Source organism: Caballeronia sp. LjRoot31 (assembly GCF_964253885.1).
GTDB lineage: Bacteria > Pseudomonadota > Gammaproteobacteria > Burkholderiales > Burkholderiaceae > Caballeronia.
Genome location: NZ_CAXURX020000001.1, coordinates 3,266,990 through 3,324,660, shown reverse-complemented (window position 1 = coordinate 3,324,660; position 57,671 = coordinate 3,266,990). Strand labels below are relative to the sequence as shown.

Genomic DNA, 57,671 nt, shown 5'->3' with positions numbered 1-57,671 from the left:
TTTATTCGAGCGGCATGCAGATGCGGCTCGCCTTTAGCGTCGCCACGGCGGTTCGTCCCGACATCCTGATTGTCGACGAAGCGTTGTCCGTCGGCGACGCCTATTTTCAGCATAAAAGTTTTGACCGGATTCGTCAGTACCGGGAGCAGGGCACCACGCTTTTGATCGTGTCTCACGACAAGTCGTCTATTCAGGCTGTCTGCGACCGTGCCATCTTGCTCAACGCGGGGCGCGTAGAACGTGAAGGACCGCCGGAAACAGTGATGGACTACTACAACGCGTTGATCGCAGAAAAAAGCAACAGTACCGTGCGTCAGATTGAACTGGCTGACGGGCGTGCTCAGACGGTGTCGGGAACGGGCGAAGCGGTCATCGAAGCAATTGGGTTGTTCAATTCGGCGGGGCAGCGGGTTGAAGTCGTCGATGTGGGGACACCTGTCAATCTCAAGATATCCGTGCGCGTGAATGTGCCCGTGCCGGAACTGGTGGTCGGCTACGTCATCAAGGATCGGCTAGGCCAAGCGGTCTTCGGGACCAATTCGCATTACCTGAAGCAACCGCTAATGCGCGTTCAGCGAGGTGACCAGCCAGTATTCAGTTTCGCCTTTCCGGCGAACCTGGGGTTTGGCAGCTATTCGGTCGCAGTCGCCCTTCACAGCGGACCGGCTCATGTCGGTGCGAATTATGAATGGCGGGACCTGGCTCTGGTGTTCGAAGTCGTGAACACCAGCAAGAACGAATTCGTCGGTTGCGCGTGGATCGAGCCGGATCTTAGTATCGAATACTCAAACGGGAAATAACAGGCTCATGGTTCCCGACAGCTTTTATCGCGCCCTGGAAGATCGTTTTCGCGGCGAGCGTGAGGACATTAAACAGCGTCAATCGGTCTATCTTCCGTTGATTGATGCTTTGCGCGAAAGAACTGAGAAACCTGGCCTGGACATTGGCTGTGGCCGCGCGGAATGGCTCGAACTCCTGAAAGACCACGGCATGCAGGTCTCGGGAATCGATCTCAATGCGGATTTCGTGGAGTCTGCACGGGTGCTCGGCCTGGACGTCTCGCAGGGCGATGCCATCGCTTTTGTCCGTGATCTGCCACCGGGCGAACTGGGTTTCATCAGCGCGTTTCATGTAGTCGAGCATATTGATTTCAGCATGATGCTCGATCTGCTTTCCTATGCAAGGTCGGCGCTCGACGACCATGGTTTTCTGCTTCTTGAGACCCCCAATCCGGCAAACCTCACTGTCGGTGCGAACACGTTTTATCTCGACCCGACGCACGAACGTCCGTTGCCGCCCACATTGCTCGCATTTGCTGCGGAGTATGCGGGCTTCGAACGTGCATTCGTAGTGCCGGTCAATCGCCACCTTATTCAGAACCCGCTGGAGTTGTGGCCCGCGGACATGCCGGGCGCGACCGCGTTGAACAATGCGGTCGGCGCATTGAACGATACCTTGATGCAGGCGCCTGACTATGCAGTCGTCGCATTCAAGCGATGTGATGCGGCGTTCGAGCATATTGCATTGACCTTGGTCGAGCAGGTTCCGTTACCGACCACTGAACATCCGGTTGATGTCGTCGCACTCGACCGCGGCGCGAAGCAGACGGAAGCCACGATTGCCGAGATGATTGTGCGGCTGGATCGTGCAGAGCTCGCGTTGCGGCAGGCGCATGAAGCGGCGAGCGCGTCTCAGCAGGCGGCAGTAGATGCGCGGCATATCGCTGATAACGCCGCGGATATATCCGCCAAAGCGCATGAAGCCGCCAATCTGGCACGCGAAACTGCCGATAGAAGCTATGAATGCGCCGAAGAAGCGCAGCGTAAATCCGACGAGGCACTGTTCGTCGAAACCACGCGGATAGAACGGCTCCGGTCACTAGCGGACGCTCGCGAGGCAGAACTGCAAAAAATGCGTGCCAGCAGCAGTTGGCGCGTAACCGCACCGCTGCGCGCGGCCGGAGCCCTGCGGTTCACCCGTCTTCCTGGCCGTGCGTTTGCCCGGGCACGTCTGCGCAGCCTGATTGTGCGAGCGGCTGCTGTGCTTTCAACACGTCCGCGACTCAAGTATCGCGTGCTTACCGTGCTCTCACGGTTTCCCCGGCTGCACGCGAGACTTGCAGGGATCGCGGGGAGCGCGGGGTTGGTCTTTGGAGAAGCCTACTCGTTAGTGGTCGAAGAGCCAGACCAGCTTGGCAAACGCGGTCGAACGGTCTACGACGACCTGCTGCAAACACGCGCTGACACGGATATTGACGTTTAGCCGTGTCCACCATTAACGCGAAATCTGCTCGCTGAACCATTCATCAAAATAACCATGCGCGTGATTTTGGACTTGCAGGGCTGCCAGTCATCAAGCCGGCTCCGTGGAATCGGGCGCTATAGCCTTTCCCTTGCGAAAGCGATCGTTCGCAATGCTGGCGACCATGACATCTGGATCGTGTTGTCGGATCTTTTTCCCGGCCTCGTCGAAGAGCTTCGTCTTGAGTTTTCGGGCATGTTGCCGCCGGAAAAATTGGTGGTGATGTCGTTGCCTGGGCCGGTGAAGGCTCAGAGTGGCCGTCCTTGGCGCACGGCGGCAGCTGAATTGATCCGCGAGTATGCAATCTCCGAATTGCGCCCGGACGTCGTACATATCAGCAGCCTGTTCGAAGGCTTTACGAGCAACTCCACGACAACGGTGAAGCTTCTTGACCCGTCTCCTGTCGTTGCCGTCACTCACTACGACCTGATCCAGTATCTCGATCCTGAAACGCATTTGGTCGACCCGCGTTTGCGCGAGTTTTTCTATCGAAAGCTGGAGATGCTGAAACGCGTGGACTTGATGCTGGCGATTTCTGGCTATTCCGGAGAAGAGGCCGCACGCGAGTTGGGTATTGCCGAAGACCGGATCGTCAATATTTCATCGGGCGTCGGGGAACATTTTCAACCCGGCGTACTGGACGAAGCGAAGTCCGAAGCATTGATGAGGCGGCACGGTCTTACACGGCCGTTCGTGATGACGACGGGAATTGCGGAGCCGCGCAAAAATCTGGAAGGTCTTATTAAGGCGTTCGGGCGGATGCCAGCAGAGGTACGCAGCCGCTACCAGTTGCTGTTGGTATGTCAGGCAACTGATGCGGACAAGCTGCGATTCGCGAGCACCGCTCGCAACGCTGGTCTGGCCGACGACGATCTGTTGATCACGGGCTTTGTTACGGACGACGACCTTGTTGCCTTATACCAGTCGACGAGACTGTTCGTCTTCCCTTCGTTGCATGAGGGATTCGGTCTGCCAGCGCTGGAGGCAATGGCGTGCGGCGCTCCCGTAATTGGGTCAAATGTCACGAGCTTGCCTGAAGCGATCGGCAAGGCCGATGCGCTGTTTGATCCGCTTGCGCTGGACGAAATGGCCGTCATGATGTGCAAAGCGCTCGAGGACGCTGCGTTTCGTGAGTCTCTGCTCGCTCACGCCGCGGAGTATCCGGCGCGATTCTCGTGGGATGAAACCGGTCGGCGTGCATTGCTTGCGTTCGAGACCGCTGTCAATAAACGGGAATCGTCAAGGCGCCGCCAATCGGAAGCAGCGCCTTTGCCGACGGACATCCCTGCGCAAAATTTCAGGAATCCGTTGTATCCGAGACTGCTCAAGTCCCTCGTTTCGATCGACCTGCCATCAGACGATGCCGATTGGGTCGCGGCAGCGTCCGCGATTGCGCTCAACCAACCAGCGGGCCGCCATAAACAGTTGCTTGTGGACGTGTCTATCCTCAGTGGCTTCGACGCGAAATCGGGTATTCAGCGCGTCACCCGCGCGGTAGTCATGCAGTTGCTCGCGTCTGCGCCGACGGGCTGGAAGGTACGCCCTGTGCGTGTTGATCGCCAGGCGATGAGGTATCGCTATGCTGACGAATTTGCCAGGTCTATGGGGGGCGGTGCTGAAGAGGGGAGTGAGGCGAACGACGATTGGGTCGATCCGTCCGCCGGTGACATTTTCCTGGGCCTCGATCTCGCTGCAGATATCGTGCCGCACGCGCAGCCGTGGTTCGAAGCATTGCGCCGGCGCGGGGTAAAGATTTACTTCGTTGTCTACGATCTCTTGCCAATAACGCGACCTGAATGGTTTTCCGAGGGCATCGCCACCGTATTTCCCCCGTGGCTTACGACGCTTGGCGTGGTGTCCGACGGACTGATCGGGATTTCGCGAGCGGTAGCAGACGATATTGCCGCTTATTACGAGCAACACGTCCCTACGCGGCTCACCGAGCTGAATATTGGTTATTTTCATTTGGGCGCGGATATTCACAGCACCAATCCGAGTAGTGGGCTGGCGGATGACTCCGAGCAGGTTTTGGCAAGCTTGCGCGCGCAGCCGACTATGTTGATGGTCGGCACGGTGGAGCCGCGAAAGGGGTACACCCAGGCCATCGCTGCGTTCGATCTGCTCTGGAAATCCGGTGTGCGCGTGAATTTGGTGATTGTGGGTAAGCCAGGGTGGCATCAGGAGAAGTTGATCGAGTCCCTGCAGCGCAATCCTCAGCTTGGGCAGCAGCTATTTTGGCTGCAAAGCGTAAGCGATGAATATCTTGACCATATCTACGAAGCGTCCAGTTGCCTGCTCGCGGCTTCGGAGGGAGAGGGTTTTGGCTTGCCATTGATCGAAGCGGCTCAGAAGAGTTTGCCGATCCTCGCGCGCGACCTCCCGGTGTTCCGGGAGGTGGCGGGTGAACATGCGTTTTACTTCGATGGTGTCACCCCCCAGGATCTGGCGACGGCGGTTCAACGTTGGCTGGAATTGTGGAAGGAACAAGGGGTCCCGCTATCCACCACAATGCCTTGGCTAACGTGGAAGCAGAGTGCGCAGGAGTTGCAGAAGGTGCTTGGGACGGATGATACGAGCGATGCGGACGGGGCGTGGTATCGACGGGTGAAGGGCGAACCGCCGCCGTTTCGCCGCGGGGACCATTAATACGCGACTATATTCACCCAGTTTTTGGCCTCACACGCGTTGTTTTGAAAGGGGGAGGTGCACTACGAAACTTCCCTTATCGTGATGGCTTGAGCATCAAGGTTTTTGCGAACTCGGACTCGACTTCGATTGGGACCATAAAGTAGTCCCAGTAAATGGAGTCGCACGCTATTTGCCACGTTCTACGGTCTGCTAATCGGTTTCCAAACAGATCGTAGAGTATGTATCTGTGCTGACTTGCCATGTCGAATAACGTGTCCTTGGTATGGCCATAAGCGCTATATCCTGGAAATCCATATTCAACAGACATAACAGGGCGCAACTCGTTAAATATTTTCGTTGCAGCCCTTAAACATCCTATTTCGCCACCTTCTATATCTATCTTGAGAAATCTGAGCGAATCAATATCGTGAAGATAGTCGTCCAGGCGTCCGACGGTAACTTCTATTGTTTCAGGATTGGCAAGATCAGGGAAATTATAGGTTTTTTGCATTAGACCGCTTTCCTCGGGAGTTCCGCGAGCGTAGGTAAACGCGGCCTTACCGGTCTCTTCGGACAGCGCAACGTTATGTACCGTGACATTCGATGCGCCGTAAGTCGTATTGATATGATAATGAGCAAAGGGAATTGGTTCGAAAGCAACCACAGTACCGCTGGGTCCGACTAATTCAATGAAGCTTTGAAGATGTTTTCCGGTGTGCGCGCCTACGTCGAATACTGTATCTCCCGGTCGAATCCATTTCTGGTATTGGGTACGAAGTATGGATTCAAAGTCCAATGGCAGCACGCCGGCATGAATTAATCTCGCGAGATAGGCAATTCGCTGCGCGAATTCGTTGCTTTCAAGGGATTCGTCGGAATGCACAGGTGAAACGTAACCCGTTAATCGGGAAATTAAACTTGCTCGCCGAGGTTTGTGCTGATTCATACCGTCTCCTATTTTCTAAATTGGAAATAGAACTCATATGTACGAAAAACATGCAGCAACCACTTAATGACTTTGTCTTGGCAGGAATTTCCGCTTTGAACGGTGCGACTGCGACCAGCCACTGCTGCGGCCGCACATGATAGCGGCCGACTCATGTCTAGTAATACCGGTGGTACGCAGGCTTTGTTTCGATCGCCTGGAATTCGGCGCTGCCAAGCAAGGCCCCTCGGATCTGATCGGCTGATGCTCCGCCTTTTAGCTGGTCCACCCATCCGAGCAAGCCGCCACCATCGACTGGCCGGCCGAGCACTTCGAAGTAAGCGTTGTGCACGATGTCTTCAAACGTCACGATGTTGCTGGCCTTGACGACTTCAAGGTCGAACAGCCATTCATCCTTCACTTCTGCCCAACGCACCGCCAACCCCGCGCGTTTTAGGTACTCGACCAGGAGCTCAGCGGTAAACCCGGCCAAATGGTAATCCCCGTTGTAGGCCTGCGTGCCATACATCAGATGAATGATCTGCTCGGCTTTTTCGGGAGCCCGATTTTCAGGCTTCGATAGCAGTTCGAACATTCCGAAAAGGCTCGGTACGCGGATGTCGATATGCCCACCGGGCGACAACAAGCGGCTCCATTCTTTCAGAGCGACGACCGTCTTTGCCCGCTCCATATGTTCAAGGATGTCTTGCGCGAGGATATAGTCGAATGAGCCGTCTTCGAACATAGAAAGATCGCATGCATCGGCCACCACGTCCGGCGAGTGAAACGCGTTTAGATCCGCGTTGATGAACCCTTCTTTTTTGTCCCACCCGCAGCCGATGTTCAGTTTGCGGAACTGCGCCTTCGTTGCAGGTGTACTCATCCCATATCTCCCTGAACATTTTCATTGGATAATTTTGAGATGATACAACGAGCGGCGCGAGCATTTTTTGCAATTACTCGCGCCGGATTTTTTTCGATTCTGGCGTGACGTTCCGCGGGGTTCTTTATTTGGCAAGTAGGGAATGTGTCAAGCGTTGCGAGCCACTCCTCATCCCGCGGACGCTCGGCGATCACACAACAGACCGTCTTGATTTCTTTTCATGCAAAGAACTTGCCGAGCAAATAATCAGGCTGATTATTGCACTGGCGGCGCATCTTGAAATCGTGACAGATGCGGAGCGTCAAGCAACTTTTGCATCTCTGCTCCCAACGTCGCAACCATTTGCTTCAGGCTCAGCTTTGAGCGGACGGCACCGGAACAGCCCTGCAGCCCTTCACGCAACGCCTGACGAACCAGAGCGCGATACTCGTCGGGCGTATCTGCGACGTATACGCCGCAGCCCAGCGCGTCTTGCACGATCGGTCCGTACCCTTCCAACGAGTGGGGCGTGGCAATGACTGGACTACCGCTCGCAACGGCATCGGCTGTCTTGAGTTTAGCGCCGGCTCCCAGACGCACTGGCACGAGGACACAGGCAGCTGGTGTGAGGAATGCCGCACGGTCGGCGTCGTCGATATAACCGATCGCGCGGAATCGCGAATCGTTGATGCTTTGGAAGTCCCCGTAACGGATGTCTTCGGTCAATCCTCTACCAATTGTCCCGGCAACCCAGATGCGTTCGTCCTGGGTCAGGAAACCGAGACCCTGCGGAAATAGATCGAAAAATCCTTCCACATTTGGCCAATAGGCGCTGCCCATCAGCGCGGCATAACGGATTTTCTCGGCGCTCGCCTGCTGAGCGAATTTTCCGTTTATTTCGATCTCGGGGTCGGCCAGATCCGATACAGCTGGGACATACACGACAGGACGGCCTGCTTCCGCCTCGATCTCTGCTGCTTCCAGATCGGAGATGGCAAGCACCAAATCGGCGTCGCGTGCCACCTGCATTTCGAGCGTTCGAGTCGTGTCGATCCACTTCGCGGAATCGGCGCGTTGAATCCCGAAGCCGAGAAAATTTTCTCGTGACCGCCATTCAATGTTCTGACTGGAATAGATGATCTTCGCTTTCGAATCGGGCGGGAGCGCTTCCATCAGGACCGGCCAGTCCCACGGATGCTCCATGTGGATGACGTCGGGTGCGACGCGACGTAACACGCGGCGAAGCTGGCTGATGACGTTCTTGTCGCGCGCGGCCGCTTGGGCCACGTGCAGATCGGCGAACAAAATATCGCTCAATGCCCGGTCGCGCACTGTCTGATCGTTCATGACAATGTCCAAGGCACCCCACTCTTCAGATGGGAAAAAACTCTCGTGGTAGATACCGACGGAGTCGGTATGCCAGCCAGCCCGACGCATTGCCTTGATCATGCTCGCCGCGCGGACCTGACCACCATGCTTCGGTATGAATAGGGGGAACGGAGTGATTATTAGACAGCGTGGCACGTTGCAATCCTTCGCATACCTTGGCGATTAGACATTCTCTTGGTGTGGGCGTTTTGCCGCGGATAAGGCGGCGTCGCGCATGGCAGCGCCAAACTGATCGTAGTCCGGTCCGCGATACTGCGCAGCAGCTTCCCGCAGGACCTCAAGGCGGCGATCATCCACAATGAGTGACCGCAGCTCGTTCACCCATGAAGGGAGATCGAATGGATCAATGGACGGCATCAGATTTTCCGCAGCCTCCTGGAGGGCAGGACAATCCGACACAACGACCGGCGTCCCGAACGAAAGGCTCTCCGCTACCGCGAGTCCGAACCCCTCCGACAATGCAGGAAATACTGTAAAGCGCGCATTCTTGTACATCCAGATGAGCTCGGCATCCGAGATGCTGTCGAGTACACGCACGCGCTTGCGAAGCCGCCAATTTCGTTCCACCAGCATGCGTACGGTCTCGGTGCCCCAGCCCCACTTGCCGACGAATACGAGCGTAGGGAGCGCGTCCGCACCTAGTTCGTCGCGCAACCGGTCCCAGGCGTGCAACAGGACCTGATGATTTTTGCGTGTTTCAATGGTTGAGCAAAAGAAAACGAACGGATGGTTGCTCAGGCTATCGACAGGCTTTTCGCCGATCTCACTTGAACGAGTTTTCAGGAAGTTCGGCAAGTACGCGTAGCTTAGCGGTGGCGTCAGATCATTGGGCTGACACACGTAGCGCGTGTATGTATTGAGGCTGTGCTGAGAGATCGCCACGATGTGAGACGCGTCGTGCCCGATTTCGACCCAATGACGCTGATAGATATGCGGTGGCCCAGGCGTTGTGAACGGATGCATCATCGCTATCACGTCATACAGTACCGCCACAAATCGGACGCCTTCCTTTGCGCAGATGTGATGGAGGTACCCGTAGTCCATGTAGTCCCATGTATTGGCCATGGAGATCAGGACGTCACCGTCACGGAAAGCCATGCCATTCACCGCGCGATGCTCTGCCAATGCGAACGATGGCGCCGCAACCGGGCCCCCCGGCTGATGTCGAGTTGCTACGGGTACTGGCGTAATTGTTCCTGCGGATGTAGGACTTCCGGCCATGGCGTCCGGCCGAAACGTTCCTGATGCGGCTTTCGCAGCCGTGTACAAAATAGCGTGGCTACGCCTTGCCATGAGCAGCATCAGCCGGCGAGTTATGCGGGTGGTCAACCGGTGCCATGGCGAATACTCAGGCCTGACTGGCATCAAGCGCGCGGCATCACGAACGAGGATCGAATTGAATTCGGCCGGTGGCAGGGTGAGTGCTGAGCGGAAGCGCCTGCGTGCAAGCCCTATGCGAGCGCGCACGGCGGCCCGCGGAGTTCCGGGTGGCGTGTTCGGAGTGCCGGTCAACGGTGCGGTGCCTGCTTTTCCCGCTTCGACTTCGGGGGCGATCAGGCCGTGCGCGTCCTCGTCGACGTCGTCATATTTTTCTGGCCCCGTGTATTTGCTTTCATCAACTGACCGTGGCGTTTGCTCCATCCCGAGATCGACTGCGGTGGTAGCGGGCTTGGCCAACTCGTCGTCGTGGGCCTGATCGGGGTTCGCCTTGTAGCGGTGAAAGAGGATGGTCCGTATCAGTTTTCGCTCGACGGCGGTCAACGCGCGATACGACTTCTGCTCACGGTCAAATGTTACGAAATCCAGTGACACATTCGGATCGCGCATCAGAAATTCAGCGACGTAATGCTCCGCCCGTACGATGCCTACTGGATTGTTCAAGCCGTAGTACAAGGTCAGCGATGCATCGAAAAAAATACGAGGCGGGGCTTCGGAGCGCGCCGCGCTGTTGCCCGCGGTGCCGAAGGCGGTCTCGTTGGTTTCTTGTGTGTTGTGATCGGTCGAAATCACTGTTATCTGCGGATTAATATCTGATTGAGAAAACGTGTGTGCAAGGCCATCTTTGGGAGGTTGCGCTTGCATACGACTACCTTTCGGCACATGGCTGAATTTTCTGACAGTTTCCATTACACCGTTACTTTTAATTCAAAGTCTGCCTACTGGTCAGTTTGACTTAGTCAGATCGGCGAAAAAAGGACGACGTTAACTATTGAAAATGGTGAGAGCTTTTCTAAACGATGGGCCGGCCGTTTTTACAACCAACACCCTTAAAATCACTTCAATTACGAATCGCAGTAATGCCAACTCGTTGGTGACACTCGTCAAAAGATGCAAATTGCATTCGGTCAACGTGACAAGTATCCAGGTGACATCAGGATGACAGGCACTCGCAGCGCGCGTGCTTCCTCCATCTTTCCACCCATTACAGCGGCATTATCGCATGGGGACAGCTTCGAGAGAACAGGCGCCTGGCTCCCTGACAGGCTGCGGAAATACCGCTGTGCCAAGGCACCTGAACTCTCAGGCGAACATTTCTGTATGGATGGCACGCTGATTCAAGCGTGGGGCGGCCATAAAAGCTTTGTACGTAAAGACAATAACGATGATCAGGACCCGGGAGAGGGCGGGAACTTCAAGGGCGAGACGCGCGGCAATGAGACGCACGAATCGAAGAGCGACCCGGATTCGCGACTCTATCGCAAAGGCAAAACGGCAAGCGAGTTGCGCTACATGGGCCACACGTTGAGCGACAATCGACACGGGCTGATCGATAGCGCCGTGGTGACGCTGGCCGATGGTTATGCGGAGCGCGAAGCGGCCAAATGCTGATCAACGATGCCGGCCAGGTGCTGGGCGATCCGACGCGCGAGATCACGCTCGGGGTGGACAAAGGCTATGACGCGGCAGAGTTCATCAAGGCTTGCCAGGAAATGAACATTACGCTTCATGTGGCACAAAATAAGTCAGGGAGACAATCGACGGTACCCGAGGCCATCGCCGGGGAGTGTGGCTATGCGGTGTCGCAGCAAAAGCGTAAGCTCATCGAACAAGGTTTTGGCTGGGCCAAGAGCATCGGCGGTATGCGCCAGGTGATGGTCCGCGGCTTGAAGAAAGTCGATCAGATGTTTGTGCTGAGGATGGCTGCTTACAACCTCGTGCGTATGCGTAGCTTGGGACAACTCCGTGCGCTGCAGATGCAGTGAACCAAAAATGCGCCAGAGAAGGTCACAGATGGGCCCAAAACGAGGTTACGGGCTCGATATTCAAAAATATGAAAAACCCGCCACTGAAAATTCAGGTCAAGCTTCACGACCCAGTAAAGTCGGCCTGTATTTCCGCAGCCTGCTAAACAAGCCAGCCGTACTAATACGATACCGACATTTTCTCCACGAAAACTGCCAAATTACGCGTGTCATCTGCCATCCCGATTGCCTTCGGCGAAATGGCGTCAGGCAATGAAAAAGTGATAGTCAAAAATCCCTTGTTAGAGGCGATAATCCCGGGATCCAGATCAATCTCTCTAGTCGTTTCGAGTGAGTCTGAGAATGTCCAATGTGCGATTGACGTTCCATTTGCCGTCGCGTCGAGTCGTTGCATCGGGTGATTCGCATTTACCAGCGCCCACAGCTTAACCCGGATCTTGACCTGCGATGCAGGGTGCCCCAACCACATGGTCATCGATGCCTGATTTTGATTCGTCCAACGCCCTTGTCCTTCGGCACCGGCCCAACCATTGCCGAGATACTGATCCGACGTTCCACCTACGCTGAAATTAATCTCAGCGCCTGAAGGGAATGGTGTCGCTGTTGCGCGGGATAAGCCGCAGGCCGTTGTACAACCTTTCCAATCTGGCGCAAGTACGCGATATCCGTTGACCCATCCCGCAAAATCAGCGGGGCGCGCGTTCAGCAGGGCTTGCTGCCAGAGATAATCTTTGGTGAACACGTACAGCGCGTCTTGACGGTAGTTGCCGGCTGTGATGTTGCCAGATATGACGTTTTGTGCGATCACGAGCTTGGTCGCGTTCATGCGCGCGATTTCTCCGCCATTTATCGACATTTCGTTGCGAGCGGCGAGTAGTGCTATTGGCCCGTATCCGCCCATATCGGAGGTTGGGATTGCAAACGCAATTTTTCGATACTGCCGCGGTACCTGGTCCCAAAATGCGGACTTTAAAGGGGAAGTCCAGGTTTCGCTCCATCGCGCCTTGAACATTGCCGACGCTTGCGACAGGTCGACGACTTGTATCAACAGCAGCGTAGCTAGCAAAAATTTGGCCGGACGAACCGAGAGTTTTCGGAACAGCACTGCGAAGGCCGAGAACTCGATCAAATAGATCACTGGCCACACGAATCGGCCCGATGCACGGAAAGTAGAAGTAAGTGGCGCTAAGATTGAGGGTGGATCATAGGTGAACAGGTCCCTGGAGCCCGCTGTGACATGGCTGCTTAACGCATATACGTAAAGGCCCGCCGTCAGGAGCGCCAGCGGAACCACTATGTTCATTTTTACTTCTATTCGTTCGCGTTTGACGATGCAAATGCCGGCTATTGCTACAAGTAGTCCCAGGACGCCAGCGCCTAAATAGGCGAAACCTTCATAATCCCCGTCTCGGGTGGGACCCGATAATAGGCGCGACCATTCAGCAAGTGGATTAACGAAAGAGAAGAGAGTCGTTCTGAACCAGCCGTAGCCCGCCGTCGTCACGGTGCCGGGGAAAAAATATCCGGCCCCCCACATGACGAACAATAAACAAAGCAAGTTACAGGAAAGTTGAAAAGCAAGTGTTTTCAAAGGTGCTTTCCTGAAGACCAAACTGCGAAGCGCATCCGTCACCCAAAATGATGCAACCATCGCCAGCAAGTATGCGTGAACGAGTGACGCGACGCATAACACGATCGTCCAGCCCAGCGTTTTGCGCTGGTTTGATAAAAACACGTTTATTGCCGCAAGAATTAGCCAGTGAGCAAAGAGCGCTTCATGTCCATACAAACGCCATAGCATCGCCGGCGATAGCGTGAAAAAGGACGTGGCGAGTGCAAGTAAAACTCGATCAGACGTAAATCTCGATAATATTTTCCAGGCAAATATCCCCTGGAGAATGAAGCAGCAAAAAATCCAAAATCCGAAGTACTGAAAGTCAGTTGGAAGGATTGCGCTCAGCGGTCTAAACAAAAAGGCAAATAAAGGGATCGAGTCGGTGAATACAATTGAACTTCCAATTTGTTCACCGTATGCAAGGTTACTTCCGAAGGGCCATTGAAAGAAGTGTTCGTGTCGGAAGAATTGCCATCCGACATAGTGTTGTACGGGGTCTCCACCGGTGGACAGTATCCAGTTCAAATTTGTCGGATTCAGAATGCTGGCACCCGTGAACCACCAGAAGAAAATCGCTCCAATGCATCCTGCAATGAGAACTTCTTCGATGGCTCGGCGACGAATTGGCTGCCTAGGTTCGAATAGCATAGTGAAGGTTTTAAGTTATAAAGGACGAGTAATTCGGGGTGCCGCCGCTTGGACGTGGCAAAAGCATCGTCCCAGCTGCCGAGGTTCGCCACTTTACATGGGCGACGACAAGCGAGCAAACATAGTCTTTGCCCTGCTGCCGTAAGATCGGTCGCGCGATGACGCCGCGCTGATTACCCGAAAAGCAGGCATCAGTCGTGGTTTCCCCTTAGGTGAGCCGCAGCGTTGGTCCTTAATTTCGTTGCTCCGTGGCCTGCCATGGCGGAGCGACTGGAGGTGGTACGTAACAGCATCGATCAGCCTCGCACACATCGAACCGCTATAGAGATGGCAAGATCTCCAGCCAAAATCGGCTCTACGAACTTGACTGCTTGTGAGCACTGGCGGCAGTCGGTGTAATCGGGCGGCACTACACAAACCACTTTGGTGCGTCGCCTTTACCACAGTTCATGGCGCCTTTTAGTCGGCGGTTCGTCTACTCGTTCAACGATAAAAACGACTTTGCTTTGCATCTTGCTCTGTTGAATCGAGCGCGGGTTCTTGTTCGTGCACCGGCTTGGTCCATTTCCACGGAGTTCATGAGCAATGTCGTTCTCCTTGGCATCATCGCGGAGACGCGCGCGCGTCCCACGACTATCTTTGTTAGGTCCATGGCAATCATCTTAAAGAATGGACCAGTCAGCGACGCACGCGTAGGGGATGTATTGACAACGACATATCCAGGACGTTCGTCGGTTTTCTCGCAGGCGTCACGGGATACCAAATCTATTAGTATATCGAAGGAACAGGTGTGGTGTTCCCGTTGGTGTACGACGCGTTAGCGATATGTCCAATCGCCGCCTTTATTTACTACTGTGCCGCCACCGAATCGTCGGGCTGGAGAGACGTGCTAATGCCCAACTGCCCAAAGGCCATTGGAAAAACGGCGTTCCGCGAAAAAAATTTCAGACCACGTAATGCTGAACCGGGTCGCCATTCGACACCGGTATCCGGCCGAGATTCGTGGGGATTGCGATCTTGGCTCCCATGAAAGCCCAGACGACAAAAGCCCGATAAGTGCGGGTGTGTCAAAGTCGACAGCGGGGCGGCTGGGTCTAGTGACCATGTTTTGTCTTTCCACAGCGTACGGTAAGTTTTGTTTAGGTCGCAAGGAATTTGAGGCATTACCCGAGCAAATTGGCTGTTCGTGAAAAGAAAAGCACGCCACGGTACCCGTGGCGTCTCTCACACGCCAACGGCGTTCTACGCGCCGAAGAGGTGCTATCGCTATGCTTTATAATTGCTGCGACAGTAAATTGCTGGCCAACGCCGGTTGCCAAGGGATCGAATGCAGCTCGTCAGAAATATTCTAAGTAACCATGTTGTTCAGATGTTTCTGCGATACGTCGCTGTCGGCGGTGGGACCTTCTTAGTTGACCTTTGCTGCTTTCTGCTATTGGTCAAGCAGGCCGGTATTTCACCCGAGGTCGCCCAAGCCTGCAGCCGCACGGTCGGAGCCGCCGTGGGATTCTTCGGCCACAAATACTTTTCGTTCGCGCAGCCAGAAGCTGCGGGTTCCAAAGGGCGCTCCTCCTCGGTTCAGGTGGTGGGCTACATATGCATCATGGTTGCGGGGATTGTCCTATCGCCATTCGTCATCTGGTTCATGTTGCGGATTGTTCAGCCTCATCTGGTTCTCGCGAAGATCCTCACGGAGGGCGTGATGGTATGCATCAATTTTGTACTGATGAAGGCGCTGTTTAGCCGTTTGTCGAAGAGCCCAACCCATATCTCATGAAAATCCACGCCCGTCCCTTTCTTTCTATCGTCGTTCCTGCGTACAACGAAGCCGAGAATCTTCCGACCGCAGTCGCCACGCTGCTTGCCCAGGCGAGTCCGCACTGTGACGCGGTGGAAATTATCGTTGTCAATGACGGGTCGAAAGACGCGACTGCGGTGGTCCTGAGTTCGCTTCAAGGCGAATACGCTCAACTAAGGTGTATCAACTTCGCTCGCAATTTCGGCAAGGAAGCAGCGCTTGAAGCTGGCCTCGAGCACGCGAAAGGTGATGCCGTTCTATTCATCGATGCGGACTTACAGCATCCTCCGTCGCTAATGCCGGAAATGATCGAAGCCTGGTGCAAGGGCGCAGATGTAGTCAACGCCAAAAAGCGCGATCGGGGCGAGGAGAGCGCTGTATACGGCTTCGCGTCGAAGCTGTTTTACCGGCTGTTTTCGCGCGCGACTGGCGTCGATTTTCGCGGCGCGAGTGACTACAAGCTAATCGACCGTCAAGTCGTCGAGGCGGTCAAGCAATGCCGTGAGCGTGATCGTTTCTTTCGAGGCCTTGTAGCGTGGGTTGGCTTTCGTCAAGTCGATGTATTGTTCGACGTTCAACCCCGTGTTGCCGGAGAATCGACCTGGTCAACGTATGGACTGATTCGTTATTCGATTAGCAATCTGCTCGCATTTTCTTCGCTGCCGCTGACGTTCATTGCAGTCGCCGGGTTGGTGATGTCGCTGGTGAGCGTGGTCCTTTGCGCCGAAACGCTTATACGTTATCTGCTCGGAGGGTCGCTCAGCGGGTTCACGACGGTCATCATCTCCCAGACGGCGTTTAGCGGAGTCATCCTGATGGCGGTAGGGGTGCTCGCGATCTATGTTGGTCGCATGTACGACGAGCAGAAAGGCAGGCCTCTCTATATAGTGCGCCAGGATTCAGTGCGAGACACAGAAGGTTCTCGTCATCGGATTCCCGAACAAGCGCAAAGCCCGGTGCAAGTGGTCGAACCGGACTAATTCCCGCAGCGTGGTGAGCCGTCGCCACGCCTAGGTAACCAAACGGAATTGCGGGCGTTTTAGCGAGCGAGTCTTCGCCGCCCGCGCCCTCGGTGCTGCCGCCGCATCTCCGGTTCGCCCTCGCAATTGGGGATCTCGAAAAACTTGCCGCTGTCAGTGCCGTTGGACGGCGTTCCGAAGGGACGGCTGCTACCGTGAGCGCCAATAGCCATAACATAGCGACCGCATTGCCAAGAGCGGTGAGGACCCAGGGCGCAGCTATTCATCTCAACAGCCGCCGGAAAACTTTTCGAGCAGCCGTCTCGTCCAGGAATCAGAGCGATACAGTTTGAGGGAGTAGTCAACTTCCTTGGAGAAGTCCACGCCCGCAGTCGTATCCGCCACGATGTTCTGAACGGGTAAATGGCAAGAGACTGGAATGACCTGATTTCCGAACATCGAGTGCTCTGCAGAGACTCCGGTTCCCGAGGTTCGAACAGTGAACATGGGCACGCTCGGAGGCGCCACCCAGGATACCCAAGGATGACCGAACTGCACGTACACCGCTTTCATGGGAGCGTGCAAAGCAATGGAAAGCCGGCTTGGCTCAACCGTTGCCGTGTACTCACCACTCTTAAGCGCGGTCATTCTTGTGAGGTCGGCGGCGATCAAAAGAAGCACGACTGCCGGAACAGCGTAAAGCCACTGCCTGCGCATTGCGGCAGCAATCATTAACAACATGACGGCGCCGGCACCCAGGGCAAGATTCCGGGCAGCGTCCGTATTTTGCTCGTCGGGCAATTCCACTGGTAAGGCAACGCCAACATTGACTTTGCCGACCCGGTCGAACATCCACTGATACGAGACCGTGGATTGCCGATTTTCCAGGAAGATGTTCGGTCTGGTAATGAACAACACGGTGTTGGCCAGCGTCACCGCGATCAGCGCAAGCGCGATCAACCTGAGCAGAAAATGCTTCCCGACGGGCCACCAGATACAGAGTCCAACCGTCAGCATGGGTACCGACATCACCCAGAACCGTGCGGGCCAGCACTCACCAGGATTCACGCCAACTCCTGTTAGTGCAGCAATGGTCGCAAGAACCAGCGCCTGGGCGGCAATTTTTGACTTTCGCATAACGCCGATCCAAATGCCGGCGTAGCCGAGCAGCCAGATAGGTGCATAGGCGAACAAGCCATGGCGAACATTAAACAACTGCATCGCGATGACGGAGAACCACTCCGATGGACGGGGGGGGCGCGCTGTATTTACCGGCCCGGTGATCGAACCGTAAATCTCAACGTTAAGAACCACGAGCAATACTGCCGCGCCTACAGCCAAGGCAGCTAAATACAAGGCCCGTGCATGAAGTCCACGCCGGTAGATTTGCCAAAGAAAGAAAGCGTAAAGCGCTACCGTTACAACTGAACCACGCATATGCACGAACGGGATCAGCAAAATTAGAACGGCCGTCAGGGCATCTGCGCTGACCGTTCGATCGATTCTTTGCAGGCGCTCCCACGTCACGCAGACCAGTGCGAAGACGAACGTCTCCATGTAGAAGAGATGGAGATAAGGGAGGAGTGGTATCGACAAAGCGGCGGTCGCGACTGCCAGCTTTGGTGCTGCTGAATCACTGAGTCTCTGGCACAGCTTGTACAGGTAATAAAGTCCAATCAGGCCTGCTATAAGCGTTGCGAAACGCAGCCCCGCCGACGAGAACAGGAGTCCAATCGGCGACAGTAACGCTGGTAGGTAAACGCCATTTAACAGGACGACACCGCCTGCCCCTGTCGGCAGGGCGTCGGCCTTATTGCCGCTAGCGTCAAAATATAGCTTCTGAAAATCGGTCAGGGACATAACAAAATGCCCACTGTGAAGAAACGAGGCTGAGTACATCAGATACCGGGGCTCGTCACCGGTAAGCTCTTGTCTTTTTGTCAGTAGCAGCACAGCGAACACCAATATGACCAAGCATATGAAAAAGATATGACCCTTCTGCAATGCTGGCTTGGTGTTGCTGAAGCTCTCGTTTTTGTTCTTCATTGAGATAGTTACCTACCGAGAGAAAGGGGGGAGCCTAAGTTTTGGACGCATGCATTCTAACAGCAGAAAAACTGGGTCCTGGAGCGACAAGAGGGCTGTTCAGACGACGAAAAGAGGGCTCACTGGGCCGCTTGCTGACCTCGCGGGAGGGGCTTCGATAGGCTGTTTAAATTGGTGACGAGGATGCGTCGTCGAAGATCGCGCGGGCTCCCGCCGTCAACGGCGCTTGAAAACCCAGAAATGGGCCCCGGTGTAGTTAAAGAACATGCCGACGATCGACCCCGCCGCCAGTGGCACGACGGGATACGCCCGCAACGCGGCATGAGAAGCCACCAGCGCCGCAAACACGCCGAGGTTCAGCAGCGCTCCTACCGACTGAACAGCAAAATAGCTGATGTATTCGAGCCTCTTGTCCCCCGTTTTTCCCTCCGCGGCTTTAAATACCCATGTTCGGTTCAATAGCCAAGTTACGAAGACGGCGATCAAAAAAGAGATGACACGGGCGAGATAGACGTTTACGCCCAGTTTTTGCGCTAGCAGTGACAGTACGCCCGCGTCGACCGCGAATCCGACCGCGCCAACACAACCAAACGCCAGCAGCTTTTTAACGAGGGCCCTGTTCATCGAATTCGGCGCGCTCTGTCTGTTTCGGTCTGTCGGAGGAGAAACCTTTCCGCTTCCATTCGCTGTTGATGGACCACGGTATCAAGGATAAGACCCACTCCAATGATCATCATGGAGGCAACGCTGATTGCCGACGCCAGGATGGCCAGCGGCACGTGGTGGATATATCTGTATCGGAGCCAGTCATCGAAAACGGGCAAGGCGATGATCAGGCTTGCAATGGCGAACAGAATTCCTAATGTGCCGAAAAACAGCAGGGGACGGTAATATCGCAGGATTTGCGCGATGGCAAAAATTACCCGCGCCCCATCTGGCAGTGTCTGCAATTTGGAAACGCTCCCGGCCGGGCGGTCCTTGTATTCAACAGGAACTTCGACAATGCGAAAGCGCTGATGCAGCGCATGCAGAGTCATATCAGTTTCGATCTGGAATCCTTCGACAAGAATGGGGTAAGACTTGACGAAGGCGCGATTGAATACGCGATATCCGCTCATGATGTCGGTCAGGCTAGCCCCAAAAAAACGGTTGACCATGCCCTGGACAAGCGAGTTACCCAAGCCGTGCAACGGGCGATCGTTCTCTTTGGCGTAGTGACCGCCGGAATGCCGGTCGCCGACGACCATGTCCGCTCGTCCGTCCATGACCGGTGCCATCAGATCGTGCACACGCTGGGCCGGATAAGTCAGGTCGGCGTCGGCAAGGACATAGATGTCCGCGTCGATCTCAAGGAACGCTCGGCGCAACGCGTTGCCCTTGCCTTGGCGTTTTTCAAATATAACCGCGCCGTCGCAAGGCAATTGCGCAAGCGTTTGTTCGGCGAGTGCCTGGGTGTCGTCTTTTGAATTGTTGTTGACTACATATAGCGATGCGCCGGGTAGTTCACGATGGAACGCCTTCATGGTCTCCACGATTGTCGCCGCCTCGTTATAAGCTGGCAGCACGATGGCGATATGGCGCTGGTCTTCTCGGACTTGCTGTGTCGTCATTTTGTCACTTCGAATTTGGCGCGAACTGCCCGGCAATCATGGGCAAAGGCGCGGATTATGCATATGGCTACCGCGGTGAATGTTACGGCGACGCGGAGTATCAGGTCATGACAATGAGCGACGTAACTATAAGACGGAAGCCGAACCCTCTCGGGTGCAAACGCTGGGTGCGCGAAACGCAGTTTACGTGCGACCCTCGTCAACCATCCGTTCGTACAAATTCACATACGCATCGACCATTCTCTCTGCGGTGAATTTGGTCTCGAATCGCAGTCGCGCGCTCGCTCCAAGTTTGCCCGCCAGCGTCTCATCGTTCCACATCGTTTGCATCGCTGCTTTTAACGCCCCCGCATCACTCGCCGGCACCACCAACCCCGTCTCCCCATCCACGTTCACATACGACGTCCCGGTCCCAATCTCCGTCGATATCATCGCCTTCCCGAACATCGCCGCTTCCAGCAACGAGATCCCGAACGCCTCCGAGCGCAAATGCGACGGAAACGTCAGCGCGTGACACAGCGTGAGCAGGGCGATTTTATCGTCGTCACCCACCGGCCCGACGAAATCCACGTTGTTCAGCTTCAACCGCTCCGCCTGCGCCCGCAGTTCCCGCTCGACCGGCCCTGACCCGACGATCACGACCCGGAAATCCGTTCCCGGCAACGCATCGAGCAGCACGTGCAGACCCTTGTAATACCGCAGATTGCCGACGAACAGAAAAAACTTGGGCCCGGCGCGCTCACGCCAGTACCGCAACTTCTCGGCAGACGGCGCCGCATACGACGTCTCGTCCAGCCCGATCGGAATCACCTCGACCTTGTCGCGATATCGCTGCAATACGTCGCTCGTCGCCAGATAGTTAGGCGACGTCGCGACGATCTTGTCCACGCTCGCCAGGAACCTGTCCCGCAGCGGCTTGTAAAACTGCAGCAACACCTTCTGCCGCACGATGTCCGAGTGATACGTCACGATCGACGGCTTATGCACGCGCGAAGCGAAGTGCACGACATCGGCGAACGGCCAGGGGAAGTGGTAATGGATCACGTCGGCGTGTTCAGCCAGGTCGCGAAAACGCCGGAACGCCGCGAGCGAGAACGCCGACGAAGCAATCTCGACATCGAGCTTTGCGCGATGGTGCAGGTGATCACCGAAGTCGACGGTGCTTGTGTCCTTGGACACGGTCAACACTTCGCTCGTCACGCCGCGTTTCGCGGCGCCCGAGCAAATCTGGCCAATGAGTTCTTCGACGCCGCCCATCGAATCAGGCTTGTAGGTCTTATAGAAGTGTAAAACGCGCATAGATCCCGCTGAGGGGTGCCGGCGGTGTGTCCACCGGCGATAAAGCGAGCAAGGCGCCCGCCGCGCAAACAATCTTCATGAGGCGGCGGTGCTAAAGATGCTACAGATACAGACGAAGACGATCAGGCCGGCACGCGCCCATAAACGTCCTCGAAGCGGACGATATCGTCTTCACCCAGGTACTCGCCGCATTGCACCTCGATCAGGACGAGATCCATCACGCCCGGATTGATGAGCCGATGCTTGTGGCCAGCGGGAATATAGGTGGACTCGTTCGGCTGCAACGAGATGATCTGCTCGCCATTGACAATGTCGGCGCAACCGCTCACGACAATCCAATGTTCGCTGCGGTGATGGTGCATCTGCAACGAAAGCTGCGCGTTCGGCTTCACCACAATGCGCTTCATCTTGAAGCGATCGCCCTCTTCGAGCACGGTGTAAGTGCCCCACGGGCGATGCACCGTTCGGTGGAGCCTGTAGGCATCGTGATTGACCTTCTTGAGCTTGGCGACGATCTGCTTCACGTCCTGCGCCCGCTCACGCGATGCAATCAGCAGAGCGTCAGCGGTATCCACCACGATCAGGTCTTGCACGCCCACCGCACCAATCATGCGGCCGTCTTCGCTGCGGATAAAGCAGTTGTCGACTTCGTACAGCTCGGCCTCGCCATGAATGCGGTTGCCGCGTGCGTCGGGCGCGGTGAGTTCGCTGATGGACAGCCATGAGCCAATGTCGCTCCAGCCCATCTCGCACGGCACCACGTTGACGTTGTCCGAGCGTTCCATCACGGCATAGTCGATGGAAATGTCTTCCGCACGGGCGAATTGCGCGCCATCGAGCTCGACGGTGTAACCCTCCTTCGAGGTACTACGTTTCGCATCGCTAACAGCAGCAATAGCCGGTTCGAGTACCGTGGGCGCATGTTTCTCGAGTTCCGCGAGCATGGTCTCGGCGGTGAAGCAGAACATGCCCGCATTCCAGAGATGCCGGCCGTCGGCAACGAGTTCTTCGGCCACCGACAACTGCGGCTTTTCGACGAACCGCACGACCTTGTGCACGGCGTCCGCGCCTGGCAGTGGCTTGGCTTCGAATTCAATGTATCCATAGCCCGTTTCCGGCTTGGTCGGGCGGATGCCGAACGTGACAATCCGGCCTTCCTGCGCCGCGCGTGCCGCGTGCTGGACGGCGGCGCCGAACGCCACTTCGTCTTCCACGAGCTGGTCCGCGGGCATCACGAGCATGATCGCGTCCGCGCCATGCTGCTGGCGCACGACTTCCGCCGCCACGCCAATGGCCGCCGCCGTATTGCGCGCGGACGGTTCCAGGATGAAGCCAAGCTGGCTGACGTCCGAGTCGGCTTCAACGCACTCGTCTTTTGTCAGGAAATACGTCTCGCGATTCGTAACGATCACCACTTCATTGGCGCTCGCCACATGCGATGCACGCAGAAACGTCTTTTGCAGCAGGCTCTGCCCATCGGCCAGTTTCAACAGCGGCTTAGGGAAGGCTTCGCGGGACACCGGCCACAGGCGGGTGCCCGCGCCCCCACAAATAATGACGGGAATGATGTTCATTGAACGGCTCGAAAATAGCTGAATAGGGGCAGCGAAGGGGCGATTTTAGCGGATTTCGAGTGGCCGGTGCCCCGTTTCGGAACATCTCGTTACTGATGTTGCAGCAATTGAGCCCGCTTCGGCTCGCCTCGCGACGAGGGTTTTGTTATCGTATGCGGGTGACTTCTATCGCTTGCTGCATAAGGTTCGCGAAGAGCCGGTGTGTTAAATTCCGAGGTTGCGTCCGGGGTACGAAAAGCACGCCTAGCCGCTGCGGAGACTGGGTCTCCGGCAGGAAAATCTGTCCAATCGATCAGGAAAATAGGATAGATGCTTCTATTACGTCCATGTCATCAGGACAGGCGTGGCGCCCGTTTGGTGGACATGAGCACAGCCATGAAGTGGGGGCTATTTGCGACCGTGCCCCAAACGGCTTTCATCCCGGCGGCAAGAGCTTGAACATTTCGCATGCAATGGTCGATGACGGGCTAAACCGCCATCGCAGACCTCCTTTTGCTTTTTTTGTTTGTTCACTACGCCAACTAAACGCTAACGCATGAAACTGCTTTTCGATCTCAACTCACTTCGTCCACCGAGGAGCGGCGTTGGCTATTACACGCAGCATCTACTGGAAGGATTGCGCGATGAGCCGGATGTGCAGGGGCTGGCGGGCTGGGTGGGCGCGGAGCGTTTCGAAGGCGAGCGCTTGCTTGCGCTGATCAATCAACGCGTGCCGTTGCGCAAGGGCGTGCAGTTCAGTGAGGGGTTGGCGGCGAAGGTGCTGCAGAAGGCGCGCAGCCTGCCCGGTTTGTATCGCGGAAGGACCGTCGTGCGGGCGATCAAGTCGCGTGAAGTACGCGATGATTTTGCGCGGCGCGGCTATGTTTATCACGAGACCAACTTCGTGGCCTCGCGGTACAAAGGCCCGACGGTCGTGACCATTCACGATCTGTCGCATCGGCGGCATCCGGAGTTTCATCCGCGCGTGGCGGTGGAATATCTGGACCGCGAGTTGCCGAAAACGCTGCGTCAGGCGCAGGTCGTGATCGCGGACAGCCACTACACCGCGAACGATATCGTCGATATCTACGGCGTACCCGAATCGAAGATCGTCACCATCCATCTAGGCGTTGAAGCGGCGTTTCAGCCGTATTCGGCGGAATCATGCGCCGAGACCCTCGCCGATCTCGGCCTGAAGCATCGCGGATTCGTGCTGTCCGTCTGCACGCTACAGCCGCGCAAGAATCTGCAGCGGCTGGTTGAAGCGTTCGCACGGCTGCCCGCCGAGATGCGCAGCGCTTTTCCCCTCGTGCTGATCGGTGCGGACGGCTGGAAGAATTCCGCGCTGATGCGCGTAATCGAACCGCTCGCGCGCGATGGCCAGGTCGTAGTGCCCGGCTATATACCACGGGAAAACTTGCTGAAGCTGTATGCGTCGGCGGCATTATTTGCCTATCCGTCATTATTCGAAGGATTCGGCTTGCCCGTCGCCGAAGCCATGGCGAGCGGCGTGGCCGTGCTGACGTCGAACCTGACTTCGTTGCCGGAAGTGTCGGCCGGAGCGGCGTGGGAGGTGGACCCGTATTCCATCGATGACATCGCGGCCGGCATGGAGCGCCTGCTCGGCGATCCGGCTCTGCGCGACGCGCTCATTGCCAAGGGTTTGCTACGCGCCGCCGAGCTGACTTGGGACGCGACCGTCGCTCAGACGTGCGCGGTGTATCGCGGATTGTCGGCATGAAGCTGGGGAGATCGCTGGCATGCGAGTAATCGTCACAGGGGCTAACGGCTTTGTGGGTCGCGCGACCTGCGCGGCGCTCTGCGACGCGGGTCATCACGTGATCGCGCTTGTGCGCCGGCCGGGCGGCTGCGAGCCGCGCGTACACGAACAAGTAATCGCCGACGATAACTTCGCGAGTCTCGCTGCTTTGCCTGCTGCCGACGTACTCATTCATCTTGCCGCGCGCGTCCACGTGATGAAGGACAGCGCCGGCGACCCGCTCGGCGAGTATCGCGCGGTCAATGTTGAGGGCTCGCTGAACGTGGCGCGCGCGGCGTTGCGGGTGGGCGTAAAGCGGCTGGTTTATATAAGCAGCATCAAGGCGTTGGGTGAGGGCGAGCCGGGCCGGCCATGGCGTGAGGATGATCAGCCGACGCCCGCAGATCCCTACGGCATCACGAAGCTCGAAGCGGAACAGGCGCTTGCAGGCTTCGGCCGCGAGCATGGAATGGAGGTCGTCGTGCTGCGCCCGCCGCTGGTTTATGGGCCGGGAGTACGGGCTAACTTCGAACAATTGATGCGAGCGGTGGAGCGAGGCATCCCGTTGCCGCTCGGTGCAATCGATGCCCGCCGCAGCATGGTCTACGTGGGCAATCTCGCCGATGCCATCCGTTTCGTGGCGACCCGTTCCGAGCCAACTGACGGCGTGTTCCACGTGACAGACGGCGACGATCTCAGCGTCGCGCAGATGATCCGGACACTGGCCCACGCCTTTGACAAACCCGCGCGCTTGCTGCCGGTACCCGCTTCATGGTTGCGCGCAGCGGGCGCGCTGACGGGGCGCACGGCCCAGGTCGACCGCCTGACAAGCCCGCTGCGCATGGACAGCACGCGCCTGCGGACTGACCTCGGGTGGACGCCGTCCACAACGGTGGCTGAAGGCGTCGCCCGGACGGTGCGTGCATTCCAGGAGGCGCGCCGATGACGTCGCTGATGTTAATGCCAATGCCCATGCTCTTGTTCTTCGCGGCTGGAATCGCCTGCGTGGTGTGCGCGGCGATTTTGCTCCTGCTATTGCGTACGGGCTGGGCTTGGGATATTGCTGTCGATATCCCGAATCACCGGTCGCTGCATGTGCGTCCGGTGCCGCGTGTGGGCGGCTGGGGCGTCATGCCGGCCATGCTGCTCGCCGTTGCATTGTGCGCGCCATCCTTTGGCTGGATTGCGCTCGGAGCGTTGCTGCTGGCCATAGTGTCCCAGATCGACGATCGGCGGGGCTTGCCGGCCCGGGTGCGCTTCGCCGCGCATCTGATCGTGGTGGCCGGGGCCATTGCGTGGAGCTCCGTGAGCATTACCTGGTGGCTTGCGCTGCTTGCCGTGGTCGCGCTTGTCTGGGTGGTCAATCTTTACAATTTCATGGACGGTTCCGACGGTCTTGCGGGCGGCATGGCGGTGTTTGGTTTCGGCTTTTACGTTGTTGCAGCGCTGGTTTTGCAGCCAGCGCTCGCAGTGACTGCGGCGGCGGTAGCCGGCGCAGCATTTGGCTTCTTGATTTTTAACCACCATCCGGCCAAGATATTCCTCGGCGATGCCGGTTCTATCCCGCTTGGCTTCCTGGCTGGGGCGCTGGGCTTCTGGGGCTGGCAGCACGGGGTGTGGCCGATCTGCTTCCCTGCGCTGGTGTTTGCGCCTTTTGTCGCCGATGCCACCGTGACCCTGGCGCGCCGTCTCGCGCGGGGCGAGAAAGTATGGCTGGCGCATCGCGAGCATTATTATCAGCGTTTGGTGAGACTGACTGAAAGCCACGTCCGCGTGGCTGTGGCGTATTACTTGCTCATGTTGGGCAGCGGTTGCGTAGCGCTCTTAGCACTTCGCGTGCCGCTCATGGTCCAATGGACCTTGTTCGGGGCGTGGTACGTTGTTCTGGCCTTGGTTGGCTGGCAGATCGACCGCCGTTGGCGGCAATTCATCCTCACTCAAGGTAACGATAACGATGCGAATTAAGCCTACGTGGCTCTCGATTGCAGCGTTCGGCTTCGACCTCGTGGCGGTCGCCGTGGCGTGGCTCGCCGCGTATGCGCTGCGTTTCAACGGCTCGGTTCCTGACGATTTCTGGCACGGCGGCATCAACGCGCTGGTGTGGGTCGTGGTGATCTACGGGCTGATGTTCCGTATCTTTGGGCTGTATCGCGGCATGTGGGTGTTTGCGAGCCTGCCTGACCTGATGCGCATTTCCAAGGCGGTCGCCAGCGGCGCGCTGATCGTGATGATCGGTGCGGCCATGCTCCAGCCTTCTCCCATCATTCCCCGTTCTGTGTTGATCGTGTCGCCGTTGCTGCTGTTCATGGCGACGGGCGGATCGCGCGCGCTGTATCGTGCGATTAAAGAGTTTTATCTGTACGGCGGCTTGATTGGCAAGGGCAAGCCGGTGATCGTGCTCGGCGCGGGTACGGCGGGCGCGAATCTCGTGCGCGAGTTGGCTCGTTCGAGCGAATGGCGTCTGGTCGGTCTGCTCGACGACGATCCCGCTAAACGTGGCCGTGAAATCCTGGGTCACAAGGTCTTGGGATCGATCAGCGAGCTGCCGCTCTGGGCGGAACAGCTCAAGGCTGATACGGCGATCATCGCGATTCCGTCGGCATCGGTAGATGCGCAACGGCGTGTGGCAACCATGTGCGTTCGCGCCGGCGTCAAGGCAATGGTCCTGCCCGCGCTCACCGTGCTCACGCAAGGTCAGGCGTTCCTCTCACGGGTTCGCCAGATCGATCTGGAAGACTTGCTTGGCCGCGAGCCGGTGAAGATCGACATGCCGCACGTCGAGGCCTTGCTGCATGGTCGCGTGGTGATGGTTACGGGCGCAGGCGGTTCGATTGGTTCGGAGTTGTGCAGGCAGATCCTGCGCTTCTCGCCGGCGCAACTGGTGGCCTACGACCTGAGCGAATACGCGATGTATCTGCTCACCGAAGAATTGCATGAGCGGTTTCCGGATCTGTCGGTGATCCCGGTGATTGGTGATGCGAAGGATTCGCTATTGCTCGATCAGACCATGTCGCGCTTCGCACCGCATATCGTGTTTCACGCGGCCGCGTACAAGCACGTACCGTTGATGGAAGAGCAGAACGCATGGGCGGCGGTGCGCAATAACGTGCTGGGCACGCTGCGCGTGGCGCGCGCGGCGATTCGTCATCAGGTCAGCCATTTCGTGCTGATCTCCACCGATAAAGCCGTCAATCCGACCAACGTGATGGGTGCGAGCAAGCGCCTGGCCGAGATGGCCTGCCAGGCGTTGCAGCAGACCGCGCCGCGCACGCAGTTCGAGACGGTGAGATTTGGCAATGTGCTGGGCAGCGCGGGCAGCGTGATCCCGAAGTTCCAGCAGCAGATTGCGAAGGGCGGGCCGGTGACGGTGACGCATCCGGAGATCACGCGGTTCTTCATGACGATTCCCGAGGCCGCGCAACTGGTGTTGCAGGCATCGAGCATGGGTCGCGGCGGCGAGATCTTTATCCTGGATATGGGTGAGCCGGTGAGGATCGTGGACCTGGCGCGCGACCTGATTCGTTTGTACGGATTCTCGGAGGAGCAGATCCGCATCGTGTTTACGGGCTTGCGGCCGGGCGAAAAGCTCTACGAAGAGTTACTTGCTGACGACGAAACGACCACGCGCACACCACATCCGAAACTGAGGATCGCACAGGCGCGCGAAGTGCCGAATCACTTCCTCGATGAATTGCTGCCGTGGCTGATGCAACATCGTGTGCTGGCTGACGAAGAAGTGCGGCGTGACCTGCGTCGCTGGGTGCCCGAATATCAGACGACCATGCCGCCGGTTTTGCAAAGCGTTCAGTCGGTTCGAAACGGTTGAAGGTACTTCACCGCTGATGCGCTGCATCTGCTAAACAAGAGTGTGGCAACTGATTCGAATAACTCGGATCGGGGGCGAAGCGTGTGCGATTCATCGCGCGGTATGGTTCGGCGTAGCAGGATTTCGCTCACCCCTCTCGCCATTCATACACGTGCCAACGAAAAGCATGGAAGTGCTTAAGGTGCTCAGGGTTGATCGGCGGCTCGCTTAACGCACTCCGTCAAAGCGCACTCGGGCATCCTCCCGCATAAAAAACCTACCGCAGCCCTACCGTCGCGAAGTACTCGCCACGCGACACCACGAACCTTGGATCTGCCTGAAGCTGGTCGAGAGCGCCCGCAAAACGGGCCTTCGCTGCTTCCACGCTTGCTGTTGCCGGGGGCCACTCGTGCGCGTCCCAGAGCAGATCGATAAAGGACACCACCACGTAATTGGCGTCATGGGTATCGAGTGTCTGTTCGATCGCCGCGCCAAGGTGTTCGGGGTCGCTGGCGAACAGTGCCTGAATGTTCACGGGCCACGCGGATCTCGCGATCTCCACGTTCTTGTCGCCACCCGAGTTGTACGTCTTCACATTTGCCTCGGCGGCAAGATAGGCCGCGAGGAAATCGTTCCCCTGGGGCACGAAGGCGACGACGCTTCCCGGCCGTATCTGGCGTTTAAACGATGCCACTAACGTTGCATCGACGTTGCGCAACGAGTCCTGCCAATGATGCGGCGCCCGCAGTTTCACCCGCGCATTCGGCGGATTAACAACCGATTGAGACGCCATCACATGTGGTTTTGGAAGGTTGCAGACAACCGTCAGCGCGACCAGCACAAGCGCCCAGCCAGCATGTTGCCGCCGCTCCAGCTCGCCGATCAACATTGCAAACAGCGCCCACAGTCCGAACAGGCCGAGAGCCAGCCACCGATAGCTCGCGCGCATATTCTTGAAGCCCGGTACATGCTCGGAGAGGTACGCACTGCCAGTGGGCATGACTGCATTGGCAGCTGGCATGAACGGAGAAAAATTGCCGGCGACAATATCGGCTTGAGGCCGCAACGAGTAAACCTTTAAGGACGGTCCCAGGGAAAGATAAGTCCCTATGATCGCAATGGCGAGAAAGGCAACGGCGATTTTTTGACGCCTGACGACAAAAAATCCAAGGCAGCCAAAAAATCCAAGGAACAGTGAAAACGTCGTTGTCCACACCGACGCATCGCCGTAGTAGAACTGATCGTTTCGATCCAGGCCCATGCCAAGATGGTCCCAAAACCAAAACAACCCTTTGGTGGGCAAGACCAGCATGGTTACGTCGACTCCCCATCCGCGGAAAAGGTCGAGCGAGTCAGGCGTGAAGAGTGGAAAACCGAGGAACGACACATAGAGTAAATACGCGACCGCGAAGCCAACAATACAAATGGGCAAGCTGACCACGGTGACCCATCTAAGGCGAGCACGATCGGCTACTCCTTCGACGGCGAGAAAAATGAAGGTCGCCAACGCAAACATGACAAACGTGTAGCCGTCCATGAACACCGACAGCACCGCAGTTGCGGCGAAGCCCAAGGCGTTGCCAGCGAGTGTCGAGACGCGGGTGTTGTCAATGCGGCATACGCGCAACGCCTGGTTCAGGTAGAAGGGAAGCAAGGCGATGCCGATTGACAGCATCGAATAGACCGCGTGTGCCCAAACCATCGGCATGGTCAGCCACACGACGGCTGCGAGGACCGCCGCACGATAGCTAAGCCCGATCCGTTGAGCGCAACGAATTGCACCCCAACCCGCCAGCGCCAGATAACCGACGGTCATGAACGAGTAGGCATCGGCGGCGCTTAGCGTAGTGACACGCAGCAACGCGCCTTCTACAAGCGCTCCCGGCAAGCCGAACGCCATAGGCGCAGTGCGGGGGTAACCGAAGTTATGGGAAAACACCGTGAACCAGCCATTGTTCGCGAAGGACTGTGCGAACGACGATACCCAGACAAGTTGCCCCATTACCGGCGCGGAATAAAACGGAATCGATCCGTAGATTGCTGCGATCGCCGCGAGCAGCACTACCAGACAGAGTGCCTTCATTCCGAAGATTCGTTGCGCACGCATGCCTGATCCGGGTGTTGTCATAGTTAAAATGCCGGTGAAGGTTACGATCCGCGCGTTACGCTGTTTCAACGAGCAACCCCGTGGGCCGCCCTGAAAAGCACACCGACGCGGCAAGAAAGAAAGCCAGATCGCCCGCCGCGGTGACGAGTCGTCCGATGAGAATGATTTCGAGCAGATCAGCCTGCCCGAGAAGCGGGCGCAGCAAGAAAAACAAGACCGCCTCGCGAACCCCGACGCCCGCCGGTGCCCCGGGCGTAACCAGTCCGATCAGCCATGCGACCACATACGCTCCGCCAACAGGAACCCAATTCCACCCGCCACCCAAAAGCTTGAACAGCATCGCAAAGATGATGCCGGAGAGGGCGAGAAACACGAGTTGCAGCGCAGCGGCCCGCGCCAGGTCGGGACTGAACACGCGGCGGATGATCGCGACAGAACCGCCCGCTGCGCACGCAAATACAAGGAGTGCGACCCATACGGGCAGCGGCAGGAACGAAGGAATTGTCCACAGCGCGAACAGTCCGGCCATGACCGCGATCGTGCCGAGTTCCCAGACCAGCGACTTGCCGAGCGGCCACTGCGGCAGGCCGGCCGACGCGCCGAGTGCTTGTCGTCCGGCGAGGTGAAACACATTGCCCGGGACATATTTGGCGAGCTGTGAAACGCCATATGCCCAGGCGGCCCAGTCTCGGCGAACCGTCACGCCGAGATGGCGCAGGATGTCTCGCCAGGCGATCGCCAGAAGAAAACCGGATGCGCCATACACAAGCGCCAGGGCCGCAATGCCGAACCACTGTCCCATGCCGATACGGTTCATCGGCACCCGATTGCCATAGTCGAACAGCTTCAGCGCGACAAAAGCGACACCGAGAATACCCAGCGCGCTGCCGCCCCAGGACAAAGCGCGCTTCAACGTCGAACTCATTGCGAACGCGGTACGCTTGGCACGCGGCACAGCAGCATGGTCCAGGGCAGCGGGGTGCGGATTTCCAGAATATCGAAGTATCGGGACACCAGGGTTTTGAACGCTGACGCCGACCATCGCTGGATATGACCAGGGGTATTTCCGCCGCTCATCAGGTACTTGCCTCGCGCGAGGTTCAGCGCACTCCAGATCGGCTCGCGCGGCACGCTGACGATGACATATTCCTTCGCTGCGACTTGCAACGCACGTAGTGCGTCCTCGGGATGCTCCAGATGCTCCAGCACTTCGCAGCAAATGATCAGCTCGGGCTTCGTTGTCCTATGGGGTAATTCGTAGATGCTTTCCACGGAAAACAGATCGGATGTCATGCCCCGCTCCAACGCATTCGCGCGAGCCAGTTCGATCACTTTTCCTGAGAAATCACTGCCGGTGGACGCAATGCCCTGATCCGCCCACCGCATGACCCAATATCCCTCGCCGCATCCAACCTCGTGAATGGATTGAGGGGACACCTTACCGACAAGCTCGGTCAGCGAGTTATCGAACCCCTGCATGAGCCGCCGAACGATGACATTTTTCGATCCGTATTTATCGTAGGTATTCCCCACTACGGTTCCGTTTTCGACCATTCCCTGCGAAATCTTCATCAGCGAGTGCCTTCTTTTCTGCGGGTTCAGTTCAGGAGCGCGTAGCTGAACGCGGTTGTTCTGATCTACGCGGCACGACCACGGCAAATGAGTTCTTGCCGCTAGTGGATGCGACCGGCTCCGCGCGCTTCGCGGTGTAGCGAATATCTTCCAGAAGCTTCCGGTTGGTCGCGAGCAGTTCGGCGATCACTGCCGCCAAGAGGGTCTGAATACCCATGCCAGCAAGGATGGACGCAAGAATGAGCGACTGGACGTGACCTTGCCCTTCGCCGTTAAGGTATAACGCAATGAATCGCACACCAGGCACGAACGACGCTGCCAGCAAGGCCGTGCCAAGCGTGCCGAAGAAGCGGCCAGGGCGGTATATAACGAAGATCCGGCAGATTGTCAGCATTGACCTGAATACGTACGACGGGACGCTTTTAACAAGCCGCGACGGCCGCAGATCCGGATTCACACGAATCGGTACGGAGATGACCGCCATGTTCTTCTGGCCAGCCTGGATGATTGTCTCGAGGGTATAGGTATAGTCGCTGAACACGGTGAGGCGCTGCGCGGCATCTCGACTGAACGCCCGGAATCCGCTGGCCGCATCTTCCACCGTAGTGCGGCTTGCGGTTCGGACAACCCAGCTACCGAGCTTCTGGAGGAATTTTTTCGCGGCAGAGAAGTGCTCTATCTCAGCAATGGGCCGCGCGCCTATTACTATTTCTGCAACGCCCTGACAGATTGGTTCAACCAGCGCGGGAATATCGCGGGCGTCGTATTGATTATCTGCGTCGGTATTGACAACAACGTCGGCGCCTAAGCGCACCGAAGCCTCGATACCCGTCATGAAGGCTCGGGCAAGTCCCTGGTTACCGGTATGGCGTACGACGTGATCTGCACCGTTTCTACGCGCGACGGCGGCGGTGTCGTCGGTACTTCCGTCGTCGATAACCAGCCACTCCACCTTGTCGAAACCCTTGACCTCGCGAGGTAGCGCGGCGAGCGTTATCGCAATGCTTTGTGCTTCATTGAAGCACGGGATTTGGATGATCAACTTCATTGTCAAACCTGCGAAGGACGCGAACCTTTGCGGCAAACGTAACTCTTTGTCGCTACAGTTCATGGAACGGCGGCGACCGCACTGTCTAGTGTCAGGGCGGTAGCCGGCGCTCACACTTAAAAAATAACCGGCGCACTTTAGTGCAAATTGGATCGTATGCCTAGTCGTCTGAGTGTAGAAGTTTGGAATGCTCTGTCGTCATTTGATTCCGACGTCCGAAAAATTGAGCACGCTTCTGCACGGAAATTGACTCGGTCCATTAATCGGCGCTCGTATCGAAGTACCCAGAAAGGTACATTTTTTTACCTCACTGTGCAACGGAGTTGTTATTAACTCCTTAATCAGAAACGTTTCCTGTGCTTGACGGGCACATGACTTGTGTCCGTTGGCGGGAGCAGTTTGAATCTCAGTACTGCTCGAAATTTTTTTTATTCAATCACTGTAACTACGGTAGTTGTATCGTAGATTCGTTCGAGCCGCGCACTATCGAAGTATCAATATTAGCCAATTTTTGCGATGCAATGGGTCAAATTTCGTCGCTAATCCGGAGTGGGTCGACGCGTAATAATCGGTAACTAATTTGGAGTGATCGTGTAGATTAACAGGCCTCCTTATTGGCGATGGGTTTAGCAGCATATTGGCCGGGACGTCGGACCCGACACTTTCATTTAATTTTGGCATAACGTTTGCTTTACTTTTCTCAAGTGTGAATTCGGTTCGCTAATTCAGCATAGGGAATCGGGCACGGGTGCGGGTGCGCGGAGATCGGCGCGACGACTTCGCCATATTAGTCGAGCGTTTCGAGAAACCTAAAAGGTATGGACGGTGACTCGACACAGGCATGCGATATATCTGCTCATCGAAGAATTGCATGAGCGGTTTCCGGATCTGTCGGTGATCCCACGGATTCGCTATTGCTCGATCGGAGCATGTCGCATTTCGCCCCGCATATCGTGTTTCACGCGGCTGCATACAAGCACGTACCGTTGATGGAAGAGCAGAACGTGTGGGTAGCGGTGCGCAACTGCCATTCCATCAACTGCTGAATCGTTGCAGTCATCCCGTTTTGCGTCAATTCACCTCGATCGCCTTCGGCCAGCGTTGCCATGAGACGGGTGTGCGCCCCTCGATGGGGACAGTGGGCGACTGTTTCGACAACGCCATGTGCGAAAGCTTCTTCGCCCCGCTTGAGTGCGAACTGTTCGCGCGCAGGCGCTTCGAGACGCACAAGCAGGCTCGAAGCGAGATCTTCGTTCATCGGAGGCTGGTACAACTCGCATCGCAGTCACCGTAGCATCGGCTAGTGTTCGCCGATCAGCTTCGAGTGCGCCTATGCTGAACAAAACCGAACGTCATCGGCCTGCGAGTTGCCCACCGCCGGCCAGCGTCATGGTCGTAATAGGCGACCCACTGGCCGGCCGTGGACAACTCGCACCCCCATCTCAAACGGAGGAAATTCACCTATGCAAAATTCAACTGCTTAATCGTCCACTGAAGCGGGTCACCCCCACTTCCGATGTGAGTGCGCTGACGCACAGAAAGTATCCCGCGGTTCCCCCACAGTTCCGAAATGCTGGATTGCGGCGATGGCACATGGCCTAAGTATCCAGTCGTGCAAGGCGCAATGAGAACTCGGGCGACGAACTCGATCCGTCATAGCCGAGATCCACAACTCAAGTGTGATCGTGGATCGCGCTGCAACTGTCCGCATGTTTCCGCCGAACCGTCTCCGGGCGATGCTGATGCGCCTCTCATGCTTGTCGCGGGTGTGCACGTATCGAGCGACGCAATATCGATGACAGGTATCCCAAGCATCTTCTTCGCTTGAGACAGAGATGAACGGTATGAAGAAAAGTCATTTCAGGTGCTAACACGGGCCGGCTCTTTCGCGGGGTTGATCGTTCATGCAACTTTTTCCCATCGGTAACAAGCTACCGCGCAAAAGCCGCGTTTCGCATTCGAAGGATAATTTCGATGCAATACGTTTGTTCGCGGCCTTCGTTGTTTTGTATGGTCATGCGTTCGCGCTGACCGGCACAACGGTCCCGTCGATATTCGGAAATCATGTATCGACCATTGCAGTCAAGGTCTTTTTTATAATTAGTGGCTACCTGGTGATTGAGAGTTGGAGGCGCGATCCTTCGGTGTTTCGCTATCTGTCGCGCAGATCCCTACGGATCTTCCCGGGCCTTCTGGTCTGCACTCTGTTGAGCGCATTCGTACTCGGGCCGCTCGTAACCAGTCTGCCGCTTGGCGAGTACTTCACGTCACCTCTGCTGCCGCGTTACCTTCTGAACATAATTCTTCGGCCGCAAGCGCTACTGCCGGGCGTGTTTGAGCACAACACCTATCCGGAAGCAGTCAACGGCTCGTTGTGGACTTTGCCAATCGAGTTCGGCATGTACATCATGTCGCCGCTATTAGTGCTTTGGGGAAAAGGCGAAAAAACCCGGATCATTTTTGGCACCGTCGGTCTATGCGGAATCAGTTTGTACGTGGTGTTCGTCAAGCCGCACCTGGGTGCGCATGGTCAGACTATCTCGGATGCGCTGGAAGTCGCGCCATACTTCCTCTTGGGCGCTTTCTGGCGAGTTGCTGTGCCACGAACAATCCTTAATGCTCAATTGGCTTTGCTATCGCTGTTTCTGCTTCCGCTCATACCGGAAGGTCCACTATCCGAAATAGGACTCTACCTTGTCTTGCCTTACGCGATTTTGTCGGCCTGTCTGTGTCAGCCCGCACTATTACGTTCGGCGGGACGTTTCGGTGACTTTTCGTACGGAGTCTACATATATGGCTTTCCCATCCAACAGATAGTGTCCTTTAGCTTCCATACCCACGGCCAGCCCTTCTTGAATTTTGGTCTGTCGGTCGTCCCGACGCTGGTACTGGCTGCGCTATCCTGGCACCTTGTTGAAAAACCGTTCCTTTCCCTTAAGCCACGCCGTCAAACCTCTGCGAAGAGTGCCGTGCCGAGCGAGAGTGCCGCTGCCGGGTCCGTTTGATGACCCACAACGTCGCACTCACTTCTGGGGAACACTCTAAAGGCGCGTTGATTCAGGGCATGGCCGGGCATAAGAGCTTTGTGCCGAAGACAACACACCTGCTGACAAACCGCCAGCGACGAATGACAACTGGGCGTGGACCGGAGCGCAGTAACGAGACGCACCAATGCGCCGCAGAGCCGATGCTTGCTGACGCTGCGAATGTAGTTTCGTGAGGCAAAGAACTACGAGACAGTTGGTTTCATATAGTTGCCAAACGAATATGCTTCGCGCCTTTGCGTTTGTTCGGTAATATGAGTACTCCTACTATTTGCTGCACAGATTGATGCTGAAAGCGATCTTCTTTGCTTCCGCGCATGTGCATGTCCCAATGGCAACCATGGGATATTGTTCTTGCCGCTGTCATTCCCTCCTTGCTGGCGATTTGGATCGGCTCGGCATCGCTCTACCTTTGCATCGAGGGTCCGATCTCCCTTGCTCCGACCCGTTCCAAGGCCGGGCCACAGCATACCGGCTTGCATGAGCGCAGGGGGTTATCGTGTCCACTTTCCCAGGCAGGCTTGAACGGCGCTGCTGGCGAACCTCGCAAACCCCATAAGGCCAAGGCTTCCCGCGAGTGTCACCTGTTGCGAGTGGGCCGCGATGCGTAACGATGTGATGGCGAAAACCGCGCCAATCGCGAGTTTCGAAGAGTCGTGCTACGCTGAATTTTTGCAGAAGAATCCGCTGCCTGGATCCATATAAGGTAACAGCCATTGCTGTAACTGCTTAAGAGAGCCGGAACTTGCCATTCCTACTTCGAAACGAATTTGCTGCAGTGAATGGTGTCGTGCGCCTCGCCTTTCGGGTCAAGTTTCATACAGGGTATCAAGAGGCAACATACCTCGCACGGGTAGGCAGTGCAATCTCCGGCTAACCAACCTGGCGCCCGTAGTGTGCACCGTAGCCATAGATTTCCGCCTTGGGATTCGCGCCGTTAAAAATGACGCCAGTGATCCTCGCGCCAGCGCGTTCCAAGCGTCTTGAGCACTCGTCAAGCTCCGCGATTTTAGTTACTTCCGACAGCGCCACCAGGAAAACCGTGCCAGCATATTTAGCCAAGGTGCTAGCATCGGAAACGGCAAGAATAGGAGGTGAGTCAATGACTACAATATCGTGGCTGTTGGCGCACTCCTCCAACAGCGATTCCAGCCGCGAACTCAACAATAGTTCGTCAGGTAAAAATGACGAAGTCCCAGTCGAAACGAAATCGAGATTTCGGACTACACCTTCTCGTACGATGTCGGATAGATCTACCGTTTCAGATAGAAACTCGGACAAACCACGTCCAGGACTCCGACCAAAATACTGGTGTAAATGGCCATTCCGCAAATCCGCGTCAATCAATAAAACGCTCTTTCCCGTCGTGGCGAGCACCGTGGCTAAATTGGCGGCGATGAACGATTTACCCACCCCCGGAGTTGCTCCCGTCACGAGTATTATTTTATTGGCTGCACCTTCCATTCCGTGATGTAGTACTGTTCGCAGCGTACGCAAGCTCTCGACGGCAGGGTCGGCTCTGGATGCTTCAGCCAGAAGAGACGTCGTTTCCTGGCTCAGTTTGCGCACACTTTTGACCATGCTGCGCTGGCGTTCGCTAAAGGGAATCGTCGCGTAAACATCGAGGCCCAAACGGCGTTCGATCTGGCTAGGGTGGCTAACTCCCCGAATCATGCTGCGTAAGAGTGAAACCGCAGCTCCGGTCAGCAAACCAGCGAACGCAGAGAGTATGAGTATGATTGACTTTTTGGGGTGTATTGGCCGATCCGGAACCACAGGCGTGTCAATCAATCTGATCGTTCCTGTTTTCCCCGCTTTGACCAGTTCAAGCTGCTGAGCATTACTCAGGAGAGCAGTATAAAGTGCCGTATCAATCTTCACGTCGAGTGCAGACCGGGCAACATCTTGTTGCAGGTCTGGGTATTTACTGAGTTGCTCGGAAAACCGATTTTGTTGGACCTGAAATGCTCGGATCTGGTTATCAATTGCTTCAATCGCAGGATAGTCTGCCGTGAAACGAGTTGCGAGTTCCCTCCGGTTTTGCTGGAGCGCCAACATTTGAGCTTTTAAAGTGCCCATTTGATTGATGGCCAACTTTGCCTCTTCCGGAAGATCCACTATCGCTCTGTCTTTAAGGAGATCGGTGTTCTTTTGCTGCGCTTCCTCTAATTGCCTCTTTAGCGCAGGTAACTGGACTTTTAAGAAGTCCAGTGATTTCGCCGCTTCAACGGCCTTTCGCTCCATGTCCTGACGGGTATACTGAAATTCAATCTCTTCTAGAATGTCACTGATTTTTTGTGGGTCTTCGCCTTGTAAGGTCGCCACGACAACGCCGGATTGCTTTACCTTTTCCTGAACATCCAGATTGTTCTGGAGTCCTTCAATAGTCCTCAGCCTCGAATTTCTATAAAGATCAAACACGACGCCTTGTTTGGCGGATAGATCTGTAACCGTCAGATCGATAGGTCCCTTTGGGGTAGAAAACCGCTCTTTCTGGCCGATCTGGCCACTGACCGCTTGTTCGAGATCGGCTCCAGATAGCTGATAGCGCCCATTTCCTAAATATAGTAGTACGAATTTATGCCCTTCATATTTGGCTGGTACGTCGAAGCGCTTGACAGTAATTGACTCCGTGCCCCAAGCGAACCCGCCGAGCCCAAATATTCCCGGAGTCGACAAGCCGTCAGCGTTCTCCGCAATCCGGCTCCCGATAATCGGAAACCTCCGAGGTTTCGCGTCGACGAAAAGTAGCAACTTGTCGACCGTACGTTCGATGATCGCGCGAGATCCTAGAATTTGGGCTTCGGCAGCGGTCGACGATTTGACGTCAAACATGCTTGAAGCGTCTCCCAGCACGTTTTTGGAGTTCGAAGTATCGGGGCGGTCCTCGACCTGAAGGAGGACATTGGTCTCGTATGTCGCTGGTACAAGAAACGCATAAAGGCCGCCCAGACCAATAAAAGCGGATGTGATGCCGAGGATAAGCCACCGATTCGCCATCAGGACGCCTAGCAGGGCGAGGAAATTCACATCGTTGTCAGCCGCATTACGGACTTTGGGATATAGCGAGGTTTGTTTCATGGATATCTTCGGTACGAAGCGGAACGGTTCTGGTCAAACGGACCAACGAAGTTTCAAGATTTCACGAAACAAAGGTCGGTAGCCAATTAATCAAGGACGCCGATAGCGCGTGACGGCCATGCCACATGGGACGCATCACAGCAAAATCCGATCGAACGGGACGGCTCTTTGTCTGATTATTCGGCGCACCGGCAATATCCGGATGCCGAAGAGCGTTGTTAAGCAATAGGCACCGAAATCGAAAAGCATCCGGCAGGCGTTTTCCTCCTAGGCTGGCAGGTCCGGGAGACGGCAACCACGGGGCACGGACTGAACCCAGTCGATGTTGCCCTCGCGAGACGTCCCACGTACATGCTGATTAATTGAACGACGGGCCATAGGGAACGCCGCTCGTTGCCTCACCCTGCAGATCCCCACCTCACCGCCCGCAGAAATCGATTTGCTTCGATATCCTCTTGAAAGAACAATGATCCGTGGGATAGCTGGTATCCAACTGGGCGCCGTCGATGACACTTCATGCCCCAATAAATTCAATGCGGGGTCAACAAGCCGGGATTGTTAGCGGTCGGCATTTGGATGCTCGCTCGTCAATGTCGTTCAACCGAGAAATTCGATGGTCTAAGAATACATGTTTGAGAATCCTGTAGTGTTCGGTAGGCAACCAAGCGAAATCAATCATGGCGATCGGCTGCGCCTCTCTCGACGTCGTAATCCTCGCGTCTGCCCCCGTCTTACTGGAAAACATCTGACGTACGGGTTGATGGCGAAACAGACGACAAGCTAACACGCGTAGATAAAAGAACGGTGACGTAATCGTCTGGGATCTTAACTATCTTGAAAGCGTTTGCTCCGTGTTGCCAAATTAGTATGACGAAATACGCTCCGCCAAAAAACGCATCGCCATCGAACGTGCGTCTCCGCACATTCCGACCATACTGGCGCGGGTACGCTCGTTCTCAAATACAAACAAATTTTTGGCCGGTTCGCTGATTCACTTCGAAGACACTGCATCGAAACGCGGGTGATGAACTTGATAAATCCCAGGTGAACCTATGACACGGGCGGCGCAGGATACAAACAGAACGTTAGTGTACGGAGAGCGCCGGCTCGGTACCTCTATATCGGACGTCCGGTGATTTGAGCTAAGACTCGTTAAGGAGGCCGCGACGCGGCTCTGGATGAGGCCGGATTGATGCCATTGTCATTAATCAACATCGCCCTCGTCCGTGCTGCAGGGCGTTTGATTATCGAAGCAGGGCCGTGTACCGCACCATTCGGGGACTAGCACAGTAGGGCAGAAGAAATAACAATCATAGAGGGAGCCTGCGCGATGGTCATCAACGTATCGAAACCGTATTTGCCGTCTATGGATAAGTATGTGGAATTACTTGAAGGGATTTTCTCGCGCGAATGGCTCACGAATAATGGACCCCTTGTCCGGCAGCTCGAGGCGGAACTGAAGGACTATCTAAAGATCGATAACTTGCTGTTTGTGTCCAATGGCACGATCGCACTGCAACTGGCGATCCGCGCGCTCAGCCTGACTGGTGAAGTTATCACGACGCCGTTCAGCTATGTCGCGACGACGTCGAGCATTGTTTGGGAAAACTGCCGACCTGTGATGGTGGATATAGATCCGGGTACCCTCAACATCGATCCGGATAAGATCCGCCGTGCGATTACGCCGAGCACCAGCGCGATTCTCGCGACGCACGTCTATGGCAATCCATGCGACGTGTTCGCGATCGACGAAATTGCACGCGAGTATGGCCTGAAGGTGATCTACGACGCCGCGCATGCGTTCGGTACGTCCATTGATGGTGAATCAATTTTCGCCTGGGGCGATATCTCGGCCACGAGTTTCCATGCGACAAAGCTGTTCCATACAGTCGAGGGCGGCGCGGTGTTCGCGCGCGACCCCGATGTGCAACGGGTGCTTGCGACGATGCGCAGCTTCGGACAAGTCGGCGAGGGGTTTGTGCGCGTGGGCATCAATGCCAAGAATTCCGAATTCCACGCGGCGATGGGGATTGTAAACCTCCCCCACGTGGACGAGATTCTTGCAAGCCGCCAGGCCTTGTCCCTGCGCTATGAGGAAGGACTTGACAGGGCGAATTTGCGTCGTCCGGTGATACGTGTGCCGTGCACGTATAACCATGCGTACTTCCCCGTGATTTTCGATAGCGAAGCGATGCTTCACAGAGTCACCGAAGCACTACGCCGGAGCGACGTTTTTCCTCGTCGTTACTTCTTTCCATCGTTGTCATCCCTCAACTATGTTGGCGTTCAGAATACGCCGATCAGCGACGACATAGCCTGCCGGGTTCTAGCGTTGCCGCTTTATTTTGGTCTCGAGGACGCTGACGTTGACAGGATCTCTAGCGTGATAGTCCGGGAGTGCGGATTATGCGGCGCGGACGTTCCGGACCGGCAAAAGGCGCCGCAACCCATGGACGTGCTTGTCACGGCGCTGACTCCGCCCGTGGAGGGCGCCACGGTTTCGGGCAGAAGAAGGCGCGTCGCCGACCGAGCGTCCACGCCGGCCGTGGCGGGTGCAGCGTGACCATAGAGGATCGAGTGATTCGGATTGTCCGTCCGAATCCATTCGAATCTTCGCAGCGGCCCGTTAACGAGCAGACGATTTTTCTCAAGGCCGATAGTGTGGCTAGAAGAAGGTGGTTCCATCCAATTTTCCAGGAGTTTCTAATTCGGAATCCTCTTTGAATTCATACCGCACAACGGCGACGTCGGGCCAAATTCGCCGAATTTTGTCGATGCGTCTACGCAAGCGGCGCTTGTGGGCTTTTCTTCACGTAGTTTGCATGACGCGATGCTAAAACACAGCCTGATTACCAATTTCGCCAGCCAGATCATTACCGCTGCGCTGAGCATTGTCATGGTGCCGATTTACGTGCGCCATCTGGGCGTCGAGGCGTATGGACTGATTGCGATCAATGCGGTACTCCTCGCTTGGGTTCAGGTGTTGGATCTTGGGCTGTCACCGACGCTTTGCCGTGAACTGGGCAGTCTACGCGCCGGCACCGGTTCGAAAGTGGAAGTGAGCCTTCTGCTTGAATCGCTCGAAAAGCTCATCATCGGCCTGTGCGCCGTGCTGCTCGTATTGTCGATTTTCGTGGCGCCGTTCTTCGCAGACCGATGGTTGAAAACGACGTCTTTGCCTGCGCATGACATCCGTATCGCATTCGTACTAATGATGTTCACCGCGTCCGCACGCTGGCTTTCCGCGCTCTATCGCGGTGGAGTGGTTGGAATCGACCGGCAGGTCGCGTTGAATGGCATTGTCGTCACGTTTGCTCTGATTCGCAGCGTGCTTGTGGTGCCCTTGATCGCCCTGGTGCCGCGCATTGAGGTTTTTTTCTCGTGGCAATTCGCGGCCATTGTCGGCGAAGCGGCGGCGATGCGCATTCTGCTTGGTCATTCGATCGATGCGCGCTTCTTCTCAATGCGCTTCTCGTTGTCGGTGCTTTTGTCGCGAGCGAAGCTATCGCTGTCAATCGCATTCTCGGCGTTTATGTGGGCGTGGACGTCGCAGATAGACAAGGTTATTTTATCGAAGATGCTGCCGCTGTCGGCCTTTGCGGTATTCAGTATGGCGACGCTGCTCGCGGGCGGGATCATGCTACTCGCGAACCCCATTCAGCAAGCGTTCATTCCTCAGCTCACGGCGGAGAGTTTTGGCGGTGGCGCGCGCATCCGCAGGATGTATCTACTAGCGACCGAGGTCACGTCAATAGCGGTGATTCCTGTCGCGGCAATCTTTGCGTGTGCACCCGATTCTGTGTTCCGGCTCTGGTCCGCAAGCGCGCCGGCGACGCCCGAGGCGCTGCGCACGCTTCAGTGCTATGCCGTCGGCAACGCGTGTTCAGTAATCGCCGCGCTAGCGTTTCTGGTGCAGTACGCGAAGGGGGATTTGTCGTTGCACCTCAAAGGCAACGTCGGCTTTCTGGCGCTTTTCATACCTGCAGTTTTATACGGGGCAATCCACCATGGTGCGGTAGGTGTCGCCTATGCATGGTTAGGAGTAAATATTATCCTGCTACTCGGCTGGGTCGCGATTGTGCACAGCAAGTTTCTGCCTGGACTCAATGGCAGTTGGTATCGCGGGCTTGCCGCGCGCGTCGCTATGGTCGGCGCCGTAGGTGTGGCCCTCTATCAAGCGGAGTTATCGTCGTTTTCGCGCATCGAACTCTTTTTCATTCTGTCGGGTGGATGGATCGCTATGGTCGCAGCAACGGTGGTGGTCTCTCCTATCGTTCAGCGTAAGGCTCGGGCCATGATAGGACGCCTCGTTTTTAATTAAGGAAATAGCATGAATGCCTATACCACCGATTCCGTTCAAGCCCAAGCTGCGCCAGTTGTGTCCGTCGTGGTGCTTTGCTACAACCAGGAAGAATACATTGGTGAATGCTTGCAAAGCGTGCTCGATCAAGAACTCGACGTACCATTTGAAGTGATCGTCGGTGACGACAATTCGACAGACAATTCTCTAGAAGTCATTGAGTCGTTTCGCACGCGCTATCCAGCCGTGCTCAAGGTTGTGTCGCATGAACAGAACTGCGGTTTCTCGGGCAATCTCGCGGACTCGCTCGCGATCGCGACCGGTGAATACATCGCAAACATAGACGGCGACGACATCATGTTGCCCGGCAAACTGAAACGCCAGCTCGAATTCCTGAAAACTCATCCGGAATATGGTTTAGTCGCGCACAAAATGCGTACAGTCGATGCAAGCACGAAGACGCCTGTGAAGTTCCAACTGCCACGCAGAAAGCCTGCTGTTTTCGACGCCGAATATCTCATTGTGAACGGCCCGTTCTTCTTTCATAGTTCCGAGATGTATCGCGCACATCTGCGCCGACGGAATCCCGTCAATCGCGCCCTAAAAGCGGTATCCGACGTCGCCCACCTGCTGCATGTTCTATACGGCTCGCGCGCGTTCTATCTGGACGAAGAATTCGGTCTCTATCGGGTAAACCCAACCGGCGCGACGGCCAATGTGATTAGCAACCCGAGGCGTCGCAAGCAGTACGTCGACGACCTGATTTCTACGTGCCAGATAGCGGAGGACCTGGGCATGGCGCGTAGCGTGGTGAACCGTGGACGCGCTAACGCATACCTGAGCTCCGCGATTTTCTATCTGGAGCACCGCTACAGCGAGGAATTCGTGCACTGCATAGAGGCCAGCACGCGCGCCCGACTGCTCAGCGCAAAGCAGGTCGGACTGTACTTGGTGCGCCATTGGCCGCGTGTGGTGCGGCCCGTATATTCGGAGGTCAGGAGCTTGCTTGGGTTCCTGCGTACGCGCGCATGAGGGTGCTTACAGAGAGCCGCGGTCGTGCTGCGAACAACAAGGTCCGCTCGCTCGATCTATGGAACAAGACGGTGCTTGCCTGGTACCGGATGAAGACGCGCCTGTGGTATGCGTACATCTTCAAAGCGATCGGCGCAAAGACGACGATCTACCGGCCGCTGTTATTGACAAACGTGCAATACGCGTCGATAGGCGAGAGGGTGCTAATTCGTCCGGGTGCGCGCATCGAGCTTGTCGTGACTGATCCTGACGCGCTGCCGAGTCTTGTCATTGGCAATCGAGTAAACATCGAGCAGAACGTGCATATCATATGCGGCTCTTCGATCCAGATTCAGGACGGCGCGACGATCACCGGACACTGCGCAATTGTCGATGTTGATCATCCGTATGACGACGTGGACGACGCTACGCGTGTTGGGGAGCGCTTGCGGACGCGCGGCAACCACGTCGTGATCGGGCAGGGCGCGTTCATCGGCTTCAATGCAATCATTCTGCCCAATGTGACAGTCGGACGCAATGCGGTCGTTGGCGCTCATTCTGTCGTTACCCGCGACGTGCCGGATTATTGCGTCGTCGCCGGCAATCCGGCACGGATCATCAAACGCTATAACTTTGAAACCAAGTCCTGGGATCGAGAGAAACGATGAAAATCCTAATTACCGGCGGCGCGGGCTTTATCGGCTCGAACCTCACACGCAAGCTAGCCGCACAGAATGCCGACATCACGGTGCTCGACACGCTGTCGCCGCAGATTCACGGCGACGATCCGTACAACAAGTCGGCACTTTTTTTGTCATTGCCTCCGGGCGTACGCTTCATCCAGGGCTCGGTGACCGATCGTCCGACGCTCGAGCGCGCCATGCAAGGGCAGGAAGCAATTGTTCATCTCGCGGCCGAGACCGGAACAGGCCAATCGATGTACGAAGTTGATAGATACGTCGACGTTAATATTCGCGGCACTGGGTTGATGCTCGACATCCTGGTTCAGAACGACCGCAACACCGTTCGCAAAGTGGTGGTTGCTTCTTCGCGCGCAATTTATGGCGAGGGCAAATATTATTCGCCTGCGGCCGGCTTTGTATATCCCGGCGCGCGCCTTGAGAAAGACATGCTGGCAAGTCGCTTCGACCATCTTTGCCCGCAATGTGGCGAGCCAATGGAGTGTGTGCCAACCGATGAAGAATCCAAGATTCACCCGTCGTCTGTGTACGGCATCACCAAGCAGAATCAGGAGCAGATGGTGATGACTGTGTGCCGGTCGATCGGCATTGGCGCGTCAGCGTTGCGCTACCAGAATGTTTACGGCCCGGGCCAGTCGTTGTCGAATCCGTACACCGGCATTCTGTCGATTTTTTCAACACGCATTAAGAATGGTAATCCGATCAAGATATTCGAGGACGGATTAGAGAGCCGCGACTTCGTGTATGTGGACGATGTGGTAGATGCGACCTATGCCGCGCTCACCAGCCCGAAAGCAGACGACCAGGTGTTCGGCATCGGTTCGGGTGAGCGCACGGCGGTCATCGATGTCGCGAAGGCACTGCGTGAGCTCTACCACAGCGACGTCGATATTGAGGTGACTGGCGCGTTTCGTCTGGGCGACGTGCGGCATGTCTATGCCGACTTGACCAAAGCGCGCGAATTGCTGGAATTCGAACCGAAAGTGCTCTTCCGCGATGGCATAGGAAGCTTTGCAAGGTGGGTAGACGAGCAGGAAATCGTGACGGACACTTACGAGAACAGTATCGGCGAGATGAAAGCCAAAGGCCTCTTCAAAGGCTTCGAGCATGACGCGTGATGACACACAGATGGCCATGTTGGATGGCCGGCGGCAGTCCTCGCGTTTTTAGATCCTTTCGAAGAAAGTTATCAGCCCTTGGGCTGATTGTGTAATAGGTCCAAGGAGGCACGATGGCAGTCACAACTGAGACCCCGTTGATCGGCGTGGTTACCGTTCTCTACAATTCCGACGACGTCCTCCCCGATTTTTTTGCGAGCCTTTCTGTTCAGACGCATCTGAACTTTAGGTTGTATGTGATAGATAATGGTGCGAAAGACACTGGTAGCGTGTTGTCGCGTGAGCTTTCGACCCAATACAATATCGACACGGAGATCGTATTCAACAACGCAAACGTCGGGGTGGCACGCGGTAATAATCAGGGTATTCAGATGGCGCTCGATGACGGCTGCGAATACGTGCTTCTGGCGAACAACGACATCGAGTTCCGAAACCCGACAGCGGTGTCCAACCTGCTGTGGCGAGCCACAGCAGCGGGCGCATTGGCCTCGGTGCCGAAAATTATCTATCACGGAACGAACCAGATCTGGTGCGCTGGAGGCTGGTTCTCGCGCCTCAAGGGGATAACCCCGCACATAGGGTACCAACTGGAGGATCGGGGTCAGTTTGACGAGGAGATGTTCACCGAGTACGCGCCTACCTGCTTCATGCTCCTGCACAAAAGCGTGTTCGACCGCGTTGGGTTGATGGACGAAAAGTACTTTGTTTACTACGATGATAGCGACTTTGTCTGGCGCATGAACGACGCAAAGATTCAACTGCTATACGTGCCCACATCCTGTATCGCCCATAAAGTCGCGGTGTCGACGGGCGGCAAAGAAAGTCCGTTCACTCTTTACTACACGTCACGCAATCGCGTTTACTTTAGTCGCAAGCACTTACCTTTCGCCCATTCGACAATCGCCATTACCTATTCGATCGTGGGGATGGCGGTGAGGTGTGTGAAATTTTCGCCGGCGGCAAGGATGAGTGTATTCAAGGGCTTTAAGGCCGGCCTCACATTGTCGGTCACTGATCCGAGTGTTCATAGGCGCGTTGCCACGGCTGACCAAGCGGAGCGTTGACCGGTGTGTCACGAAATGAGAGGCTGTGTCGCCGCGCCTGAGGATGTCTGGTCGCTAGCGATGACTAACGACCGCGAGCACTGGATACCTGTGACAAGTGATGCTTGAAGACATCAATCGAAAAACCCCGACCGGTGCGACTGGGCCATCAATTGATTGGAACGGATAGTGTCCCCTCCAACGATTGCAGGACAAAGTGTTCTGAATTTGGCGGGGTTGGAGTTGGCGCATGCAGTCCGAACGAATGGTTTGCAATTCTAGCCGTGGCGTGACCCGAATTGATCGATACGCTTGACCTGTCGCTTGACAGACGCGAAGGCACTGCGTCGTACTGGCTTGTTGGCGATCAGCGCGAAGAGGGTGCTTAGCTCGATTCAATCGCAACTGTAGGTCGGATGAAATGCATGGAGCATAGAAGCCGAGCACTATTTCACGGGGATGCTTCTGATCTCCCGCATGCATGAAACCGGTCTGGGAAGAATGTTTTCGCATTATAGATAGGATAGTTAATTAACTAGCCGGAGCAGCGTCACATCGACGGATGCCGGGTTCTGGTTGGCCTCCTCGGTGGCTTTATGAGAGGCTAGGGGAGTACTCCCATCTGTCTAACGACCGCCGTGCCGCTCTACTGAGGCAGCTAGCGGTCGGTTTCATCAGACACAAGCAAAACTGGATTCGTTCCGCGCTTCAGTGCGGAATCGCACGTTCGCGTCTGGTGAAGTACCGTATAAACAGGAGGGACGACTTTATCAAAGCGAGCTGACCATGCAACCAAGAGGAATGCCGACTTGCAAAACCGTCACACGCTTGGTGCAACTGAGCAGTATCGAAACGACATCCCGGCCTTTGTTTCGGTGCGGTAACGGCGGTCAGTTTCTGTACCGTAGCCCCGAACCCGCCATGCTCCGCCTACATCTTCACAAATCGAAAAACGCACGAGACCGCGTCTTTGGCGAATGAAAACTCGCCAGGAAATGGCCGTCCGCGAGTAGCCGTTGTGATTGATTGCCGGGCTGATTTTAGTACTTGTAATTAGTAATACTAAATATATTTCGTGGGTCATTTGTCGGTCGAAAGCCGAAGGACCGGCTTCAGTGCGCTGGCAACAGCCTCCGTTCTAGCGATTGAACCACGTAGCGATGTGCAGACTGGTCCTCACGATGTGTTTCGGAGTTCGAGAAACGGATGTTGAGTTTGAGGCGAGGTCCGGCCCTTGGCGTGGTCCACCCAACGCGAGGCTGGGAACTAAGTCTTAAACCGGACGAAGTGTGAAGTATTCATGGAAACGCCTCTCTAAACAAGTGAGCTCGAGATGGAACGCACGTCTGCAGATAAAGGGATTTTCTGGATCTTCTTTATCGCTGTCATTACGCAACGTTTGGCGTTTCCAGTCGGTGGGACTCAGCTACCGATTGCATTGCCGATTTACCTTGCAATGACTATCTTCTTATGTTTCACGAATAAACTCGCCATAAAACGCGCACTTTTAATGTGCGTCCTTGGTGTTTTAAGTCTCCTGTTCATTACATGCCTTCTTGCAAGCAGACCATTTTCGATCACGTCATTACTCTATCTTTGTTCTCTTTATCTGCCCTTTTGCCTTGGCCCCATTACTACTGAAAATATAGATGCACGCCCCGTGGATGGCTTTAAATGGTTTTCCACAATGATGTGTGGGTTTGCTGCAGTCGCAATTTGGCAGTACGCCAGTCAAGCCTATCTCGGAATACCGTATTTCGATCCGCTCAATCTACTTCCCGCATCGTTCCAGATTGAAGGTTACGTGGTCACGTATCCTATTATATATGGATCGCCGATTTATAAATCGAACGCTTATTTCTTTCTTGAGCCATCTTTTTTATCTCAATTTATGGCGCTTGCATTGTTGATAGAAATACTTGTATTTCGTCGAGTCATCGTCATGGGCATGCAAGTTCTCGCGCTCGCGTGCACTTTCTCTGGAACAGGTCTATTACTGATTGCAGTCACGCTTCCAATCGCCGTTCTGTTCAACTTGTCGAACAGGCGGGTGGTCGTTGGTTCCGGGATCTGCGCGTTACTGGTTATTGCTGCAGTCGTTTCAAATCCAACCGTCTTAGATCGCGCAGGGGAATTGGATTCGCAGGACAGCAGCGGTTCAATGCGTTTTTCAACACCCTATGAACGATTAACCCAACTATCTCTTAATAGCGCATCTGACCTTCTTGTCGGATATGGCGCGGGTGCAGTCGATCGTTTGAAAGGCGGCCAAATTGCAAACTTTCCAGCGATTCCAAAGGCCGTCATTGAATATGGATTGATTGGTGGCTTACCGCTTCTTGCCCTGATCACTATTCGCATATTTGGAGCTGTTCGTCACTTCCCGATTGCGTTCGGTCTCTTCTGTATGCAGTTCTTTCTTTCCGGTGCATTACTCCAGCCGATTTCGATATTTCTATTATTTTACTTTTTTTCATTTAAACCACCGCCAGACAGCGATTCGATCATTCCCTTCGTTCAGTACGTTTAAAGGGCGCGAAAAATGAATGTTGTATTTTTATCTCATGTATGCGATCGCAAAGCATCCAACGGCGGGATGGTTTATTCGAATCAAATCATCTCCCAGCTTCAGCGAATTTGCGATCGTGTTGACGTGCTGTACGTTTACGAAAACCCACCCAAGTGGAGACGGTGGAAGATCGCGCATGCGTTTCTCAGATCAATCTTCGCCAGAAATCCGGCGAAAGTCATTTACTTTGATCGAGCGGAGACCCGCCGGTCGTTCTCAGAGAAGATACAAGCATCCAACGCGGACGTCGTGATTTTCGATCACCTCGAAACCGTTATTTACATGCGGCCGGTTCTGGATCGCGTCCGCCTTGTACTTATTCAACACAATGACGAGGCACGGCTTTACAAAGAGCGACTGATGAAGATTCGTCATCCGCTACTTGCTCCACTGCTTAAGGCAGAGTGCAGAAAGTTGGTGAATTTTCAGAAATATGCATATACAAAAATTAAAAACAAGATTTTTATATCACTTGATGAAATGAAATCGGAGACTGAATCGATCGATTTTGATAATCGCTTTTGTTTGCTGCCGTCTTTCGATTCTTCCGTTTCGGAGAAGTGCCACGACTGTTCTCACGGAGAGCCGATTAATGTGGCGTTTTTGGGAAATATGGACTGGTGGCCTAATCAAGACGCGGTGAACTGGCTGCTTGAGGAAGTCTTTCCGCACGTGGTTACGGATATCAAGTTACACCTTATCGGAATGAATTCCGATGCTGATCGGTATCGACGCTCTAATGTCGTAGGTCATGGCTTCGTGCGTGATGCAACGGCTATTTGGGAGAAAGCAAATATATTCCTGGCTCCGATTGTGTCGGGAGCCGGGCTTAATCTCAAGGTTGCGGAGATCATTTACAACAGGAAATCGATAATCAGTACTCCGAGAGGCGTACGGGGAATCCCGCTGATCGGTGATCCGGCGATCCTTATTAAGCAGACAGCGATTGAATGGATAAGTGCGCTGAACGATCGTAGACAACTTGACGAATTAAATAGAACGCTGCCGCTTATTCAAAACTCGAGCTTATTCGAACGACGCACATCTTCTGACCGATTGAAACTATTCTTGGAGACATGCAAATGAGCGTTCCGATTCTATACATCGCGTCGCGTCCATTTCTCCCTACCTCTGGTGGCCGTGAAAAGATGATTTTACAGTCTCTCGAATTTTTGGAAATCAGATATAGGGTCAGTGTTGTCATATTCAAGGCAAAAGTGGAATCTATTGATATACGAAAATATCAGGCCAGGTTCCCGTCGTTTGAATTTTATGTACTCGATCTTCCGCCGGTTCGCCTGTGGATCGTCCAATGGATGTGTGCTGGGAGGCTTCTGCCATTCCAGGTTGCAATGTACATGTCCAAAGAAGCAAAGCGTCAAATTCAGGCAATCATGCTGAAAAAGCAATGCGAACTTGTTATTGCAGATATGCTTCGTACGTCTATGCTTTTTCCATCCGATATTTGCACCTCTCTAATTGAACTGGATGACCTTTTATCTTCGCGATATTCTCAAGCTAAACGGGAGAATTCAAGTAGCCGGTCGCTCGGTACCTTTCGAAATCGGGTGCCACCATTTTTGCGAAAAATTGTTGAATCATTCGCACCGGCGATATTCTCTTATGAAAGGTGGGCAATTGACCGCATGGAACGGAGAAGTCCGAACGTGCACAGCGCGGTAACGTTCGTTTCTCACGCGGAAGCAAAGCTTCTCAGAGAGAGGACAGGTGCCTTAAATGTTTTCTCCATTCCTCCATCTATCAAGGCGACGACAATTCGGAACCGGCGTATGCCCGCCTCAGTCGAGCGGAAAAATCTGATGTTTTTAGGTAATATGCGGACGGGCGCGAACCGTATGGCCGTGCAGTATGTGCTAGATACCGTCCTGCCGGCATTACGCTCCCGCGGCATGGATTTTTGCTTCTATGCCGTGGGGCAGTGTCCGCCCGATTTGATTGCACGCTACGAACGTCCCGATACTGTTTTTACCGGGTTCGTCGAAGATCCAGAGCCACTCTTTGCGCGCATGCACCTTCACCTGGCTCCAATGTTTGGAGGCACAGGTATCAAGACGAAGGTGCTGGAATCGCTGGCACGTGGAATACCGACCATTACGACTCCAGATGGTGCAATCGGTTTAAACGTCGAGTCAGGTAAAGAGCTATTCATTTGTCGAGATGCTGAAGATATCTCGTCCCGCTGTATGGAGCTGGCGATGAAAAGCGATCTTTACTGGCGAATGAGCGAGGCGTCGGCATTCTTTGTCTCGAGTCATTTTGATTTTCAGACTAATCGAAACAGATATCTGGAAATTATTTCCACCTGCCTGTTAGAGGCCGCACATAAAAGGCGGTTCAATCAGGCTACCTCGCGGTGGGCGCCGGCACTGGAAACAGGCTCGCAGAGTAGCGGCGCAATTGACAATCTTCGGGTCGAGGGCGATTCTGACATTTAGGAGCTAGCATTCAACCCGCCGAACTTAGTCAAGATTTTTCTACCAACAAAGTTCTGAGCCATGAATTGATGCGGCTTTTCGTGGCTTTGATGGGCCTTGTCAATGAAGAGATGTGCGACGGGGACACGCTTTAGTGGATCGCATGATATGTCGGCTACGTCCGTTCCGAGCAACAGGGTAGGGAGCAATGATTTGAGGCCAGTTGGACGTAGGCGCGGTTAGTTCATCCGGAAGATGTGGTTTTGCAAGTGAATATCGTACTCCGCGGATGAGGCCAATTCTGTCGACGTTCATGCGGTCCGGAGGCTAATGTCTCGACCGGGAAACCCCAGTCTTGACGGCAATGCTTATCGGGAAAACAGCGTTCGATATTTCGCTGCCGCCAGAGGAACACGACCGGAACCGGGGCCTTCGATGGCGGCATCGGGACCGCCGAGAAAAGTGTTCCAATACGCTTGATATAGTACATTGGGCGCCCCCTGCGCCAACCATGCGTAGAAGTTTTCGACGAACGACGGGCAATCTCCATGGCCCTTATCCGCAGTCGAACAAGACCATTCGGGATAAGCTTCCGGCTTTTGATGCTGTCGAGCAAAACTTCTCAAAGCTTTCAAACCCGCATCGGCATTTTTTATATCATCCCAGCCGTGATGGTATTCATCGTAAACGTCCATCGATATGATGTCGACGACATCGTCGCCAGGGTAAGCGCTCCTCCAGTCAGACGCGCTGTAGCTCTGAAAATCCGTATTCCAGTCGAACCGTATTTGAGGTGCGACTTTGCGCATGACGATGACCACGCGCCGAAAAGCCGCCTTGTAACCGGACGGATCGTCAATCGCGCTCCAGGGAAACCATTTGCCATTGTGTTCCCAGCCTAGGCGGATAATTACCCGTTCGGGATGACCGGTTGACTTTATGTTGCTAGCCAGATCCCTGAATGTTTTATCTTGCTGGCCACTGATGATGGCCGAAAATTTCGGTGTCTTGTCCGAAGGAAGCTGTAATGGAACCGACATGACCTCGACATGCTTGGGATCGCCATTGAGCCAATCTTTAGTGGCGCCAATAAAATAGGGATCGGCAACATCGCGCCACGTATCTCGTGCTGTAAAGACAACCCGATAAAGAACTGGCTTGCCTAGCCAAGCCCCAAACGATTTGTATTGCGAAGTATCTGAATCACCCTCGGAATGGAGGCCTACCGCGGCAAATTGTTCGGCGTTTGCGCTGATGGACGATAGCGCTAGCAAAGATGCCGCGGCGAGCAGTTTAAAGTGTGGCATTGATCTACCTCATGAACAGACAATCCGGGGGCCGCTCTGCGCCCGAGCAACATGCCGCCGGAAAAATCCGGCGCAAGTCAAGGCGTGGCTTCATCGTCGAGTGGGAGCGTGAAAGGGTGAACGCGAAGGAAAAGCCGCCCCTTCGCACCCACAAACTTGTCGCGCCGAGAATCTTTAATCCGTATGGTAGGACACGTTCCCGCGTGGTTTGTATAGTGAGGCTGGCCAACATATAGTAGAAGTACAGCGGCGCGGGACCCAGGCCCCGCGAATTACCTCGGCAACGGCAGGTTGGCCTGCTTCCCGAAAAATCGGATGCTTAGGCAGCGGCCGTTGTACGGACGATGTCTACGCATAAAAGAGCGTCGTTGCGAGGTCGAACCTTATGTTATTAAACATGACCGTCGTCGGACACCCTCGCGAGTTGCTGTTTTGGTTGGATCCGTGAAAGGCTTTCCGGTGCCCCCTGGAGAAGCTCTGCAACGACCAAAGAACTGAAGATGAAGCAAGTAGATCTACCGTGCAAGCAGCGCTTTCCGAACACGAACTCCCCGCAAATCACGTGGACATGGCCAGTGTGAGAAAGAGAACAAGTAGGTCGTGTTCGACCCTATCAATACTCTATATCGGGACGGTAGTGCCAGCGAGGGGTGTCCACACTATATACGGGCGACGCGCGCGCTCCCGTAGGGTCTCTCAGTAGTCGGCCTTGAACAATCGCCAAAGCCTTTACTGACGGGCGTTTAAGGGCGAAACCGGATTGCTGGAATTGCAGGAGACGGGCATATTAATGCACGAAACCCTGCAAATTCTGGCGAGGTCCGAATGGGTCCGAAAGCACGTGTGACAGAGCGAGATTTCTTCCGCCAACCGCTGCTTGAGCAGATCAATTTGAAGCATCCCTTGGTGCGCTTGGCCGGCTTGATCGATTGGGAGCGACTAGGCACAGCGATGAGTGAGAGCTTCGTGTCCAGTGCCGGACGACCCGCGACATCACCGCGCTTGATCGCGGGCCTGCTCTATCTGCAACACGCATTTGACCTGTCTGATGAGGACGTCGTGTGGCAATGGGTCGAGAACCCCTATTGGCAAGTCTTCACTGGCGAGACGTTCCTGCAAACCGAGCCGCCGATCGATCCGTCGAGCCTGACACGCTGGCGCAAGCGCCTTGGTGAAGCAGGTGTTGAAGAACTGTTGGCGGCGACGATCGAAGCGGCCAAACGTGCAGGCGTGATCAAAGCGTCGAGCGTGAAGCGCGTGATCGTCGACACGACGGTGATGCCCAAGGCAATTGCCCATCCAACCGATTCACGCTTGCTCGAGCGGTGCCGTGAACATCTGGTCAAAGCCGCCGCGCGCCACGGACTCAAGCTCAGACAGAACTACAACCGCGAGGCGCCACGCCTGGCACTGCAAATTGGCCGCTACGCGCACGCCAAGCAGTACAAGCGCATGAGAAAGACGTTGCGTACGCTGCGCTCGCGTGTGGGCCGGGTGATGCGCGATGTCGAACGGCAAGTCGACCGAGCGTCGGACTCGGGTCGCACTGCGCTGCTGGAACTGATTGCCCGTACGAAGCGGATTCTGTCGCAGAAGCCCAAGGACAAGAACAAGCTGTACGCGCTGCACGCACCGGAAGTCGAGTGCCTGGCCAAAGGAAAGGTTCGCATACCATATGAATTTGGCGTGAAGGTATCGATCACAACGACTCACAAGGAAGGGCTGGTAGTCGGCGCGCGCTCAATGCCCGGCAATCCGTACGATGGGCACACGCTGGCTGAGGCTTTGGAGCAGGCGGCAATCCTTAGCGATGTCAGTCCGGAAGTGGCGATTGTGGATCGGGGTTACAAGGGCGTCGCGCTCGACGGCGTAAAGATTTACCACCCTGGTTTGAGGCGTGGCATCACGCGTGGGCTACGGGCGATGATCCGGCGGCGTAGCGCGATCGAGCCGGCCATCGGTCACATGAAAGCGGATGGCAAACTCGATCGTAATTGGCTCAAAGGCGCGTTGGGCGATGCGATGCACGCGGTACTGTGCGGTGCCGGCCACAACCTGCGCATGATCCTCAGGAAGCTGCGGTTTTTTTACGCCCTTATGCTGGTCTTGTTGTTGAACACACTCGCTTGCAAGTCCCTATCGTGACTCAACTCGCAGCGAGCAAAATCAATTGTTCAGGGCCGACTCAGTAATAGACTGTTTGCCGCCGCGTTCTGCCAATTGCTCGTATTTTCGGAAGCGGATCCGGACCACAGGTATGCGGTTATTTGTTATTCATCCGCGCAATGCTGCGTTCACGCCGTGCTGTGATTGGTTCTTCCTTGTCCATGTCCGGCACCGAAGCCAGCGCTCGCAGCACACCATCCAACACCTTTCCCCCGATGGTATGGTGAAAGATCCACACTCCGTAGATGCGTCCCCGGAACGCCGCCTCGCTGCCGATCTGAGCGTCGGGGCGGAACCCGGCGCCAAGACCAAACGAGAACAATCCGCGCACAACGTCGCCGTTCGCATCGAACGGGCGCCCGAATGTATCGGACATCAGTCCGCCTTGGCCGAGTTGCAACGGGATAGACTCGCCCCAATGATCAATCAGCACGGACGTATTTGGCCCATATCCCGCACCGTGGATTACCGCGAGCGACCCGCTGAGGTAATCGCTGGCGCGTGTGCTAGCACCATCCCCGGTTCCGGCTTCGATCAGTTCGACGCGCGGTTTCGCGTCGGGCATACGGCCGCTTGAAATGATCGACCGCGCGACATCGAACGCACGGTACCGTAAGCCGCTCGAACGATTAACACGCTTTGAGATCGGGCAAACGTCGTTCGGTTCGTCAACCGGATAGCCATTGGCACGCGCTTCTTCGGCTGTTTCAAAAAATAAACGGATCGGCGAGCGGTGGATCACAGCGATCTCATCAAGGCCAACACAGCCTAGCTCCGTCGCGAGGCGGTCCACTATCGAGAACGCGCTGTGCGAGCCGCCGATGACCGTGATCCGATTCGGGCGGCGGGTCGGGCCCTGAGGGAAATAACGCGCGAACGTGCCTACCAGGCGCGCAGTCGTCATGCTCAGCAAATCGTCAGATGCGTAGGTCTTGACGCCGACGCCCGGCGGCGATACGCCAAGTCCGCTACACAGTTCGTCGATTTCCTCCACGCGCTGCCTGCCCCCGAGATTCATCACGACGGTGTCGCTTGATACCATGTGGTGGACGGCCGGGTTACGCACGTCGTGATAAACGATGTCGAAGTGACCGCTTTTAAGGCGTCGGATCGTGTCGATCTCACAGCCGCGAAGCACTTTCACGTCGTAACGGGCAGCTAGGTGGGAAATGAGTCGCTCGGCCGCGAGTGCGAGCAGGTCGCCGACATCGGAAAGGTACGGTGCGCCATCGCCCGCAGCGACCATCTGCTTGTACAGCGGAGAGTATTTGCGGAGGTCGTCGAACACCTCTTCAAAGCTTTCGTGTTCGAGACAGGCGAGGAAAGTTTTCCCGATTGAATTGCCGATGACGTTTGCATAGTCGCCGAGTTTCCCCGAGCCGAGCCAGAAGCGTTTGTCAATAATCAAAAGGCCGTTTCTGGCGATGTCCCTCAGTTTGCCGGTCTTGAACGCATGAAAGAGGAAGCCCATGCCCGCAGGGCCAGCCCCGCAAATCGCGCAAGAGAACTCCATGCGTGCGTTCCGCCCGCTTGGTGGCATGTCTGGCTGGTGACGAACCACGTGCGTTGATCTCCATGCGGAACTGAGGGGAACCTTCACTTTCGCGCACGATGGGACGGTGCTCTGTTCGTTCCCGTACCAAGCTACAAAATGTTATGAAGGTAGGCTTGGCAATTAGGTTTCGGCGGCCGTGTACAAGTGACATTCGCGTCCGACGCCAGGGGATTCAGCGGGGTCTCGACGCGGAGTTTTCTGTCCGCCTGCAGCG

The 57,671-nt window shown here is 55.6% G+C and carries 37 protein-coding genes and 3 pseudogenes (1 of these 40 cut by a window edge); 23 read left to right on the top strand and 17 right to left on the bottom strand.

All coding sequences use genetic code 11. From position 1 onward, the window contains the following. The 3 genes in view from ACSQ8V_RS14645 to ACSQ8V_RS14635 are tightly spaced (at most 54 nt apart) and all read left to right on the top strand, a layout consistent with a single transcriptional unit that may run on beyond the window. Positions 1-800 carry the 3' portion of an ABC transporter ATP-binding protein gene (locus tag ACSQ8V_RS14645; RefSeq protein WP_436206147.1) on the top strand. It extends 433 nt beyond the left edge of the window, so 800 of the gene's 1,233 nt are visible here — the last part of the coding sequence; its start codon lies off the left edge, out of view; its stop codon occupies positions 798-800. Positions 801-807: 7 nt separating this feature from the next. Continuing rightward, on the top strand, positions 808-2,262 hold the full coding sequence (locus tag ACSQ8V_RS14640) for a class I SAM-dependent methyltransferase (RefSeq protein WP_436206146.1): 1,455 nt from the start codon (positions 808-810) through the stop codon (positions 2,260-2,262). 54 nt (positions 2,263-2,316) lie between these two features. After that, positions 2,317-4,947, top strand: coding sequence for a glycosyltransferase family 4 protein (locus tag ACSQ8V_RS14635; protein ID WP_436206145.1), 2,631 nt, complete (start codon positions 2,317-2,319; stop codon positions 4,945-4,947). Positions 4,948-5,023: 76 nt separating this feature from the next. Here the strand turns inward: ACSQ8V_RS14635 and ACSQ8V_RS14630 are convergent, their stop codons facing one another. The 4 genes from ACSQ8V_RS14630 to ACSQ8V_RS14615 all read right to left on the bottom strand — a co-directional run bounded on the left by ACSQ8V_RS14630 (position 5,024) and on the right by ACSQ8V_RS14615 (position 10,115). Continuing rightward, a complete protein-coding gene (locus ACSQ8V_RS14630; RefSeq protein ID WP_436206144.1) occupies positions 5,024-5,875 on the bottom strand; it encodes an FkbM family methyltransferase in 852 nt (283 codons plus the stop codon). A 157-nt stretch (positions 5,876-6,032) separates the two neighbouring features. After that, on the bottom strand, positions 6,033-6,737 hold the full coding sequence (locus tag ACSQ8V_RS14625) for a methyltransferase domain-containing protein (protein ID WP_436206143.1): 705 nt from the start codon (positions 6,735-6,737) through the stop codon (positions 6,033-6,035). Between the two features lie 255 nt (positions 6,738-6,992). After that, positions 6,993-8,240 carry a glycosyltransferase gene (locus tag ACSQ8V_RS14620; RefSeq protein WP_436206142.1) on the bottom strand — a complete coding sequence of 416 codons (1,248 nt, stop codon included), beginning with the start codon at positions 8,238-8,240 and terminating at the stop codon, positions 6,993-6,995. A 27-nt stretch (positions 8,241-8,267) separates the two neighbouring features. After that, on the bottom strand, positions 8,268-10,115 hold the full coding sequence (locus ACSQ8V_RS14615) for a glycosyltransferase (RefSeq protein WP_436206141.1): 1,848 nt from the start codon (positions 10,113-10,115) through the stop codon (positions 8,268-8,270). Between the two features lie 507 nt (positions 10,116-10,622). Between ACSQ8V_RS14615 and ACSQ8V_RS14610 the strand changes: the two are divergent. Next, a pseudogene (locus tag ACSQ8V_RS14610) lies at positions 10,623-11,308 on the top strand (IS5 family transposase); the annotation flags it as partial. Positions 11,309-11,468: 160 nt separating this feature from the next. Here ACSQ8V_RS14610 and ACSQ8V_RS14605 read toward each other — a convergent pair. Beyond that, positions 11,469-13,571, bottom strand: a complete 2,103-nt coding sequence (locus ACSQ8V_RS14605) for a DUF6311 domain-containing protein (RefSeq protein WP_436206140.1) — start codon at positions 13,569-13,571, stop codon at positions 11,469-11,471. Between the two features lie 1,327 nt (positions 13,572-14,898). Between ACSQ8V_RS14605 and ACSQ8V_RS14600 the strand changes: the two genes are divergently transcribed. Together ACSQ8V_RS14600 and ACSQ8V_RS14595 are read left to right on the top strand one after the other, a co-directional pair. Further along, positions 14,899-15,348: a GtrA family protein gene (locus ACSQ8V_RS14600; RefSeq protein WP_436206139.1), complete on the top strand. Its 450-nt coding sequence runs from the start codon at positions 14,899-14,901 to the stop codon at positions 15,346-15,348. Beyond that, positions 15,345-16,349, top strand: coding sequence for a glycosyltransferase family 2 protein (locus ACSQ8V_RS14595; protein WP_436206138.1), 1,005 nt, complete (start codon positions 15,345-15,347; stop codon positions 16,347-16,349). Before ACSQ8V_RS14600 ends, ACSQ8V_RS14595 begins: the two co-directional genes overlap by 4 nt. Positions 16,350-16,616: 267 nt before the next feature. Here the strand turns inward: ACSQ8V_RS14595 and ACSQ8V_RS14590 are convergent, their stop codons facing one another. From ACSQ8V_RS14590 to ACSQ8V_RS14570, 5 genes are all read right to left on the bottom strand, one after another. Further along, positions 16,617-18,374, bottom strand: a complete 1,758-nt coding sequence (locus ACSQ8V_RS14590; RefSeq protein WP_436206137.1) for a hypothetical protein — start codon at positions 18,372-18,374, stop codon at positions 16,617-16,619. 216 nt (positions 18,375-18,590) lie between these two features. Then, positions 18,591-18,998, bottom strand: coding sequence for a GtrA family protein (locus tag ACSQ8V_RS14585; protein WP_436206136.1), 408 nt, complete (start codon positions 18,996-18,998; stop codon positions 18,591-18,593). Further along, the gene (locus ACSQ8V_RS14580; RefSeq protein WP_436206135.1) at positions 18,995-19,984 is read right to left on the bottom strand and encodes a glycosyltransferase family 2 protein; all 990 of its coding nucleotides are present in this window, start codon (positions 19,982-19,984) and stop codon (positions 18,995-18,997) included. Before ACSQ8V_RS14580 ends, ACSQ8V_RS14585 begins: the two co-directional genes overlap by 4 nt. 183 nt (positions 19,985-20,167) lie before the next feature. Beyond that, on the bottom strand, positions 20,168-21,283 hold the full coding sequence (locus ACSQ8V_RS14575) for a glycosyltransferase family 4 protein (protein WP_436206134.1): 1,116 nt from the start codon (positions 21,281-21,283) through the stop codon (positions 20,168-20,170). Between the two features lie 122 nt (positions 21,284-21,405). Then, positions 21,406-22,857, bottom strand: coding sequence for a mannose-1-phosphate guanylyltransferase/mannose-6-phosphate isomerase (locus tag ACSQ8V_RS14570; protein ID WP_213767062.1), 1,452 nt, complete (start codon positions 22,855-22,857; stop codon positions 21,406-21,408). Between the two features lie 535 nt (positions 22,858-23,392). Between ACSQ8V_RS14570 and ACSQ8V_RS14565 the strand changes: the two genes are divergently transcribed. From ACSQ8V_RS14565 to ACSQ8V_RS14550, 4 genes are read left to right on the top strand one after another with little or no spacing between them, the layout of a single operon-like run. Next, entirely contained in the window at positions 23,393-24,577 is a 1,185-nt protein-coding gene (locus ACSQ8V_RS14565) for a glycosyltransferase family 4 protein (protein WP_436206133.1), read from the top strand. A 19-nt stretch (positions 24,578-24,596) separates the two neighbouring features. Next, positions 24,597-25,541: a UDP-glucose 4-epimerase family protein gene (locus ACSQ8V_RS14560; RefSeq protein ID WP_213767064.1), complete on the top strand. Its 945-nt coding sequence runs from the start codon at positions 24,597-24,599 to the stop codon at positions 25,539-25,541. Beyond that, a complete protein-coding gene (locus ACSQ8V_RS14555; protein ID WP_436206132.1) occupies positions 25,538-26,560 on the top strand; it encodes an MraY family glycosyltransferase in 1,023 nt (340 codons plus the stop codon). The genes ACSQ8V_RS14560 and ACSQ8V_RS14555 overlap by 4 nt, the downstream gene beginning before the upstream one ends. After that, positions 26,550-28,421: a polysaccharide biosynthesis protein gene (locus ACSQ8V_RS14550; RefSeq protein WP_436206131.1), complete on the top strand. Its 1,872-nt coding sequence runs from the start codon at positions 26,550-26,552 to the stop codon at positions 28,419-28,421. The genes ACSQ8V_RS14555 and ACSQ8V_RS14550 overlap by 11 nt, the downstream gene beginning before the upstream one ends. A gap of 256 nt (positions 28,422-28,677) precedes the next feature. Here ACSQ8V_RS14550 and ACSQ8V_RS14545 read toward each other — a convergent pair whose 3' ends face one another. From ACSQ8V_RS14545 to ACSQ8V_RS14530, 4 genes are all read right to left on the bottom strand, one after another. Further along, positions 28,678-30,483, bottom strand: coding sequence for a hypothetical protein (locus ACSQ8V_RS14545; protein WP_436206130.1), 1,806 nt, complete (start codon positions 30,481-30,483; stop codon positions 28,678-28,680). 79 nt (positions 30,484-30,562) lie between these two features. Next, positions 30,563-31,432, bottom strand: a complete 870-nt coding sequence (locus tag ACSQ8V_RS14540; protein WP_436206129.1) for a hypothetical protein — start codon at positions 31,430-31,432, stop codon at positions 30,563-30,565. Next, positions 31,429-32,079 carry a class I SAM-dependent methyltransferase gene (locus ACSQ8V_RS14535; protein WP_436206128.1) on the bottom strand — a complete coding sequence of 217 codons (651 nt, stop codon included), beginning with the start codon at positions 32,077-32,079 and terminating at the stop codon, positions 31,429-31,431. Before ACSQ8V_RS14535 ends, ACSQ8V_RS14540 begins: the two co-directional genes overlap by 4 nt. Before the next feature lie 31 nt (positions 32,080-32,110). Beyond that, positions 32,111-33,127, bottom strand: a complete 1,017-nt coding sequence (locus ACSQ8V_RS14530; protein ID WP_213767069.1) for a glycosyltransferase family 2 protein — start codon at positions 33,125-33,127, stop codon at positions 32,111-32,113. A gap of 840 nt (positions 33,128-33,967) precedes the next feature. Here ACSQ8V_RS14530 and ACSQ8V_RS14525 point away from each other — a divergent pair. The 3 genes and pseudogenes from ACSQ8V_RS14525 to ACSQ8V_RS14515 all read left to right on the top strand — a co-directional run. Next, positions 33,968-34,152, top strand: a pseudogene (locus ACSQ8V_RS14525) (polysaccharide biosynthesis protein); the annotation flags it as partial. A 47-nt stretch (positions 34,153-34,199) separates the two neighbouring features. Then, a pseudogene (locus tag ACSQ8V_RS14520) lies at positions 34,200-34,431 on the top strand (integrase core domain-containing protein); the annotation flags it as partial. Between the two features lie 600 nt (positions 34,432-35,031). Further along, complete coding sequence (locus ACSQ8V_RS14515; RefSeq protein ID WP_436206127.1) at positions 35,032-36,132, top strand: acyltransferase family protein; 1,101 nt, start codon at positions 35,032-35,034, stop codon at positions 36,130-36,132. A 912-nt stretch (positions 36,133-37,044) separates the two neighbouring features. On the opposite strand, the gene ACSQ8V_RS14510 is transcribed toward ACSQ8V_RS14515, so the two are convergent. After that, positions 37,045-39,252 (bottom strand): polysaccharide biosynthesis tyrosine autokinase, encoded by a 2,208-nt coding sequence (locus ACSQ8V_RS14510; RefSeq protein ID WP_436206126.1) that lies wholly within the window; start codon positions 39,250-39,252, stop codon positions 37,045-37,047. 1,330 nt (positions 39,253-40,582) lie between these two features. On the opposite strand from ACSQ8V_RS14510, the gene ACSQ8V_RS14505 reads away from it, so the two are divergent. The 9 genes from ACSQ8V_RS14505 (at position 40,583) to ACSQ8V_RS14465 (ending at position 52,450) form a co-directional block, all read left to right on the top strand. Next, on the top strand, positions 40,583-41,815 hold the full coding sequence (locus tag ACSQ8V_RS14505) for a DegT/DnrJ/EryC1/StrS family aminotransferase (RefSeq protein WP_436206125.1): 1,233 nt from the start codon (positions 40,583-40,585) through the stop codon (positions 41,813-41,815). A 267-nt stretch (positions 41,816-42,082) separates the two neighbouring features. Beyond that, positions 42,083-43,573 carry a lipopolysaccharide biosynthesis protein gene (locus ACSQ8V_RS14500; protein WP_436206124.1) on the top strand — a complete coding sequence of 497 codons (1,491 nt, stop codon included), beginning with the start codon at positions 42,083-42,085 and terminating at the stop codon, positions 43,571-43,573. Positions 43,574-43,582: 9 nt separating this feature from the next. Continuing rightward, on the top strand, positions 43,583-44,584 hold the full coding sequence (locus ACSQ8V_RS14495; protein ID WP_436206123.1) for a glycosyltransferase family 2 protein: 1,002 nt from the start codon (positions 43,583-43,585) through the stop codon (positions 44,582-44,584). Further along, on the top strand, positions 44,581-45,231 hold the full coding sequence (locus tag ACSQ8V_RS14490) for an acyltransferase (RefSeq protein ID WP_436206122.1): 651 nt from the start codon (positions 44,581-44,583) through the stop codon (positions 45,229-45,231). The genes ACSQ8V_RS14495 and ACSQ8V_RS14490 overlap by 4 nt, the downstream gene beginning before the upstream one ends. Further along, positions 45,228-46,382: an NAD-dependent epimerase/dehydratase family protein gene (locus tag ACSQ8V_RS14485; protein WP_436206121.1), complete on the top strand. Its 1,155-nt coding sequence runs from the start codon at positions 45,228-45,230 to the stop codon at positions 46,380-46,382. The genes ACSQ8V_RS14490 and ACSQ8V_RS14485 overlap by 4 nt, the downstream gene beginning before the upstream one ends. Positions 46,383-46,495: 113 nt before the next feature. Then, the gene (locus ACSQ8V_RS14480) at positions 46,496-47,446 is read left to right on the top strand and encodes a glycosyltransferase family 2 protein (RefSeq protein WP_436206120.1); all 951 of its coding nucleotides are present in this window, start codon (positions 46,496-46,498) and stop codon (positions 47,444-47,446) included. 1,312 nt (positions 47,447-48,758) lie between these two features. Beyond that, positions 48,759-49,955, top strand: coding sequence for a hypothetical protein (locus ACSQ8V_RS14475; RefSeq protein WP_436206119.1), 1,197 nt, complete (start codon positions 48,759-48,761; stop codon positions 49,953-49,955). 12 nt (positions 49,956-49,967) lie between these two features. Then, a complete protein-coding gene (locus tag ACSQ8V_RS14470; protein ID WP_436206118.1) occupies positions 49,968-51,080 on the top strand; it encodes a glycosyltransferase family 4 protein in 1,113 nt (370 codons plus the stop codon). Between the two features lie 734 nt (positions 51,081-51,814). Then, entirely contained in the window at positions 51,815-52,450 is a 636-nt protein-coding gene (locus ACSQ8V_RS14465; protein ID WP_436206664.1) for a glycosyltransferase family 4 protein, read from the top strand. Positions 52,451-52,797: 347 nt separating this feature from the next. Here the strand turns inward: ACSQ8V_RS14465 and ACSQ8V_RS14460 are convergent, their stop codons facing one another. Beyond that, the gene (locus ACSQ8V_RS14460; RefSeq protein WP_436206117.1) at positions 52,798-53,736 is read right to left on the bottom strand and encodes a glycoside hydrolase family 26 protein; all 939 of its coding nucleotides are present in this window, start codon (positions 53,734-53,736) and stop codon (positions 52,798-52,800) included. Positions 53,737-54,561: 825 nt separating this feature from the next. Between ACSQ8V_RS14460 and ACSQ8V_RS14455 the strand changes: the two genes are divergently transcribed. Further along, entirely contained in the window at positions 54,562-55,881 is a 1,320-nt protein-coding gene (locus tag ACSQ8V_RS14455) for an IS5 family transposase (protein WP_436206116.1), read from the top strand. A gap of 118 nt (positions 55,882-55,999) precedes the next feature. Here ACSQ8V_RS14455 and ACSQ8V_RS14450 read toward each other — a convergent pair whose 3' ends face one another. Beyond that, entirely contained in the window at positions 56,000-57,415 is a 1,416-nt protein-coding gene (locus ACSQ8V_RS14450) for a hypothetical protein (protein WP_436206115.1), read from the bottom strand. Positions 57,416-57,671: the final 256 nt, after the last annotated feature.

What these genes read in the sequence shown, in the direction of transcription:
- ACSQ8V_RS14640 (WP_436206146.1), top strand. Translation starts at nt 808, where the DNA reads ATGGTTCCCGACAGCTTTTATCGCGCCCTGGAAGATCGTTTTCGCGGC.
- ACSQ8V_RS14635 (WP_436206145.1), top strand. Translation starts at nt 2,317, where the DNA reads ATGCGCGTGATTTTGGACTTGCAGGGCTGCCAGTCATCAAGCCGGCTC.
- ACSQ8V_RS14630 (WP_436206144.1), bottom strand. Translation starts at nt 5,875, where the DNA reads ATGAATCAGCACAAACCTCGGCGAGCAAGTTTAATTTCCCGATTAACG.
- ACSQ8V_RS14625 (WP_436206143.1), bottom strand. Translation starts at nt 6,737, where the DNA reads ATGAGTACACCTGCAACGAAGGCGCAGTTCCGCAAACTGAACATCGGC.
- ACSQ8V_RS14605 (WP_436206140.1), bottom strand. Translation starts at nt 13,571, where the DNA reads ATGCTATTCGAACCTAGGCAGCCAATTCGTCGCCGAGCCATCGAAGAA.
- ACSQ8V_RS14600 (WP_436206139.1), top strand. Translation starts at nt 14,899, where the DNA reads ATGCAGCTCGTCAGAAATATTCTAAGTAACCATGTTGTTCAGATGTTT.
- ACSQ8V_RS14595 (WP_436206138.1), top strand. Translation starts at nt 15,345, where the DNA reads ATGAAAATCCACGCCCGTCCCTTTCTTTCTATCGTCGTTCCTGCGTAC.
- ACSQ8V_RS14590 (WP_436206137.1), bottom strand. Translation starts at nt 18,374, where the DNA reads ATGAAGAACAAAAACGAGAGCTTCAGCAACACCAAGCCAGCATTGCAG.
- ACSQ8V_RS14585 (WP_436206136.1), bottom strand. Translation starts at nt 18,998, where the DNA reads ATGAACAGGGCCCTCGTTAAAAAGCTGCTGGCGTTTGGTTGTGTTGGC.
- ACSQ8V_RS14580 (WP_436206135.1), bottom strand. Translation starts at nt 19,984, where the DNA reads ATGACGACACAGCAAGTCCGAGAAGACCAGCGCCATATCGCCATCGTG.
- ACSQ8V_RS14575 (WP_436206134.1), bottom strand. Translation starts at nt 21,283, where the DNA reads ATGCGCGTTTTACACTTCTATAAGACCTACAAGCCTGATTCGATGGGC.
- ACSQ8V_RS14570 (WP_213767062.1), bottom strand. Translation starts at nt 22,857, where the DNA reads ATGAACATCATTCCCGTCATTATTTGTGGGGGCGCGGGCACCCGCCTG.
- ACSQ8V_RS14565 (WP_436206133.1), top strand. Translation starts at nt 23,393, where the DNA reads ATGAAACTGCTTTTCGATCTCAACTCACTTCGTCCACCGAGGAGCGGC.
- ACSQ8V_RS14560 (WP_213767064.1), top strand. Translation starts at nt 24,597, where the DNA reads ATGCGAGTAATCGTCACAGGGGCTAACGGCTTTGTGGGTCGCGCGACC.
- ACSQ8V_RS14555 (WP_436206132.1), top strand. Translation starts at nt 25,538, where the DNA reads ATGACGTCGCTGATGTTAATGCCAATGCCCATGCTCTTGTTCTTCGCG.
- ACSQ8V_RS14550 (WP_436206131.1), top strand. Translation starts at nt 26,550, where the DNA reads ATGCGAATTAAGCCTACGTGGCTCTCGATTGCAGCGTTCGGCTTCGAC.
- ACSQ8V_RS14545 (WP_436206130.1), bottom strand. Translation starts at nt 30,483, where the DNA reads ATGAAGGCACTCTGTCTGGTAGTGCTGCTCGCGGCGATCGCAGCAATC.
- ACSQ8V_RS14540 (WP_436206129.1), bottom strand. Translation starts at nt 31,432, where the DNA reads ATGAGTTCGACGTTGAAGCGCGCTTTGTCCTGGGGCGGCAGCGCGCTG.
- ACSQ8V_RS14535 (WP_436206128.1), bottom strand. Translation starts at nt 32,079, where the DNA reads ATGAAGATTTCGCAGGGAATGGTCGAAAACGGAACCGTAGTGGGGAAT.
- ACSQ8V_RS14530 (WP_213767069.1), bottom strand. Translation starts at nt 33,127, where the DNA reads ATGAAGTTGATCATCCAAATCCCGTGCTTCAATGAAGCACAAAGCATT.
- ACSQ8V_RS14515 (WP_436206127.1), top strand. Translation starts at nt 35,032, where the DNA reads ATGCAACTTTTTCCCATCGGTAACAAGCTACCGCGCAAAAGCCGCGTT.
- ACSQ8V_RS14510 (WP_436206126.1), bottom strand. Translation starts at nt 39,252, where the DNA reads ATGAAACAAACCTCGCTATATCCCAAAGTCCGTAATGCGGCTGACAAC.
- ACSQ8V_RS14505 (WP_436206125.1), top strand. Translation starts at nt 40,583, where the DNA reads ATGGTCATCAACGTATCGAAACCGTATTTGCCGTCTATGGATAAGTAT.
- ACSQ8V_RS14500 (WP_436206124.1), top strand. Translation starts at nt 42,083, where the DNA reads ATGCTAAAACACAGCCTGATTACCAATTTCGCCAGCCAGATCATTACC.
- ACSQ8V_RS14495 (WP_436206123.1), top strand. Translation starts at nt 43,583, where the DNA reads ATGAATGCCTATACCACCGATTCCGTTCAAGCCCAAGCTGCGCCAGTT.
- ACSQ8V_RS14490 (WP_436206122.1), top strand. Translation starts at nt 44,581, where the DNA reads ATGAGGGTGCTTACAGAGAGCCGCGGTCGTGCTGCGAACAACAAGGTC.
- ACSQ8V_RS14485 (WP_436206121.1), top strand. Translation starts at nt 45,228, where the DNA reads ATGAAAATCCTAATTACCGGCGGCGCGGGCTTTATCGGCTCGAACCTC.
- ACSQ8V_RS14480 (WP_436206120.1), top strand. Translation starts at nt 46,496, where the DNA reads ATGGCAGTCACAACTGAGACCCCGTTGATCGGCGTGGTTACCGTTCTC.
- ACSQ8V_RS14475 (WP_436206119.1), top strand. Translation starts at nt 48,759, where the DNA reads ATGGAACGCACGTCTGCAGATAAAGGGATTTTCTGGATCTTCTTTATC.
- ACSQ8V_RS14470 (WP_436206118.1), top strand. Translation starts at nt 49,968, where the DNA reads ATGAATGTTGTATTTTTATCTCATGTATGCGATCGCAAAGCATCCAAC.
- ACSQ8V_RS14465 (WP_436206664.1), top strand. Translation starts at nt 51,815, where the DNA reads ATGTTTTTAGGTAATATGCGGACGGGCGCGAACCGTATGGCCGTGCAG.
- ACSQ8V_RS14460 (WP_436206117.1), bottom strand. Translation starts at nt 53,736, where the DNA reads ATGCCACACTTTAAACTGCTCGCCGCGGCATCTTTGCTAGCGCTATCG.
- ACSQ8V_RS14455 (WP_436206116.1), top strand. Translation starts at nt 54,562, where the DNA reads ATGGGTCCGAAAGCACGTGTGACAGAGCGAGATTTCTTCCGCCAACCG.
- ACSQ8V_RS14450 (WP_436206115.1), bottom strand. Translation starts at nt 57,415, where the DNA reads ATGGAGTTCTCTTGCGCGATTTGCGGGGCTGGCCCTGCGGGCATGGGC.